The following is a 47,451-nucleotide window of genomic DNA, read 5'->3' as shown; positions in this document are numbered from 1 at the left end:
GATCATTGATCGGGGTTTTTTATTGTCTATTCATGGGGGATAGCTCAGACTCAGATGGAAGGCTGCCTTGAATTTCCTGTTGTATCCAGTCAACAAATTTTTCAATCAGCGGTGAGCTTTCCTGACTGGAATGAACCAGATAATAGCCTCGTTTCCTTTCTAAGGTCTTGCTGGACACCAGTACCAATTCCTGTCGCTTTAATTCTTTTTCAATCAGCATTTGTGGGATCAAGGCCATTCCTATGCCATGACTAGCCACTACAGCGAGCATGGAAAAAAGTTCATGTCGTTGCCCCTGAAAAGGATTCGGATGCTGGATCTGATGCAGCTTGAACCAGTCTTCCCAGATGTTCGGCCGGGTAGTTTGCTGTAATAAAGGGAGTTGAACCAGTTGTTCAGCACTTAAGTCATAGCTGTAGTCATTAATCTTCTGTGCATCGGGAAAATACTGTTGAATCAGATCAGGCGCACAGACAGCAACTACATCTTCATGCATTAGAAAATGGCTATGCGTACCAGGCCATTGTTCAACCTGTTGAGGAGTTCCTGCATAAATGGCAGCATCGAAAATCTGTTCCTGAAACAGAAAAGGGCGGGTGCTGGTTTCTAGATGTACCGTAATTTCAGGATACAGTCGATTAAAGCTCTGGAGTTTAGGTAATAGCCAGCGAGTCGCAAACGTAGGCACTACGCCCAGTTTTAAAGTACCGCCGCGGCCTTGATGCGTAATGACGTCTAGTGTTGACTGTTCCAGTCCTTTGAGATGCGGAGTGATACTCTTTAAATATTGTTGTCCAGCATGATTGAGTTCTACACCATGCCGCGTACGAGTAAATAAAGCTGTACCTAAATACTCTTCCAGTTGCTGGATCTGACGTGAAACTGCACTTTGGGTTAAAAACAGTTCCTGCGCAGCATAGGTATAACTGGCATGACGTGCAGCAGATTCGAAACAGATCAGCGCTTGCAGGGAGGGTATTTTTCTACGCACCTGTTCATCCTTGAACTTAAAATGGTCAGATATCAATAAATGGTATATCACTCTTATACTACTATACGATTTTGGTATAAAAAACAGGCAAATTGGCTAAACAAATAATTTCTAGAAATAGCAACTTATATAAGGTATGCGTAAATTGCATAGCTGCATGCAAATTTATTGTTTGAACAAGTCATGATTCATGCCTAGAGTCAATCTGAAGGATAAAACAACATCATCTAATAGATAGATGAAGGATTGGCAGGGAATACTATGAATCAAATGGTCGATACGAAAAAAACCAGCAAAGTCTATTTTAACTGGCAGGATCCATTCTTACTGGAGCAGCAACTGACCGAAGAAGAACGCATGATCCGTGACAGCGCACATGCATACTGTCAGGGCAAGCTAATGCCACGTGTATTAGAACAGTTCCGTCATGAAAAAACCGATCCCACCATTTTCCGTGAAATGGGTGAGCTAGGTCTGCTGGGTCCAACCATCCCAGAACAATACGGTGGTGCAGGTTTAAACTATGTCAGCTATGGTCTGATTGCACGTGAAGTAGAACGTGTGGATTCCGGTTACCGTTCAATGGCCAGTGTGCAAAGTTCTCTTGTGATGGTGCCAATCAATGAATTTGGTTCTGAAGAACAGAAACAGAAATATTTGCCAAAACTGGCGACCGGTGAATATATCGGCTGTTTCGGTCTGACTGAACCAGATCATGGTTCAGATCCGGGCAGCATGATTACCCGTGCGAAAAAGGTGGATGGTGGTTACCGTCTGACGGGCGCCAAAATGTGGATTACCAACAGTCCGATTGCTGATGTCTTTGTGGTTTGGGCAAAAGAAGTGTCTCCTGAAGGCAATGTCGGTGATATTCGCGGCTTTATTTTAGAAAAAGGCTGGGAAGGGCTTTCTGCACCAGCGATTCACGGTAAAGTTGGCTTATGTGCTTCGATCACCGGTGAAATCGTGATGGACAATGTTTTCGTTCCAGAAGAAAACGCATTCCCCGAAATTCGTGGTCTAAAAGGTCCATTTACCTGTCTGAACAGTGCGCGTTATGGTATTGCCTGGGGTGCGATGGGTGCAGCTGAATTTTGCTGGCACACGGCTCATCAGTACACCATGGACCGTAAACAGTTTGGTCGTCCATTGGCTGCCAATCAGTTAATTCAGAAAAAACTGGCAGACATGCAAACTGAAATTGCGCTGGGTCTGCAAGTGGCATTACGTTTTGGTCGCATGAAAGATGAAGGTATTGCTTCAGTCGAGGGTACTTCACTGATCAAACGTAATAACTGTGGTAAAGCTTTAGACATTGCCCGTTTAGCGCGTGACATGATGGGCGGTAACGGGATCTCTGATGAATTCGGTGTAGCTCGTCATCTGGTAAACCTGGAAGTGGTCAATACTTATGAAGGTACCCATGATGTACACGCCTTGATTCTAGGTCGTGCGCAAACGGGTATTGCTGCATTCTCCCATTAAAAGAGGAAACTTTTTAGTGCAGGGTATGGCTTTCAATAGCCTAACCCTGCGTCATTTTCTTACTCCAATTACACTCCTTTGCCGAAGTGATGTTTGACTTTGGCATTTTTTATATCTCTATGTTTGCAAGAATTCATCTAAAGCTTGAGTGAAAATAGTCACATCCTGGTTGACGCGGTATGATAGACAGATTCAGTCATTGGAACAGATTATGAAAATTGTCGCAGATGAAAATCTGGCATTTACCGATTATTTCTTTGCAGAATTTGGCGATATTCAGCATCGTGCAGGAAGAACTCTCACTGCGGAAGATGTAAAAGATGCCGAGGCTTTATTGGTTCGTTCCGTGACCAAAGTCAATGCAGCACTCGTACAGGACAGTCAGATTAAATTTGTTGGCAGTGCCACTATTGGTACAGATCATCTGGACATTGCTGCACTAGAACAACAGAACATTCGCTGGAGCAATGCACCCGGTTGTAATGCACAGGCGGTGGCTGAATATGTGATTACGGCTTTATTGCATTTACAACTCCAATTGATCAATGCAAATAAAGAATTCACCTTGGGTATTGTGGGTCTAGGAAATGTCGGTTCACGTTTGGCAACAATGGCCAAATTGCTGGGTTGGAATGTGATTGCCTACGATCCCTTTGTGCAGCGTGATCAGGTTCATCAGGTTGAATTTGAAGAATTGCTAAAAGCAGCAGATGCCATTTCCATTCATGTGCCTTTAACCAAAACAGGTCAGCATCCGACTTATCATTTAATTAATGCTAATGCTCTTGGACAAATGAAGCCAGAAGCCATTTTAATTAATTCAGCGCGTGGGCCAGTTGTTGAAGAAGCGGCATTAATTGCTGATATTCAGACAACTCAACGTCAGGTTGTACTTGATGTCTTTGAGCATGAACCGGAAATTTCTGAACAGCTGCTGAATCTGATTACCTTGGTGACGCCGCATATTGCAGGTTATAGTCTGGAAGGTAAGGCACGCGGTACTCAAATGATTTACGAGGCATTTTGCCAGACTTTTGGTTTTGAGATTAATAAGCAGTTTGAAAGCCAATTGCCTGTCTGTGAACAGTTTTTCCAGAATCAGGATTTAAAACTGGCGCTACAACAGCATTTAACCCAGATCTATGATATCGCCCGTGATGATGCCAATCTGCGTGCATGTTTAAAAGATGGTAAAGTCGATCAGAAAGCATTTGATTATTTACGTAAAACGTATCCACTACGACGTGAATGGGCCGCTCATGGAGGGCCAAAGGCATGAGGCAAACAGTATCTTATCAACCGACCTGCGACTTAAAAGCCATTAAAGCACGTGCCAACATGTATGCCCAGCTTCGTCAGTTTTTTGCTGAACGTGACGTGCTGGAAGTGGAAACCCCGATTTTATCTCAAGCTGGTGTGACCGATGTGCATCTGGCTTCGATTCAGGCCCAGCGTCATGTCATGGGTAAGCTCAGCACACATTATCTACAGACGTCGCCTGAATTTGCCATGAAACGTTTATTGGCCAGTGGTAGTGGACCAATTTACCAGATCTGTAAAGTGTTTCGGGATGATGAACACGGCCGCAAGCATAACAGTGAATTCAGTATGCTGGAATGGTATCGACCGGGCTTTAGTCTGAAAGATCTGATGTTTGAAGTGACAGATCTGTTAAATGTGACGCTTAAGGCCCGTTTTGGGGAAATCCGTCCCACTGTCCTTAGCTATAAACATGCCTTTATGGATCGCTTGGATCTCAATCCTTTACAGGCCACTTTGCAGCAACTCAAAGATTGTTGTCGCCGGGTAGGTCTCAATCTGGACTTGGGTGATGACCGTTTAGGATATATCGACCTTTTATTCTCACATATGGTCGAGCCAAGCCTGGGGTTCGATACGGCTGTATTTCTGACAGATTTTCCACCGGAACTGGCATCATTGGCTAAAACCAGAATCGATGAAGATGGGGAGCTGGTTGCAGCCCGTTTTGAGCTGTATATCGAAGGGCTGGAACTGGCCAATGCTTATGATGAGCTGATTGATGCTGAAGTTTTACGTTCCCGCTTTGAAGCAGATAATGCAGAACGGGCAGCGCTTGGCTTGCATGTCATGCCGATTGATGAGTATTTGCTGGCGGCATTGCCACAAATGCCGGAATGTTCAGGTATTGCCCTAGGTCTTGATCGCTTGCTGATGATTGCAACCAATCAGATGAAATTGGAAAAAGTGATTACTTTCCCTGCTGAAATTTCATAAATTAAATCCACGATTGATCAGCTGGTCATGACTGGCTGATCCAGATGCTTACGAAATCCAATACTATAACTGTCAAAGCCCAGTCCTTGATAAAAGGCATGCGCAGGATGGCGTTCTTCGCGTTTTCCGCTGTTGAGCTGAATCATCTTGAAGCCTTGCTCTTTTGCAATCTGTTCAATAGCAGCCATCAGTTGCTTGCCAATACCTTTTCCACGATGGGCCTGATCAATTACAAAAGCCTGAATCCTTAAATATCCACCGTCAAATTCCCAAGTGTATTCCTGAATAAAATCGGCATAGCCGATCACATGTGAATTCTGTTCTATAACCAGTGTCTGATAATGACTGTCTTGATGGAGATGCTCCCAACGCTGTTTGATATTTTCCAGCGTAGAGGGATAGCCAAGCTGAATCGTGAGTTGATGAACATCATGCAGGTCTCTTTCAAGATCCAGTTGACGGATGAGATAAGTCATTGGACATGGTCTTAGCTAAAAATAATATCAATCATAATCAATATTTACTTTGCTTAAGTGTTGAAATTACACGATAGCTTCAAAGAATTATTGCTATTTATATAGAAAATCGAGATGAGTAAGATTTAAGATATTAAAAGGCTCCCGAAGGAGCCTGATGTTTAAAGTATGGCACTATGCTGTTCTTTCAGTTCTGCCAGAGCGGCAATCCGTCGTTCAATTAGCATCTCACCAATATCCGGACCTTGAATTTCTGGTGGCAAATCTTGAGCTTTAATACTGCGAACCACCTGCATGGCATCCAGCACATATTGAGCCTGAGGATAAGCACGATTTTCCAACCCTAAGCGGCCGCGAGAGTCACATTCACAGGCCTGTACAAAAGCTTCAACACGTTCAGGACGACGCAATACATCTAGACGCTGTAATAAACGCCATAAAGTGCCAGGTTTTAAGTTAAAAGCCTGATGGCATTTTAAGTGTTCCTTACAAACTGCCAATGCCAGTTGTTTGGTATGAGTCGGAACTCTTAAACGTTCACACAGCTCATTTACCGGTTTAATCCCACGTTCTTCATGCATGATATGGCGTGGCAATTCTTCCACAGGGGTTAATGCCTTACCCAGGTCATGAACCAGAACCGCAAAACGCACATCCAGACTATAATTTTGGCGACAGGCTTGCTGTAAAGACATCATGGTATGAATACCACAGTCAATTTCCGGATGATATTCAGGACGTTGCGGAATGCCATATAAGGCATCCAGTTCCGGGAACAGTACTTTTAAAGCACCACAACTACGTAATACTTCAAAATACACATCTGCATCTTGTTCCATTAGTGCGCGTGTGGTTTCTTTCCAGACCCGCTCAGGTGTCAATGCATTAAGCTCGCCCGATTCCGCCAGCTGCTTCATCAGCACCAACGTTTCTTCTGCAATGCTAAAACCCTGATGTTGATAACGCGCAGCAAAGCGGGCAATCCTTAAAACACGTAAAGGATCTTCGACAAAAGCTTCTGATACATGACGCAGTACACGATCAGCCAGATCTTTTTGACCGCCATAAGGATCATAAATCTTGCCTGAATCATCCATGGCCATGGCATTGATGGTCAAGTCACGGCGGATCAGATCCTCTTCCAAGGTAACATTAATATCGGTATAAAATTCGAAACCATGATAACCATAGCCAGACTTGCGTTCGGTACGTGCCAGAGCATATTCGTCTTTGGTTTCAGGGTGAAGAAAAACAGGAAAGTCCTTGCCAACAGGTTGAAAACCTTCAGCAAGCAATTGTTCCGGCGTCGCGCCGACAACCACATAATCTTTTTCGTGATAGGGGTGTCCAAGTAAATGATCCCGAACTGCACCGCCTACTAAATAAACTTGCATGAAAAAACCTCTATTCTTACAAGCATCATGCTACAGAATAGAGGTTTTCTCAAGTCAAGAAGTTACGCTAATGCGTACATTCCTTAGAGCGCGTTTTTTTCTGCTTCCTGAATTTCAGCGACAGTTAACGCAGTCATATTCACTACGCGACGAGTCGTTGCAGTTGGTGTCAAGATATGAACAGGTTTCGCAGCACCAAGCAGGATAGGACCAATGGTCACGTTGTTACCTGAAGTTGCTTTTAACAGGTTAAACGAAATATTGGCTGCATCCAGATTTGGCATGATCAGTAAGTTTGCAGAACCTTTGAAGCGAGAGTTCGGGAATGCAAACTGACGGATATTTTCGTCTAATGCTGCATCACCATGCATTTCACCTTCAACTTCAAGCTCAGGTGCAGTTTCAGAAAGGATTTCATATACACGGCGCATTTTTTGTGCGCTGGCATCGTGCTGGTCTGAACCGAAGCTAGAGTGAGAAAGTAGGGCAACACGTGGTGTAATACCGAAACGACGTACTTCTTCAGCAGCCAGAATCGTCATCTCAGCAAGCTGTTCAGCCGTTGGATTACGGTTGATGTAGGTATCTGCGATGAACAGGTTACGCTCTTCAAGCATTAATGCGTTTAAGGTGAAGAAGGTATTATGGCCATCCTGTTTGCCGATGACATTGCTGACAAAGTCCAGATGGATGTCGTAGCTTGAGTACGTACCACATAACATACCGTCCGCCATGCCATGACGTACCAGCATCGCAGCGATCAGGGTAGAACGGCGACGCGCTTCACGGTGTGCATATTCAGGCGTTACACCTTTACGTTGCATCAGGTTATAATAGTCGTCTGCAAATTTTTCGTAATCCGGGTTCTTTTCCTGATCCACGATGGTGATGTTGACACCATCTTCAAGACGTAAGCCCAATTTCTTGATATTCGCTTCGATGACTGCTGGACGGCCCACCAGAATCGGTTTTGCCAAGCCTTCATCCACTGCAATTTGTGCAGCACGAAGTACGCGCAGGTCTTCACCTTCTGCATAAGCGATACGTTTAGGATCTGTTTTAGCTTGTGCAAAGATTGGTTTCATCATGAAGGCTGAGTTGTAAACAAACTCAGACAGACGTTGACGATATGCCGAAAAATCTTGAATCGGACGAGTCGCTACGCCAGAATCCATTGCAGCTTGTGCAACTGCAGGCGCAATTTCCAGAATCAGACGTTGATCCAGTGGACCAGGAATCAAGTAATCACGGCCGAAAGAAGCTGATTTTTCACCATAAGATGCAGCATCTGCTTCTACGTGTGCCATACGTGCAATCGCGTGTACGCAGGCAATTTTCATCTCTTCATTAATGGTGGTTGCACCAACGTCTAATGCACCACGGAAGATATAAGGGAAGCACAGTGCATTGTTTACCTGGTTTGGATAGTCAGAACGGCCAGTTGCCATGATCACGTCATCACGAACTTCGTGTGCATGTTCAGGCAGAATTTCTGGATCTGGGTTCGCCAAGGCAAAGATAATTGGATCTTTGGCCATCAATTTCACCATTTCTTTGGTGAGAATACCGGCTGCTGAAAGACCCAGGAACATGTCTGCACCTGCAATCACGTCACCGATCTGAGAGGCGTCAATATCTTGTACATATGCTCTTTTAGATTCGTCCAGACCTTCACGTTTAGTTGTTAATAAACCACGTGAGTCAGCAACGATGATATTTTCTTTTTTCGCGCCAAGGGCACAAAGCAAGTTCAAGCAAGACAGGGCAGCAGCGCCGGCACCTGAAGCAATGATCTTGATTTCATCAATTTTTTTGCCGTTTAATTGCAAAGCATTAAGAAGAGCAGAACCTACAATGATTGAAGTACCATGCTGGTCATCGTGGAACACAGGAATTTTCATGCGTTCACGAAGTTTCTGTTCAATATAGAAACATTCTGGAGCCTTGATATCTTCCAGGTTGATCCCGCCAAAAGTGGGTTCTAGAGAAGCGACAATATCAACAATCTTGTCGGGATCATTTTCAGCAATTTCGATATCGAATACATCAACACCCGCAAATTTTTTGAACAGTACGCCTTTACCTTCCATGACTGGTTTAGACGCCAGTGGGCCAATATTACCCAAACCAAGAACTGCTGTACCGTTACTGACCACTGCAACCAGGTTACCGCGTGCGGTATACAGTGCAGCTGTTGAAGGATCACGTTCAATCTCAAGACATGGTGCGGCAACGCCAGGCGAGTAAGCAAGGGCTAAGTCACGTTGGTTGACCAATTGTTTGCTTGGTGTAACGCTGATTTTTCCTGGAGTAGGGAATTCGTGATAGTAAAGAGCCTGCTGCTTTAAAGATTGTTCGTCCATCTGTATCTCTATCGTTGTAAAGATTACCCAGAAAGCGGGTAAAAAATTGCATTTATGGCTCTGAATATAACATTTGTTAAGCACTTAGCCCAGTCAAAGTCGACTATTTTTGCGACAATCTTATTCGAGGTAGATATAGACTTAGACTTGATATATATAAGTTTCAGCGATGCGATTCTGTTCTAAATATGCAGTTGCTTCCAGTTCAGGCAATGGCTTGGAGAAGAAGTAGCCTTGGGCAATATCACAATCTAAATCACGTAGATATTGCAGCTGTTCTTCAGTTTCAATACCTTCAGCGACGACAGTCATACCCATGGCTTTACCCATCGCGACCATGGCACTGACAATCGCTTCCTGTTTATGTTCACCAATTTTAGAGACAAAACTGCGGTCAATTTTGAGAATGTCAATAGGAAAATCGGCAAGATAGGATAAAGAAGAATAACCGGTTCCGAAGTCATCCAGCGAGATATTAATCTGGCGCTGTTTGATCTGGTTCAGCAGATTTTTGACAGATTCAGAGTTTTCAATCAGTGAAGATTCAGTAATTTCCAGTTCCAGACTGGTGCCAGAAATCTGGTTTTCGGTAATGGCCTGATCCAGATCATCGAGTAACTGACCACGACGCAGTTGCTGTGCCACGATATTCACAGAGACACAGATATTATGAAAGCCAAGGTCATTCCATTCACGAATCTGTCTAGCAGTTTGCTGAATCACCAGACGGCCGATCTCGGAAATCAGGCTGGTCTGTTCGGCTAAAGGAATAAACAGGTCAGGTGGGATAATACCTTTCTCTGGATGTTTCCAGCGCACTAAAGCTTCAAAGCCATAAATGTGCTGGTCATTGAAATTAATTTTTGGTTGATAGTAGACTACTAGTTCACCATTCTGGATGGCTTTACGCAGATCGCGTTCAATGAAAATTCCCTGTTCCAGTAAGGCCGTATTTTCATTGGAGTAGAAATGGATTGTATTACCACCGAGATTTTTGGCTTCACTCAGCGCCTGTTCAGCACAGTTATTCAAATAATCTAACTGACGGCCATGATCCGGATAGAAAGCCACGCCCATCGATAGGGTAATCACATAATCTTGTCCAAAAATATGGAAAGGAGCCTGGAAGGCTTCAGCAACTCGTTGACAGTGTTCTTGTACAGACGGGCGAATATGCGAGATTTCATACAAAATTGCAAAGTCATCGCCATTTAGGTGGGCCACAAACAGGGCTTCAGCATTGGTCAGACGTAAGCGTTGTGCCACCTGACGCAACAGCTCATCACCGCCATTATTAGACAGGTATTCATTCAATGGACGGAAACGGTCGATATTGAGTCGAATCACAGCCATTTTCTTGATGGAATCTTTTTGCGTCATCAGATACTGATGCAGCTGGTAGTTATAGTAAAAACGGTTTGGCAAATCAGTCAGCGTGTCATAATTTTCCAGATAAGACAGGCGCTGTTCCTGTAATTTACGCTCAGTCAGATCAGAAACAATGCCGATATAGTGGGTGATACGACCTTCATCATCAGTAATCGCATTGATATGCAACCAGAGTGGCATTTCTTTGCTGGACAGGAATTTTTCACTCAGTTCGCCATCAAAGGATCCGATTTTCACGACTTGCTTGATGATGTTGGAATGAATAGTGCGCTGCTGTGACTTATGACTTGCAGTGATATCAAACAGATATTTACCCAAGATGTCATTACGTTCAAAACCGGACAAATTCTCGAAATAAGGATTCACTTCGATATAACGTAATTCATCATTTAAAATGAAGATTCCTTCAGCCGCCTGCTCGATCACACTGGCTGCCAGTTTCAAGCGTTCTTGAGAGCTACGTTCCTGCTGAATATCACGCAAAATTCCGACCATGCGTAAAGGGCGGTGAGTTTCAGGATCGCGACTGATCACCCGGCCTACATCATGTACCCAGCTCCAGACTCCCGGTGCTTGCTGAATCCGGTAAGTTACTTCATAGCGCTCAGTTTTCCCACGCAAATGCTGTTTCATATTGCTTTTGAACGCAGCCAGATCATCAGGATGAATCATATGCTGTAACTGTAAATGATGTTCGCTGGATTTCCGTTGTACTTTCTCATCTTTATGATTGGTCAGCAAAATACTGCGGTCTTTGATATTCCAGTCCCATGGACGGATACCGGCGATTTCATGAGTCAGTTCAAGGTTTTGCTGCTGGTTTTTCAGATCAATATTAATCTGTTCAATATCATAGGTACGTTCACGAACTTTCTGTTCCAGTAGCTGGTTGCTGAGTTGTAGCTCCAGTTTAATATCTTTGGATTTATTGACTTCAGTTTGTAGCTGTTTGCATAGCTCATCAGTCCAGGCGACCTGCTGTTCGGCATTACTCACCAGCAATTCATTTTCTGCATAAAGGCGGGAAGTACGGGTATGAATACGATAGGTACTATTGGCACAGAGCAGGATCACAATGACTGCAAAATTTAGTGCCAGGCCAAAGACCGGATTGGCACCCGAGATATGAAAAAACTGAAAGAGTAAAAAGGGTACCAATGAAGGTAAAAATACCAGTGAAAAGTAACTGAGCTTCTGGGTTAAATAAGTCAGACCAAAAGCTTGAGTCACGATTAATAGCAAAGCCGAAAGGGTGAGTGCTTCTATTTCATCAAAATTGATATTGGCCTGTGGTAGGTAATAATAAATCAGAGAAATACCGGAAGCGATACAGCAACCTACCGCAAGGCTTTGAATCTGTAACCAGTAATGTGCATTTTTCAGTTGATATTGTTCAGGCTTAAAATACAGAGTATTGATGAGCCAGCACATACTAACGGTAATTTCAGTCAGGATAAACCAGAGATTAAAGTAACTATTCGATGAGCTATATTGAATGTGATAAACACAGAAAATATAGAGGCAAATAATCATGATACTTAACAGAAAATATCGGCTATGTCGAAGCGTGTTCGCAATCTGAGCACGATGCAAGTGCTCTTTGATATAAGCCTCTTGATTATCAATCATATAATTAAGTGCCTTGTATTCGTCCTGAACGGTTTTTATCCTAGATTTTAATTTTTATTCAAGCCTGAATGATTCTTAAATCAATCAATATGTGTTTCATTATTATTGACTCAAGAGTAGAGTGCTTATAAATAAAAATCAATAAAATTAATAACCAAATTTTACAATTTTGATCGCTTAAATAGTGTAATTCAAAATTGAGAGAGCAACGACAGGAGCAGTTTCGGTACGCAGGACACGCTCACCAATACACCAATTGACAAAGCCTTGAGCATTCGCCGCTAGGATTTCTACTTCACTCAAGCCGCCTTCAGGGCCAATTAGCAAAGCAATATCTGGTGTGGCATTCGCCAGAACATCAATTTCTTCTTTGTTTGGTGCTAGGACTAGTTTGGTAGTAGGAAGATCGGTTTCCAGCCATTTTTCAAGTGACATTGGCGCTAAAATTTTAGGAACAATATTCAGACCACACTGTTCACAGGCGGCAATGGCTACACCTTGCCAGTGATCCAGTTTCTTTTGATCACGATCGTATTTCAGTCGCATCTCACAGCGTTCAGAGGTTAAAAGCTGAATTTCAGATACACCCAGTTCGACCGCTTTCTGGATCGCATAATCCATGCGGTCACCTTTACTCATGACCTGACCAAGCAAGGCTTGAAATTTTGGTGTGCGATCAGTAGGGTTATAGCTATTGACCTGTACAGCAGCCGACTTTTTGGAAACTTCAACCAGTTCAACTTCATATTCACCACCTTGTCCATTAAACAGGGTGGCTTTTTCGCTGACTTGAGCACGTAAAACTTTAACCCAATGATGAAACACTGTTTCAGTCAGTTCTACAGTGGTATCTACTGCTAAATCAGCTTCAATAAAAAAACGCGGCATTAAAGTTTTACTCTCAAATCAGGTATTTTACTTATGCAAGACCGAGGTCTTTAACAAGTTGACGGGTTGGATCAGTGGTATTCATGGTATAGAAGTGCAAGCTTGGTGCACCGCCAGCAATTAGGCGTTCGCAGAATTTCACCACGACTTCATGACCAAAGGCTTTAATGCTTGCAGTGTCATCCCCATAAGTTGCCAGTTGCTTGCGAATCCAGCGTGGAATTTCTGCGCCTGTACCATCTGCGAAGCGAATCAGGTTACTGGCATTGGTAATCGGCATAATACCCGGCGCAACAGGAATATCGATTCCAGCTTTCTGGATACGGTCTACAAAGTAGAAGTATGCATCTGGATTAAAGAAGAACTGGGTCAATGCAGCATTAGCGCCAGCATTTACTTTATCCACAAAGTGCTGAATGTCTTTATCAAAGCTGTCTGCTTGTGGATGCATTTCAGGATAAGCCGCAACTTCAATATGAAAATGGTCACCAGAATGTTCACGGATAAAGCGAACCAGATCCTGTGCATAAGGCAATTCACCTAGGCCCACCTGACCAGATGGCAAGTCACCACGCAGCGCGACAATACGATCAATCCCTTGAGATTTATACAAATCAAGCAATTCAGCAATACGCGCTTTATCATCGCCGATACAAGACAGGTGAGGGGCAACAGGTGTGCCTTTACCGTTAAAATCATTGATCGTAGATAAAGTGCGTTCGCGTGTTGAACCACCCGCGCCATACGTCACAGAAAAGAATTCTGGATTCAGCAGTTGTAGTTCTTGATGTACGGTTTTAAGTTTTTCTGCACCCGCATCAGTTTTGGTCGGGAAAAACTCAAAAGAAATTGGAATCTGTTTAGACATGTTCAAATCCTTTTTATAAATACCTTTTACTTATCACCCTCTCCCTGACCTCTCCCAAAGGGAGAGGAGAATTCATTACTGAATTATGCAGGGTTTAAGCCCATATTTTTTTCACTTGAAGTCATTAAAACTTCATTGAAAATAATTTGGATGGTTACCCTCTCCCTAAGGGAGAGGGATGGGGTGAGGGGTATTAATATTTATAAGCATCAGACTTGAATGGACCTTCAACAGGTACGCCTAGGTAGTCTGCTTGTTCTGGAGTCAATTGAGTCAGAACACCACCAAAACCGGCAACCATTGCAGCAGCAACTTCTTCGTCTAATTTCTTAGGAAGTAGTTCTACACGAATCGCTGCTTGTTTTTGGTCTTCTGGAAGATCCGCAAATTTTTCAGCGAACAGGTGCATTTGACCTAGAACCTGGTTTGCAAAAGAACCGTCCATCACACGTGATGGGTGACCAGTTGCGTTACCCAGGTTCACCAGACGACCTTCAGAAAGCAGGATCAGGTAATCATTTTCATTATCTGAACGATACACTTGGTGTACTTGAGGTTTCACTTCAACCCATTTGTAACCACGTAGGTAGTTGGTATCGATTTCAGTATCGAAGTGACCAATGTTACAAACCACTGCGCCAGCTTTCAGTGTATCTAACATTGCAGCGTCACATACATGGTAGTTACCAGTTGTAGTCACGATCAGGTCGGTATTTTGAAGAAGATCAATATTTACATCTTCTTTTTTGCCTGTTTGAACGCCGTTTTTGTACGGAGAAACCACTTCGTAACCGTCCATGCATGCTTGCATCGCACAGATTGGATCGATTTCAGAAACACGTACGATCATGCCTTCTTGACGAAGAGACTGAGCAGAACCTTTACCTACGTCACCATAGCCGATCACTAATGCACGACGGCCAGAAAGCAGCATGTCAGTTGCACGTTTGATCGCATCATTTAGAGAGTGACGGCAACCGTATTTATTGTCGTTTTTAGACTTGGTTACTGAATCGTTGACGTTGATCGCAGGAACTTTCAGAGAGCCGTCTTTCCACATTTCCAGAAGACGTGCTACACCTGTAGTGGTTTCTTCAGTAATCCCGTGAATTTTTGCAAGAACTTCTGGGTATTTTTCATGAACAAGTGCAGTTAAGTCACCGCCATCATCCAGAATCATGTTGGCATCCCAAGGTGTGCCGTTTACATTGATTTGTTGTTCAAGACACCACATGTATTCTTCTTCAGTTTCGCCTTTCCAAGCAAATACTGGAACACCAGACGCAGCAATCGCAGCAGCAGCGTGGTCTTGAGTTGAGAAGATGTTACAAGATGTCCAACGAACTTCAGCGCCCAGTTCTACCAAAGTTTCGATAAGAACAGCTGTTTGGATTGTCATGTGGATACAACCCAAAATTTTCGCGCCAGCAAGTGGTTTAGCAGCAGAGTAACGCTTACGCAGACCCATTAGGGCTGGCATTTCAGCTTCTGCAAGTTTGATTTCTTTACGGCCGTAGTCAGCCAGGGAAATATCGGCAACTTTATAATCTGTAAATGAAGCATTAACCGCGTTCATCACGATCTCCTTATAAAAAACAATAATTGATCATTCAGTTCGCGGATGCCGTTGTTGGTCTGTCTAGAAAAAGTTGGACCGATCGTCGAGCCTGGCGCTTTTACATTTCGTACCTGTAAAACGTCGCAGCATCCCTCGACTAGCGGGGTATTGTACTTGGAAATTAATTTGGTTCCAATCCGAAATTGTTTAATATCTGACTAATAAGAAAATTTTGAAAATATTTTGAAAAATAATCTAGTATTTAAAAACTGAAATAAAGTTTTATTCTCGTAAAAAAAGCCCATCATCCGATGGGCTTTTTCTTTATTCTATTTCCTGCTCAGCTTTGTCTGCTTTTTGTGTCCAGTAATCTGCCTGTATGTCATCAACGACCACACCAAGACCATTGGCATAAATAAAGGCAAGATCACGCATGGCTTGAACTTCGCCCCATTCAGCTGCTTGCTTTACAAGAGCAATGGATTTTTCGACATCTTTTTCGACCACATCACCACGTCGGTAAAAGCCAGCCAGTTCTAAAGTTGCCGCTGGGTGTTTCTCGAAATTGGCTTTGCTCAACCAGTAATAGGCTAACTCAAAGTGAGCTTTGGAATCGTCAGGGTCTTCCTCAGCGATCTCTTTGGCATAAACCGTATAACCCTCACCGAGCCAGTACATGGCTTCAACCCAGCCACCATTGGCTGCTTTCAATGCCCACTCTTCGGCCAGCATGATGTCATCATCATGCTCGCTTTGCATATAGAGTTCGGCAAGCTCAAATTGGGCTTCGGCATTGCCTGCCAGTGCGCGGTTTGCCAGCGTGGCAGGGGGAGAAACACGCTCAGTCATGTCAGTATCTCAAATATCTTTGTATCTAGATTAAAAGGTTCAAAATAAAAAAGCCAATCCGAAAATTGACTTTTTTATAAAATACGACTGATAGCGATTAAAATACACAAACTAAGCTATTTGTTTAGAGGAATAACAATAAAACAAATAGAAAGAGAACAAGAATAAATTTAAATAGTTTTCAATGTTTCAGAAAGCAAAACAGCGGCCCGAAAGCCGCTGTTGATATACGATTTATGAGATAAAAACTTAGTCTTGCTGGATTCCTGCAACCATCCAATCTTGCTGAGAACCGGCAGGTTTGACAAAGTGCCAGATTTCAGCAAACGGTTGAGGTTGGCTATTCAGGTCTTCACTTACAGTGCCAGTGAAGCGTACGCTTACTACATATTGACCATTCTCATTCGATGAATCTACCACCATTGCATTCAGGTTAGAGAACTCAGCTACGTCCTGATCCTGATTTGCCATAATGTCGTTATACATCGACTGGTAAAGATCAGGGGTCAAGTAACGTTTAATTTCTGAAATGTTGCTCGCCGTATTCATTGACTGAATGTGGTTGAAACGTTGACGTGCCACACGTAAGAAAGTCGCAGGTTCTGTACCATCTGGAAGCTGGTTGCCGCTATTGGTATAGGCTGCACCAAATGGCGCGTTATTTACCGGAGCTGAACCAAACGGAGCATTTGTGCTTGGCGTGCTACCACCCACGTTCTGGCCAAAAATATTGGTATTGTCACCACCGCGAGGAGGTGTCTGACCAAATGGTGCTGAATGACCAGCACCACTATTTGGAGCGTATGGATTAGAAGCTACTTTTTTTTTTGCGCCCATCTTACGGAAAATGAAGAAGGCAACAGCGGCAGCAAGTAAAATCCAGATCCAGCCAGGAATACCACCTTTTTCCTCTTGTTGCTGTTGAGCTGCTTGAGCTTCAGAAGCCGCTTGTACTTCTTTGTCATCAGCCAGCGCATTGGCAGCAACTGCACCCACGGCAGCACCGGCTACACCGGCAGCAACCATACTACCTACGCCTGGGCCAGATCTTTGCTGAGTTGCAGCACCAGCGGCTGGAGCCTGTTGTGCTGGCGCAGCTTGACGAGGTTGTTGATAAGATTGAGTAGGCGCAGCAGAACGTTGCATACCATGGCTTTTACCGCCACCGGCACGCTTTGCTTCAGCAGTTAAAGGAGCAACCAGTAATGCTGCTGTTAAAAGACCTGCAATCAAACCACGCTGTCGAACTTCCATTCAATTTTCCTATGTGAAAAAAACTTATTTGAATACTCTATTTATATAGGCTTTATAGGGGATTTCAATCAAAAATGTGTATTTTTTTAGGCTTTTCGCAAGATTTATCGATTAAAACTAATTGAGTTCGTCACTTAGGCTCATAGCTTCACTCAGGGCTTCATGCAATCGGGCTACAGCAATGACCTGCACGCCGGGAATCGGTTTTTGCGGTGCATTGGCACGCGGCAAAATAATATATTTAAAACCGTGTTTGACGGCTTCTTTCAGACGTTCCTGACCATTCGGTACCGGACGAATTTCGCCAGATAGGCCAACTTCACCAAAAACAGCCAGTTGCTGAGGCAAGGCTTTGGTCCGGATACTGGATGCACAGGCTAAAAGTACAGCCAAGTCAGAACCGGTTTCAGTAATCTTTAAACCACCGACGATATTGACATAGACATCCTGACCAGAAGTTTGTACGCCACCATGACGGTGCATTACGGCAAGCAGCATATTCAGACGGTTTTGTTCTAGACCCAAGGCTACACGGCGTGGCTGGCCATGGGCATCATCGACCAACGCCTGAACTTCAACCAGGAGTGGGCGAGTCCCTTCGCGGCTAATCATGACGATGGAACCTGGAATCGCTTCATCATAACGACTGAGGAATATGGCAGATGGATTGGCCACTTCACGCAGACCTTTATCGGTCATGCCAAAGACGCCAAGTTCATTGACTGCACCGAAACGGTTTTTGACTGCGCGGATCATGCGATAACGAGAATCCGACTGGCCTTCAAAATACAGCACACAGTCCACCATATGTTCCAGTACACGTGGACCTGCTAAGGCACCTTCTTTAGTTACATGACCGACAATAAACAGGGCAGTGCCGCTATTTTTGGCGAAACGGGTCAATAGGGCGGCAGACTCACGGATCTGTGAGACTCCACCTGGCGCAGACTGCAAGGTTTCGGTATATAAAGTCTGAATCGAGTCCAGAATCGCAACAGCAGGACGTTCCTGTGCAAGCACCTCGCAAATGCGTTCCACACAGGTTTCTGCCATGACTTTCAGCTGGTCGGTTGGCAAGTCCAGACGCTGGGCGCGTAATGCCACCTGAGACAGGGATTCTTCACCTGTGACATACAGGGCTGAGCTATTACCCGCTGCCATGTGAGTTGCGGTTTGCAATAAGATAGTTGACTTACCAATCCCCGGGTCACCACCAATCAGCACCACAGAACCTGTGACCAGACCACCGCCTAAGACTCGGTCAAACTCACCAATCCCTGTTTGCAACCGGGTTTCATGTGAAACGGAGACTTTATTTAAAGTGGTAATCGCAGCTGCCTGACCGGCATATCCGCCAATTTTTGGCTGAGCACGATGTGTCGTTGCTGGCACAATACTGACTTCTACCAGACTGTTCCATTCCCCACATTCAGAACACTGACCCGCCCATTTGGGATGGTCTGCTCCACATTGTTCACAACGATACACACTTTTTGCTTTAGCCATAATTTCCGAAAATAAATATTGGGAATAGGGGCTACAGCATAGCGGTGAATGAGACTGAAAACCAAGACCTTTGGCTGAAAAAGTCAGTGATTTACGTCAGCATATGACGCTTATGAATTCACCATCCTACATGAAAGTGAAATACCTCCTATAATGAGAAAATTCATCACGGGTACAGGAAGCCTGACATGCCACAACTTTTAAAACATATCGATGCAATCGCACGTGAAAAAGACCGTGATGTATTATTTGTACATTTTGAAAATTACGAACATGAAAATGCAGATGCTGAGTCCTATCATTTGCGGCAGAACCTAGTGGAATGGCTGAAGCAACGCCAAATTAACTTTGCACCCTGTATGGGTATAGAACAGCCTGGTGTGATTGAAAGTTATTCAGGTGATCTTTATATCGATGTGCCATTTGATGAAGCTAATCCAATTTACCAAATGGTCAGTGAGCATCTGGAAGATGCCGAAGGGGAAATGAGGATTCCGGGAGTGCTGTTCTTTGTATTATCTCTAGAAACTGCGCTGGAAATTGAAGCCGATCGTGAAGAGTTCTTAAATCTAAATCAAGCTCATGATGATGACGATGGATTTTTTGGCCGTTTGAACTGATATTTTTAGCAAACTTAACTAATAAAAAAGCCACGATGAACGTGGCTTTTTTATTAAGGGTTTTAAATTTTATTAATACAGTTCACCTGATTTACGGCGAGCAATAAAATCTTTGGATTCTTTCACGATCACCCCAGACAGCAGTAACAGGCCGATCAAGTTTGGAATTGCCATCAAACCGTTGAAGGTATCTGCAAACAGCCACACCAGATCCAGTGTCGCGACACAGCCAATAAATACTGACAGGATATAGATGATGCGATAAGGGAATACAAATTTCTCACCGAGCAGATAAGTTGCACATTTTTCCCCGTAGTAGCTCCAGCCTAAAATGGTAGAATAGGCGAAGAAGATAATACCGAAGGTCACGATCCAGCCACCAACACCTGGCAGCAGTTTGTTAAATGTAGAAACGGTCAGAACAGCACCGGTTTGTCCACCAAAATCACTGCCGGCCATGATGAAGCCCATCACCAGGACAATACCCGTAATCGAACAGACAATAATCGTGTCAATAAAAGTTCCGGTCATAGACACTAGACCTTGGCGCGCAGGATGATCGGTTTTTGCAGCAGCAGCGGCAATCGGTGCCGAACCCATACCAGCTTCATTCGAGAAGACACCACGCGCGACACCATAACGAATTGCCGCACCAATTGCACCACCTACAGCAGCTTCACCAGTAAAGGCATAGGTGAAAATCATTTTCAGTGCAGGGCCCACTAAATCGAGATGGGTGAAAATAATGATCAGACCGCCCACTACATAGCCAATCGCCATAATTGGAACGATGAAAGAGGCAGCCCTAGAAATCCACTTAATCCCGCCCAGAATCACCAGTGCAGAAAACGCAGTAATCACGATACCTGTAACCCAGGTTTCCAGACCGAAACCATTTTCTACCGCAAGTGCAACGGTATTAGATTGAACAGAACTACCAATTCCAAAAGACGCTACAGCACCAAAGAATGCAAAGATTAGTGCCAGCCATTTCCATTTCAGGCCGCGCTCAATGTAATACATTGGACCGCCAGACATTTCACCGCGTTCATTTTTAACCCTGTATTTGACGGCCAGTACGCCTTCGCCATATTTGGTTGCCATTCCGAACAGGGCAGTCATCCACATCCAGAATACGGCCCCTGGGCCGCCCAGTACACAGGCAGTTGCCACACCGGCAATATTACCGGTACCGATGGTAGCTGACAGTGCGGTCATGAGTGAGCCAAACTGGGAAATATCACCTTCATGCGAAGGGTGTTTGCCAAAAACCTGTTTAAAGGCCAGTGGCAACATGCGGAACTGCCAGAACAGCAGGCGGAAGGTCAGGAATATACCGGTCCCGACAATGAGGACCAGCATATAAGGGCCCCAGACCCAGCCACTGACGGTTTCCATGATGCTTTGTAAATTTTGCATAAATTTCTTCTTATTTATCCGTGTCAGCTTTATTTGAGATGTTGATTGAAAAGCAATTGCTATGCCATGCGCGCTCATCCTAAACGCGAATATTGGCGGATTTGTATTCTATTTTTTACATAGTTTCAGCGCTTTGACAAGAAAAATCCTGTATTCATCGCGCCTTAAAACTAAGACTAAAGATAAATGAATATTGATATAAGAAAAATAAATTAACTTGCAAGATTAGTTGGAAAATACAAATGATGCGAATTTTCTTTTTGTATTCCGGGTTTTTTACGTTAATTTGTCGCGATTAAAACTCAAAGTTGAAATGAAATAATGTCAGAAAAATATAGTCACTCATCATCGGAAGATGGTGAGCTACAGCGTAGTTTATCCAACCGGCACCTGCAGTTAATTGCCATTGGGGGTGCGATTGGCACCGGCCTGTTTATGGGTTCAGGGAAAACCATTAGCTTGGCAGGACCATCTATTCTGGTGATTTATATGATCATCGGTTTTATGGTGTTTCTGGTCATGCGCGCTTTGGGTGAATTATTATTATCCAATCTGCAATATAAATCTTTTATCGATTTTGCCACCGATCTGATCGGGCCATGGGCAGGTTATTTTGTCGGCTGGACGTACTGGTTATGCTGGATCACGATTGGTATCGCGGATTTGTCAGCCATTATCTATTACTTGCAATTCTTTAATAACGGTCTGCCATTTACTCCGGGCGAAGGTGTGCTGATCAGTATTGCCTCTATTGTCTTCATCATGGGATTGAACCTGGCAACCGTGAAACTGTTTGGTGAAATGGAGTTCTGGTTTGCCCTGATCAAGATTATCGCCATTATTGTACTGATCGCTGTAGGTTTATGGATGATCTTTACTGGCTTCACAAATGATGCAGGTACGGTCGCTTCATTTGCCCATATCTGGGATCATGGCGGTTTATTTCCGACTGGGACTATGGGTTTCCTGGCTGGTTTCCAAATTGCGATTTTCGCCTTTGTAGGTGTAGAGCTGGTTGGTACTACGGCTGCTGAAACCAAAGATCCAGAGCGTAACCTGCCGAAAGCGGTGAACTCGATTCCGATCCGTATCATTATTTTCTATGTGCTTGCTCTGATCATTGTGATGTCAGTGACACCATGGGATCAGATCAATCCAAATGTTTCTCCGTTCGTGAATCTGTTCAGTCAGGCCGGTATTGCGGCGGCAGCAATCATCATGAACCTGGTGGTGCTGTCATCAGTAATGTCATCAATGAACAGTGGGGTGTTCTCGACCAGCCGTATGCTGTTTGGTTTGTCTCGGGAAGAACAGGCACCTAAAGCCTTTGGTCGTTTGAATTCGCGCGCCGTTCCAGCGAATGCATTGTATTTCTCTGCGATCTGTTTATTGCTCGGTGCAGCATTACAGTACTTCGTGCCGAATACGGTTGAAGCATTTACCTTAGCAACGACTCTATCGACCATTTTTTTTATCTGTGTATGGCTGATCATTATCTGGAGCTACATGATCTATTACCGTACTCGTCCAGAATTGCATGCTCAATCCATATTCAAGCTGCCTGGTGGATTGGTGACTTGCTGGATCGTGATTATTTTCTTTGTCGGCATGATTGGTGTGTTATCGCTGGAAGATGATACCCGTCGTGCCTTGATGGTCAGCCCGGTCTGGTTCATTTTACTGATTATTGGATATTTAGGCTTCTATAAACAGAAACATAAATAATCCATATCAATAAAAACGTCAGCGATCTGCTGGCGTTTTTTTATGTCTGAATATACTCTCTAGCGTTTAGCGCTTTGGTCATGCGGATGATCGCGTTATACTTCATCGAAAATACTCATATAGGTGGTCAGATGCGTCAGATCATTTGCTACATCAGTTTAATTACAGTCGGTTTTGCCTTGGTCGGTTGTGGGCAGTCGGGAGCTTTACATCTTCCCAATGATCCAAACTACGATAAACGTGCCAAGTATTTACTCTATAAAAATACTGAATCTGCACCGCAAGTATCAGATGAACAACAGGATGCGCCAGTCAAGCAGCAGTTTGAAGCGCTCGCTGAATCCGATTCAACACCATCTCCTTAAGACTTTCAGAGAAAGGATACATTCATGAGTTTCACCCGCATTAATGGGGTATTGCATGCTGAGCAATGTTCACTGCAACAGCTCGCAGAGCAATTTGGCACACCACTTTATGTTTATTCAAAAGCAACTTTTGAAAAGCATTATCTGGATATGGACCGTGCTTTTAGCTTTATCGATCATCAAATCTGTTTTGCGGTAAAGTCAAACTCTAATCTTGCGGTATTGAATGTATTAGCCAAGCAGGGTGCTGGTTTTGATATCGTGACTGGTGGTGAACTGGCTCGTGTATTGAAAGCCGGTGGTGAACCTTCAAAAATCGTATTCTCAGGTCTGGGTAAATCAGAAGCAGATATTAAAAAGGCATTGGAAGTAGGCATCGCCTGTTTTAATGTCGAGTCATATGCCGAACTGGACCGTATTCAGAAAGTAGCGGCTGAACTTAATGTTAAAGCGCCAATTTCACTACGTGTGAATCCGGATGTCGATGCCAAAACCCATCCATATATTTCAACAGGCTTAAAAGAAAACAAATTTGGTATTCCATCAGATAGCGTATTTGATACCTATGCTTATGCAGCATCATTGCCAAATCTTGAAGTGGTCGGGATTGACTGTCATATCGGTTCGCAGTTGACTGAAACTCAACCTTTTGTTGATGCGCTGGATCGTGTCATTGTTATGATCGACAAGCTGAAAGACATGGGCATCAACTTGAAACACATCGATATCGGTGGTGGTCTAGGTGTGACATATAAAGATGAAACACCGCCATCGGTTGAAGAATATGCCAATGCCATGCGTCCGGCTTTAGAAAAACTGGGCCTGAAAGTTTATATGGAGCCGGGTCGTAGTATCTCTGCCAATGCAGGTGTTTTACTGACCAAAGTGGATCTACTGAAACCAACCAATCACCGTAACTTTGCCATCATTGATGCCGCGATGAATGACCTGATTCGTCCAGCTTTATATGAAGCATGGATGGATATTCAATCCGTGACACCGCATACGGATATGGAAACAAAAGAATGGGATGTGGTGGGCGCAATCTGTGAAACTGGCGATTTTCTGGGTAAGGAACGTGAGCTTGCCATTAAAGAAAATGATGTGCTGGCAGTACTGGGTGCTGGTGCATATGGTTTCGTAATGAGTTCGAACTATAACAGCCGTGGCCGTGCTGCTGAAGTGATGGTGGATGGTGATCAGGCTCATCTGATTCGTGAGCGTGAAACGGTTGAATCACTTTGGGAACGTGAGCGTTTATTGCCTTAAGGAGACTGAGTAATGTTGCTTGAATTTACCAAGATGCATGGTCTGGGCAATGACTTTATGGTGGTAGACCTGATTAGCCAGCGTGCTTATCTGGATACTCTCACTATTCAGCGCTTGGCAAATCGTAACTTTGGTGTGGGTTTTGACCAGCTCTTGATTGTTGAACCGCCTGATATTCCAAGTGCAGATTTTAAATACCGTATTTTTAATGCGGATGGTTCTGAGGTTGAGCAGTGCGGCAATGGTGTACGCTGTTTTGCCCGTTTCGTGCATGAACGTCAATTGACCACTAAAACCAAAATCAAGGTACAGACCAAAGCTGGAATCGTGGAACCTGAACTCGGTGCCAATGGCTGGGTGCGAGTGAATATGGGTTATCCAAAATTCCTGCCTCAGGAAATTCCATTTGTGGCAGAAGAACCGGAAAATCTGTATGACATCGATCTGGCGGGTGGAGAGAAGCTGACGATTGATGTGGTCAATATGGGGAATCCACATGCAGTGACGATTGTTCCGGATGTATTGACTGCCGATGTGGCTAAGATTGGTCCACAGGTGGAATCCCATGTGCGTTTCCCGGCACGCGTTAATGCTGGATTTATGCAGATCATTGATGAAAAGCATGCTCGTTTACGTGTTTATGAGCGTGGTGTAGGCGAAACACTGGCTTGTGGTACAGGTGCCTGTGCTGCAGCAGTGTCTGGTATGCGCCGTGGTTTGTTATCTAGCAAGGTCGAAATTGAACTTGCGGGTGGTAAATTGCAGATTGAATGGAAAGAAGGTGATGTGGTCTGGATGACAGGTCCAACCGCCAATGTTTATGAAGGTCGACTGGACTTGCGCTACTTCCAGGGTTAATCTCAACATTTATTTCTCTAAAAAGCACCGCACATAGTACGGTGCTTTTTTATGATAGGATGAATTCCATATTTAATTGATATCACAACACTGCTATGAATCAGCTTGTGTTTTTACCGGGTGCATCAGGCAGCCGAGACTTTTGGCAACCCTTGTTGGCTCATTTAAAAACAGATCAATCTACAAAAATATTGGCATATCCGGGCTTCGATGGGGTAGAACCAGATTCGACTATTCAAAATCTTCATGATCTGCAGGAATTCATCACAGAGCAGATTGAAGATGATTCAATTCTGGTTGCTCAATCTATGGGTGGAGTATTGGCAGTTGCAATTGCACTGCATCATCCACAGAAAGTCAAAGGACTGGTTTTATTGGCAACTTCAGGTGGTCTGGATCTATCCCAGTTCGGTTATGGTGACTGGCGGATAGATTATCGCGAGCAGTTTAAAGATGTTCCTGACTGGTTTTTACAAGATCAAACAATATTTAGCCTGAAACAGTTAAGCAATCTTGAGATTCCAGTTCTACTGATCTGGGGTGACCAAGACGCTTTAAGTACCGTTCAGGTGGGGCAATGCTTAAAGCAAAATTTTAAACATGCAAATTTGCATGTAATTCAAGGCGGGGAACATTTCTTTGCGGCGACTCATCCAGTACAGACCGCAGAACTGATTGAAGCCTGGCTGGAGTCAATTGAATGGAGCAAGTAAAGCTTTCTGCAAAAGACTTGCTCGAAATCTGGCTCAAAGAACGTGAGATCCAGAATCAGTCTAAACATACCTTGCAGGCCTATGAACGTGATGTGGCTGATTTTCTGGAATTCTGCGCAGTACAACAACTTGCACTCAATGATGTGGAAGCCACAGATTTACGTCAATTTCTGGCTGAAAAAGTCGAGCAGCACGGATTAAGTTCGAGTAGCTTGCAGCGGATGCTCTCTTCGATTCGCCAGTTCATGAAATGGGCAGAGCAGGCGCAGTATCTGGCGTTTAATCCGGCTGATGATTTTCAGTTGAAACGTCAGTCACGTCCTTTACCGGGTATGGTCGATATTGAAACTGTGAACCAGATTCTGGACCAGCCTGCTCCAGAAACCGAAGCGCAGCAACAAATGTGGTTGAGAGATAAGGCAATTCTGGAATTACTCTATTCCAGTGGTTTACGTTTGGCAGAAATTCAGAGCTTAAGAATCAAGGATGTTGATTTTAATCGTCAGCTCCTCCGTATTACCGGTAAAGGCAATAAAACCCGGGTGGTGCCTTTTGGTTCAAGAGCCAAAGATAGTCTGATGGAATGGCTAAAAATTTATCCGCTCTGGAATGGCGATTTTGTACCTGACGCGAATGTATTTATCACCCAAAAAGGCAATCCGCTCGGTGCACGGCAAATTGAAAACCGGGTCAAGTTTCAGGCACAGCGTGCAGGGGTTAATGTTGACCTGCATCCGCATTTGTTACGGCATTGTTTTGCCAGCCATATGCTGTCGAATAGTGGTGATCTTCGTGCCGTTCAGGAAATGTTGGGGCATAGCAATTTGAGTACTACACAAATTTATACTCATATTGATTTTGATCGACTTGCGCAGATTTATGATCAGGCGCATCCGCGGGCACAGCATAAAGAATAGGAAAAATTTAAAGTTTTCTTCCGCTTGTCGGATGATTAGGATTCATGGCATAAAACTGTCATGTATCATGCTCAAAATATGACTTGAACAGACTGTTTGAAAGATATTTCACTATTGTCTTATTTTTCAAATGGCTGTTTTCGGATATAAGTATAAATAGTAATCAATTTTTAAAAGAAAATCAGCGATCTCGATACTGGAATTTTTATGGACACAGCAATTATCCCGGATATACAACAAAAGTATGCGCAGTTAAGCCCAGCCCAAAAAGATATGTTTGCGGGTTATGGTTTACGCCAGATTAAACATTTTGTTGAGATTAGCTTGCCCACCATTGAAGCCGTTTTGCCTGAAGGCGCAATCGTGCAGGGGATTAATGCAGAAGGGAAAATGCAGGCTTATAATCCTGAGGCAGACCAGTATTATCTATGGATTTCTGATCTGCAATGGCAGACCACGCAGCGAGCCAGTCAAGCTGTTGACCTGAAAGAAGATGCGCTCGAAATCTGGAATATTTTCGATCTGAAGTCTTATGAACTGATTGAACTGAGTCATGTACATCGTGACTTTTTGCAAGTTTAATAAATATGAAGGATGACCAAGGTCATCCTTTTTTATTGCTAAAATATTTTATAAGTCATCCAGCGGTAACTGAAAACTTTGCTTGATGATCTGGCTGGGTAAATCTGTTTTGACACTGGTAATGCCATTTTTCTTGGTCAAATGTGTGGACTGAAATTGGCGGTAACTTTCCAGATCAGGCACTACAACTTTTAACATCGCATCACATTCGCCTAGAATGATATAACACTCCATCACTTGCGGTAGTTCCTTCATTGCTTCAATAAAGGTATCAATCGTCTCTGCATCCTGACCCACCAGCCAAATCCGTGAAAACAGAATCAACTGAAAACCGATTTTCTGTGAATCGACAATGGTGGTGTAATTCTGGATCACGCCCGCATCTTCAAGCAACTTTACCCGGCGCAGACAGGAAGAAGGGGATAGTCCAATTTCACGTGCCAGATCGTTGTTCTGAATACGACCATTGGCTTGCAAGTGATGAATGATATTTTTATCAATTCGATCAAGTTTTACTCGCACAGACTTGGAAGATATTTTCATAAATTAGAATATAATTCGAAAAATAATACTTATTATAAAATAAATTGAAAGCCTATTTTGTAAAAATTCGCAGATACTAATTCCACTTTCCGAAGATTTAAAGGAAAAGGAAATGTCTGTATTTGCACTTTTTGCACTAACCGTGCTTCCCCTGATTTTTACACCTGGACCAGATATGCTGTTTATCCTGTCTCAAGTGATGGGTAAAGATGCAAAAGCAGGCATGATGGCAACCATCGGGATCTGTTCAGGCTATCTGGTACATTCCATTTTCGTAGCAATAGGAATCGCAGCGATTATCGTGTCTTTTCCGGTATTGTTTGAAGCGATTCGCTGGTTGGGTATTGCTTATTTGCTCTATCTGGCTTGTAGTCTGTTGAAATCAGTATTTAGTAAAAACTCAATGAAAATTGAGAAAAAATCTGCTGCTAATCCAGTGAAAAAAGGCTTCTTTACGGCCTTACTCAATCCTAAAGGCATGCTGATCTATTTTGCGATCTTGCCGCAGTTTATTGATAAAAGCGGAAATACAGTGAGCCAAGGCTTAATTCTCTCTTTTATTTTTATCGGCATGATTTTCATTGTTTATTGTGCTCTCAGCATTCTGTTCAGCAGAATTACCCGCAATACACAAATTGATGAACGTAAACAGAAATGGGTTGATGGCACCTCAGGTGGTTTACTTGCCCTTGCTGCAAGCTGGTTAATTATTAATTAAGCAATGGTGTATTTTAAAAAAGCATACTGCTCCCAGTATGCTTTTTTTATATTTATAGATTGATGACAACCCAATTTTTAGACTTGCCCAGCAAAATAAAGCGGAGTAAATTGAGCAGATATGCAGAATAAATCCTGACTAATTTCGCTTTATGTCCAAACTGACCAAAGCGGTCATTTTTAAATATAAGTCATTTTCCACAAATCTAAGGACAGATTTGTACATTTAATAAGCAGAAATCAAAAGTTCTGATGTGTTTCATCAAATAAAAACATAATAAAAATCAAAGGTTAAATTTTATTAAATATTAATAAAATTCATTGTAATAAATCGATACGGATTAATTGTGAACGCATCGTTCAAGGAAAATTACGCATTTTTACAGCTCTTTGTTGAATTGTGACTTGACCGAAATGCCGTGCACATTGCAAGATAGGGCACCTAAAAAATTTAAGTGAAGAGTTATTATAACTTTTCTCAACATTTACATTTGCTAAAACAGCCGAGGATTACATGAAGGCTCTTGTTGCTGTAAAACGTGTGGTTGATGCCAACGTTAAGGTTCGCGTTAAGCCGGACAACAGTGGTGTTGACTTAACAAACGTTAAAATGTCAATTAACCCATTCTGTGAAATCGCGGTGGAAGAAGCGGTTCGTTTAAAAGAAAAAGGAACTGTTTCAGAAATCGTTGTTGTTTCTATTGGTCCTAAAGAAGCTCAAGAACAAATCCGTTCTGCAATGGCGCTTGGTGCTGACCGCGGTATTCTGGTTGAAGCTGATGACAGCCAATTAGGTGCGCTAGAAGTTGCTAAAATTCTAAAAGGTGTTGTTGAAGCTGAACAACCACAATTGATCCTTCTTGGTAAACAAGCAATTGATGACGACTCTAACCAGGTTGGCCAGATGCTTGGTGCACTTCTAGGTGCAGGTCAAGGTACATTCGCTTCAGAAGTTAAAGTTGAAGGCGACAAAGTACAAGTGACTCGTGAAGTCGACGGTGGTCTACAAACTGTTGAATTATCACTTCCAGCGATCGTAACTACTGACTTACGTTTGAACGAGCCACGTTATGCAGCTCTTCCAAACATCATGAAAGCGCGTAAAAAACCGCTTGATACTAAGTCACCTGCAGATTTCGGTGTAACTACTACAACTAAACTGAAAACAGTAAAAGTTGAATCTCCTGCAGAGCGTAAAGCTGGCGTACAAGTGAAGTCTGTAGACGAACTTGTAGAAAAATTGAAAAACGAAGCGAAAGTGATCTAATACAGAAGGATAAAAATCATGAGTATTTTAGTAATCGCTGAGCACGACAACAAAGCACTTAACGCTGCTACTTTAAACGTTGTTGCTGCGGCGCAAAAAATCGGTGGTGATATCACTGTATTGGTTGCTGGTTCTGGCGCTCAAGCAGTTGCTGATCAGGCAGCTAAAGTTGCGGGTGTAAGCAAAGTTTTACTTGCTGACGACGCTGCTTATGCAAACCAACTGGCTGAAAACGTAGCAAAACTGGTTGCAGAATTAGGTAAAGGCTACAACCATATCCTTGCTGCTTCTACTACAACTGGCAAAAACATTCTGCCACGCGCTGCTGCACTTCTTGATGTCAGCATGATCACAGACATCATCGCTGTTGATTCTGCAAATACATTCAAGCGTCCGATCTATGCAGGTAACGCGATTGCAACTGTTGAGTCTTCTGAATCAGTAATCGTTGCAACTGTTCGTGGTACTGCATTTGATGCGGTTGCTGCTGAAGGTGGTTCTGCTGCGGTTGAAGCTGCTGCTTCTACTGGTGATGCTGGTATTTCTAAGTTCATTAATGAAGAAATCGTTAAATCTGAACGTCCTGAATTGACAGCTGCTCGTATCGTGGTTTCTGGTGGTCGTGGTGTAGGTTCTGGTGAGAACTACCACAAAATCCTTGATCCACTAGCTGACAAACTTGGCGCTGCTCAAGGTGCTTCACGTGCTGCAGTTGATGCTGGTTTCGTTCCTAACGATATGCAGGTTGGTCAAACTGGTAAGATCGTTGCACCTGACCTGTACATCGCTGTAGGTATCTCTGGTGCGATCCAGCACTTGGCAGGTATGAAAGAATCTAAAGTGATCGTTGCGATCAACAAAGATGAAGAAGCTCCAATTAATGCAGTAGCAGACTACTGGTTAGTAGGTGACCTGAACACTGTAATTCCTGAATTGGTTTCTAAAATCTAATTTCTGAATCAGTTTCAAAAAAACGCTCCTTTAGGAGCGTTTTTCTTTTTTTTAATCTAAATAATTAATCTAACTAACAAGTCGTCCATTTCTGACTCGAAATTTTGGCTATTGTATATTTTGTGTTAATATTAAGCTTTTATTAAGCTTGCCATTTGGCGGAGTGTTCGTGAAATTTGATTTTCAGTTACCAGTCAGTATTTTGGTAATGATGATCTGCTGTTTGATTTTCCCTTTTCTCCCGAGTCTGCACCTTCCTTTGTTAGGAGGTATGACGGTTACAGCAGTTGAGTCAATTCAAGCATTAATGTTGTTTGGTTTTGCCGTATTTAGTTTTTTCTATATCCGTCCATTTGAATTAAGTAAAGGTCAAAAACAATTTTGGCTCTGGTCAGTTGCATGGTGGATTATGCTGTTTGGTAGAAGTACCAGCTGGGGACGTGACTATTTCCCGGAAGTGCCAAAAATCTATTTCCGTGGTATTTCGGTTCTTGTGATTGCACCCGTGGTGTTTATGCTGTTTTTAGCACCTTTGCGTCAAGAAATTGCTTATAAGTTTAAGCATGTATCACTTCCAATTTGGGCACTCATATTAGCTTTCATTGGCTTGCTGATGTCTGATGGCATTGAACATAATCGGTTTTTTATTCATTTTATTTTTACAGATTTTATCTATAAAGATTTGATGGAAGAACTATACGAATTTCCGCTTATTATCGGCTTATTCCTGGTCGCTTATCCATTAATGAAGCAAGATTGTACTGTGACAAAATCAACTAGTCAGGTCATAGCTGAAGATGATTTGTCCGATATAGATTCTAAACTTCATATTTAAGTGACTTGCTTTTTTAAAGAAAAAAATGAACCTCTGCAAGCAGAGGTTTTTTAATATCAAAATATTGTGAAGTGATTAAAATTTCTACTAAAAATCCTGTGGATAGTTGGGGCTGAAACAGGTAAATTTAGCCTAGATTATGCTATACTGTACGACTAAATTTTAATATTGGTTCAGCTTTTTTTGAGCCGATTTATAGCTGGATTTACGACATATAAATGCAAGCCAAATTTGGCTTGTAGAATAAGGAGTATGCATGAGCGTATCGGAAATTAGACCGATTGCCATTGAGGATGAACTCAAGCACTCGTATTTAGACTATGCAATGAGCGTGATTGTTTCACGTGCCTTGCCGGATGTACGAGATGGTCTAAAACCTGTTCATCGTCGTGTGCTTTTCGCAATGCACGAATTGGGCAATGACTACAACAAAGCTTACAAGAAGTCTGCCCGTGTTGTAGGTGATGTCATCGGTAAATATCACCCACATGGTGATTCTGCTGTTTATGAAACCATTGTCCGTATGGCTCAGGACTTTAGTCTGCGCTACCAATTGGTTGATGGTCAAGGGAACTTTGGTTCGATCGATGGCGATAGCGCTGCGGCAATGCGTTATACCGAAGTTCGTATGCGTAAGCTGACCCATGAATTATTGGCTGATCTGGAAAAAGATACAGTTGACTGGGAAGATAACTACGACGGTTCTGAGCGTATTCCGCAAGTCATGCCAACCCGTATTCCAAACCTGTTGGTGAATGGTGCGGCTGGTATTGCAGTCGGTATGGCGACCAATATGGCGCCACACAACATGACTGAAGTAGTGAATGCATGTCTGGCTTATGCAGATAATCCGAATATCAGCATCGAAGGATTGATGGAATATATTTCCGGTCCAGATTTCCCGACAGGTGGCATTATTTACGGTAAGTCAGGCATCGTGGATGCCTATCGCACCGGTAAAGGCCGTTTACATATTCGTGGTAAATATCACTTTGAAGAAGATGCTAAATCTGGCCGTACTACGATTGTCTTCACGGAAATTCCTTATCAGGTTAACAAAGCGAAAACGATTGAACGTATTGCCGAGCTGGTCAAAGAGAAAAAACTTGAAGGTATTTCTGAACTCCGTGATGAATCGGACAAGGAAGGGATGCGTATTGCGATTGACCTGAAGCGTGGTGAAAATGCTGAAGTCATCGTCAATAACCTGTTCCAGAATACACAGTTAGAAAATTCTTTCAGCATCAATATGGTGTGTCTGGACAACGGCCAGCCGAAGTTGATGAACCTGAAAGACATCATTGCGGCATTCATCCGTCATCGTCAAGAAGTCGTGACACGTCGTACCATGTACGAACTGCGCAAAGCACGTGAACGTGGTCATATTTTAGAAGGTTTAACCGTTGCTCTGGCAAATATTGATGCCATCATCGAAACCATCAAAACTTCTGCCAACCCGGCTGAAGCGCGTGAGCGTTTACAGGCAGGTGAGTGGGCAGCAGGCGGTGTGGCAGCCTTGCTCGAAAAAGCAGGTGCTGTTTCTGTACGTCCGGACGAAATTGAAGGTGAAGATCCAGAGCGTCCATTTGGTATTGATGGCGATGTGTATCGTTTATCTCCGACTCAAGTTAACGCGATCATGGAACTGCGTTTGCACCGCTTGACCGGTCTTGAGCAGGATAAACTGCAAGCTGAATACTCTGAAATCTTGGGTCAAATTGCTGAATACACAGCCATTTTAAATGACTTCAACTTATTGATGAACGTCATTAAAGAAGAGCTAGCATTGATTCTTCAGCAATATGGCGATGCACGTAAAACAGATATCGTTGAGTCTCGTATCGACTTCTCTCGTGAAGATCTGATTCCTGAAGAGCAAATGGTTCTTACGGTTTCAAAAACAGGCTATGCGAAAACTCAACCATTATCTGACTATGCTGCTCAGCGTCGTGGTGGTCGTGGTAAGTCTGCAACCAGCATGAAAGAAGATGATTACATTCAGCATATGGTGGTGACGTCGAATCATGCCACTGTGCTTTGCTTCACCAATGTCGGTAAGGTTTATCGTCTGAAAGTTTATGAAGTGCCACAAGCTTCGCGTGGTGCTAAAGGTCGCCCAATGGTGAACTTGTTGCCATTGGATGACAATGAAACCATTACTGCTATCTTGCCAGTAATTGATGCACCGAAGAAATTCAAAGAACGTCTGGCTGACTTCAAAGCATTCGTGAAGACCAATGCTGCTCAGCTTCAAACCAATGAAGTGATTAACAGTCACTTTGCTGCATTAGAATCTGCACTTGCTGAATCTGAAGATGGTGCAGATGATATTTCTGATGCACTGCGTGTTCAGTTGAAAGAATTGGGCTTAGCGCTTTCAACCACTGATCTTGATGATGACATCATCAATGACTTTGCTCAGCAGGCTGAAGCTGTTCGTAAGAACTTCTATGTGTTTATGGCGACTGAGTACGGCACGATTAAACGTGTAGAACTGGAACAATTCTCGAATGTTCGTTCAAACGGTTTACGTGCGATTGAACTGAATGGCGATGACACCTTAATTGGTGTTGCGATTACTGATGGTGAACAACAAATCATGTTGTTCTCGAACGAAGGTAAAGCAATTCGTTTCGCAGAGACTGACGTACGTTCAATGGGTCGTTCAGCCAAAGGTGTACGCGGTATGCGCGTGACCATCGGTGCTTCTCAAGTTGAAGATGTCGAAGATGTAGATGTTGAATCTGATGATGAAGATGCAACTGAAGCTAACTTCATTAGTCGTATCGTATCTCTAGTGGTTGTACCTGAAACCGGTGAAGTGCTGTGTGCTTCTGCAAATGGTTATGGTAAACGTACCCCAGTGGATGACTTCCCAACCAAGAAACGTGGCGGTAAGGGTGTGATTGCTATCAAGACCTCAGAGCGTAATGGCGAACTGGTCGGTGCAGTTGCGATTGACGCATCTAAAGAACTGATGCTAATTTCTGATGGTGGCACACTGGTTCGTACCCGTGCTTCTGAAGTGGCACAGACTGGTCGTAATGCACAAGGTGTTCGTCTGATCCGTCTGGCTGAAGATGAAAAACTGGTCGGTGTAGAAGCGATTGAAGCAGTTGAAGATGAGTTGGAAATATTGGAAAATACTGAATCTGCAGCTGATGATGTAACTGATGCACAAGAAGCTGAAAAAGATGATGACAATACAGTAGAGGAATAAGTTCTGCTACTGATGAAAAAGGGCGCTTCGGCGTCCTTTTTTACACATCGACTAAATGAGAGATAAATAATGAAGACCAGATTGATGCTTTTGACCGCAGCTATTGCACTTAGCGGCTGTAATAATGCAATGGACAGTATGCCCGATCCGAGCCCTGGGCAGGAAAAGGCTGCGCAAGTAGCTTATGAAGATTTGCGTGATGGAAAATATGACGAGTTTTTAGCTCAGCTTGAGCCGAAGTTGCAGGCAGAGTTTCAAAACAATGAAAAAATCATGAAGCGTTTTTCACGATCAATTCCGCAAGGTGAATATAAGTCCAAGACTATCATGAGAAAGAGCTTCGAGGAAAATAACGGCAAACCGAGTGAATACAAGGTCAGCTATGAAATTGCCTATCCAAAAAACCTGGTTCAGTATGATGTGAGTTTTGACCAGCCGAATGGCAGTACTAAAATCCGCAACTTTAATATTCAGGTATTTGGTGAATAATTTTCAATGCGAATAGCCTGAGTAAATCCGGATTTAAGAACGTGGGCGTAGCCGATAATAGCCTAAGCTCATACAGATGATGCTGATCACCAATAGATAAGCAAGCTTTCCTAGAACCATATAAGTAGGCACCCCCATCTGATTGAGTTGAATAAACATCTGCACGATTTGGGTCGAAGGTAAGGCTTGCCCAATGAGTTGGACCCAGACTGGCATGGCAGCATGCGGCCAGGCGACTCCTGAAAGCATAAAGAGCGGAATCGAAGTAAAAACAATGATATGACCGGCGCGTTCTGGCATGTCCAGAAAGCTGGCAAACAAGGTAGTAATCCCAATCATGCAGAATACAAAGATGGGTACAGCGAGCAGCATGCCCCAAAAATTTCCGCCACGGGGATAATCAAAATACCAGAAAGTAAAACCAAACAGGTAATAACAGCCCAAACATCCAATGGTCAGAATCGCCAAACTGATTCCGAATAAGGTGGTTAAATTAATCCTCTGTCTACTTTCCCGATACAGCGCAATCAGCATACTGAGGCCAAGAAAGATCGTCTGATGAATGATCAACGGTGCAACAGCGGGAAACACATAGCTACCATAGCCAGAGAGTGTATTAAATAATGGAATCTGGTGAATGGAGAGTGCAGGAGAGAAGTGTGAAATCTCGCTAAAGCGTTCCGCATATTCGCTTAAGGTATTTTCTACTGAAGAGACCAAGCCCAAACCAATCTGTTTGGTAATTAAAAAGTTAGCAGCACTTAAATACAGCCCAATCCCGCCATTTTCACCGTGCCGGATAGATTGTGAAAGATTATCTGGTAATAATAAAATCCCATCGGCTTTTTGAGTTTCCATCCAGTGTTTAGCTTCAGCAAAATTTCCAGTCACCGCCTTGATTTGTACATTAGGGCTTTGGCTGACATGACTGATAATGGTATTGGTTAAAGCACTTTGCTCTTCGTCAACAATAATAATCGGCAAGGCTTCTGCCTGTTCTGCCTTATATGCGGTCGGATAGAAAAAGCTGTAAAACAGAACTGATAAAATCAGCGTGGTAAAAATACTGGTATTGCTAATAATGTCTTTGAAAGTTTGGCAATAAGCTTTCCAAAGTGATTTCATGCTGACACTCCTTTGGCTGTTTTTTTGAGAAAGACATAGGCCAGTACAGCATAAAGCAAGACATAAATGATGAGTACGAATATCGGTTGCAGTGAAAGATAGAGCGGACTGCCAATCACCCACTGCTCCGCCTGTAATTTGGCATAGGGTGTATAAGGAATAATATTGGACCAGAACTGGGTGAATAGTGGAGCATTATTAAGAGGTAAAGTTACCCCAGCAAAACTGAGCGATGAACCACCATAAACTGCTAGTAGACCAAAAGATTTGGTTAGGTCCTGAGTAGCCAGAACCACAGCACTACTGATAAAGGCATAGGCACTATAGAACAGTATTTGAGCCAGAAGAATTAGCCATAATGACCCGGCAATAAACCAGCCGCGAATTTCGACCAGCCAAAACATCCAAGCCCAGGTCCATAAACAAAAGATTGCTACATAAACCAGATTTTTAGACAGCAGTGCCGACCACAAGTTTTGTTGGGCAATCCAATGACTAACAGTATGCCGTTTAATTTCCTGACCCACAGCAAAAGCCACACAGCAACATAACAGCAAGTGCAAAATTGCCGGCACCATATAAGGCTCCAGATAAAATTCATAATTCAGCTGTGGGTTATACAATGGGGAAATTTTAATATTCGGTGTAGGTGCATCCAGATAGGGGAGCGTGTTGCCTAGATACTGCTTACCGGTAAACTCAGCCAGAGCCTGCAAGGTGCTAAGTAGCATAGCCGAAGAAATGGTATTACCGATACTAAAATAACTCTGATTAAAAGCAATACTAATTTCAGCATCCTGAGCTTTGACCAGTCGTTGCTCGGCTCCGGTAGGAATATGAATATAGCCCCAGATTTTATTTTCGTTTAATAATTTTTCGATTTCGACCGTTTGATCAGAAACGGTATGCACGTGTAGGGTATGATTCAAAGATAAATGATCATAAATCTTGCTGCTCAGGCTACTTTGATCCTGATCAATAATGGCGATTGGTAGATGATCCGGTTTGCCTTTGGCAAACATGCTACCAAGTAAAATCAGAATACAGGCAGGGGCGAGCAGGACTAGAGCCAGATCCCATTTCTCTCTGCATAAATAGCGTATTTCACGCTGAATACCCGCCCAGAATCCAGAAGCCATTTATTTTGGCTCTTTCAATTTAAACAGCACGCTCATGCCGACTTTTAACTCAGGCATTTCAGTGACTGGCACAAGATGAAATTTAAAACTGCGGACATCATAACCGCCGGTTTGGCGCGTGGTTTTAATGGTGGCAAATTCACCTTCAGCACTAATATTTTTTACTTTAAAAGTGGCTGATTGATTCAGTGCCGGAATAAAACCTTCAAGCTGTTGCTGTTTACCTAAAGCGGCATATTGGTCTTCACGAATATTCAGGCTAATCCAGCGTTCTGCCGAGATCAGGCTGACCACTGGCACTGCGGTTGCCACCAGTTCAGTGGCATTGCCATAGGTTTTGGAGACGGTACCATCAATCGGTGCCAATAATTCAGTTTCTGCTTCTAGTGCATTGGCTTCAGCGACTGCTGCACGGGCTATATCGACCTGAGCATCTGCAGAACTTTTCTGTTCTGGTGTACTGCCGCGTTTAGCCCGGGCATATTGTTGATACGCAGCTTCTGTCATTTGCGACGCAGATTGTGAAGCTGCAAACAGTTCATCTCGGCGCTGGCGGGAAATAACGCCTTCCTTAAATAGATTGGCTCCACGTTGATAGGAAGTCTTAGCGAGTTGCTCCTGTGCTTTTAGTGACTGCCAGTTGGCATACAGAGAAGCGATATTTTCTTCCTGAGAACCACGTTCTGCGGTGGACTGAAGTGCTAATGCAGACTGTAAAGTAGCTAAAGCCTGCTGCTTTTTCGCCTCAATTTCAGGACTATGCAATTTCACCAGCGCCTGGCCTTTCTTGACGTCATCGCCTTCCTGCACATAAATCTTTTCAATCCGGCTTGGAACTTTAGTGGCCACTTGAACCGTCTCTGCCTCAACCCGGCCTTGTAGCTCGATTTCTTTGGGTTGATAGGTTTTCCATAGGCCAAACCCAATCAAAGCAAGAATCACTGGAATTAAAGCTAAAAGCAGATATTTTTTGCGCGATTTTTTTTCTGTGCTTGCAGGATTATCTGGCTCTGATTCACTGTAATTGATTTCTGAAGCCGGTTCATCAACAGGATGTTCTGGCTTTTGCTCATCTGTCATGTCTGGCTCCATTAACGAATATAGTGGGTGTTGGCGTGTTGCATATAGTTTGGAAATTCAACAATTGAGCCATGGCTCTGTAATAAGGTCGCGAGAGATACTACATATTTATAAGCGTTTAATGCCATTTCTGCCTTTAAACTGCTGAGCATGTTTTGGGCATCGATGACCTGAGTGGCTGTCCCGACATCTTCCTTAAAGGATAATTCCTGAATACGCAGATTTTCCTGAGCTGCTTTCAGATTCTGCTGAAGTAGAGCATCACTTTGCTGGGCGCTGACTGCTTCACTAAATGATTTATAAATCAGGTTTTCAATCTCCTGCTGGGTACGCGCCGTCATGAGTTCAGCGGCATAGCGTTTTAGTTCAGCAGCCTGAATATTCTTGTTTTTATCAATACCTGAGAACAGATTATAACGTGCTGCAACCCCTACAATCCAGTTTTGATGTTGATCCAGACTATATTCACCAAACGCAAAAACATTTGGCTTTTTAGCGGCCTGCTGAGCTTTGACATTGGCTTTGGCCAGCTCGGTATCCATCTGCATTTTTTTGATCAGAGGAGAGTTCTGGCTAAAACTGCTGAGCAGAATATTCACATTTTGTGGTTCAGCACGATTCACAAACAAAGGTGTGCTTAGCTCGGTGATATTGCTATCCAGCAACAGGTTATTCAGCTGAAATAGGGCAGCATTCAGATTGGCTTGGGCATTTTGTTGTGCGCGTTCAGCATTATTGCGTGCTACTTCAAACTGCATGCGCTGGCCTTTGCTAATAAAACCCTGCTGTTCCAGTTTTAGGGCATTACGATAATGTTGTTGCATGGCATTTGAATTAAAAAGTGCCGAATCCAGTAACTGTTTTTGTAGTTGAACATTAAAGTAAGACTGAATCAGCTCAAAACGCTGCGTATCCTGTTGCTGCTGATTGCTAAGTTTGCTACGTCCTGACTGAATATTGGCAATTTCTTTGGCACTACGGGTGAGGCCTCCGGTATATAGTGGCATCATCACGGAAACAGTGGGACGAATCACCTGATCTTCAAGGACTACATTAGACGTATCCGGAATCAGACCTACTCCGCTATGAATAGTATTGTTGAGTCCTTCCCGCAGTGGATCGGTAATACCTGCGGGTAGATCCACACCATTACTGGCTTCCCACTCATTAAGCCGGCCATTTACACCTTGAGAGAGTGAATTTTCCAGATTATTTTTAAACTGCTTTAATGGAATATCGACTTTACTATGAAAGGCATAGGCACGAACATTCAGGTCAACACGAGGTAGGCCAATACCTTTAACCGCTTCTGCTTCAAGTTTTGACGCTTGCTCCAGACTTTGAAAAGCCTGGCTACTATAGGAACGTTGCAACAATTGTTGTTCTGCATCCTGAAAGCTGATGCTTTGTGCATAAGCAAAACTGCCATACATCATGGATGCAAGCACAGTCAGACCCCAGCAGACACATTGTTTATTTTTCTTCATATTCATAAAGTGGTAATGTAAAAGTCACATTAATTCAGTCTAAGCTGCATTATAAATCAAGTGCTTGCAGTGCAGGGATGGGTTAAGTTGTAGTATTGTTGTAATTCGAAGCGATTTACTTCTCCAGTTTCAAGTTGATAGTTCTAAGCATTGAATGAGATTGAATATTTTTACCTAGGCAATTTCTCATAAATGAAATCACAAGGTTAGGGTAAAAAATCAAAGGTATTCAAATTATCCTCCGAATCTAGATTGGTTTTTTGACTCTATCTTCATTCTTGGATAGAAATAATTTTGTGCAAGCGGCGTCCAGATATGGTTAAATGCCATCATTTTATTGTGTTTCACTCTGAAAGGAAAAATCATGCGCGCGTACAACTTCTGTGCTGGTCCTGCTGCATTACCTACTGCCGTACTTGAAAAGGCTCAAGCTGAAATGCTTGACTGGCAGGGCAAAGGTCTTTCGATCATGGAAATGAGCCACCGTAGTGCAGACTATGTTGCAGTTGCGGAAAAGGCAGAAGCAGACCTTCGCAAGCTCATGAATATTCCTGAGAACTATAAAGTACTGTTCTTGCAGGGTGGCGCATCTTTGCAATTCTCGGCAATTCCATTGAACCTGCTGGGTAAAAACAACAAAGCTGACTATATCCGTACCGGTATCTGGTCTGAAAAAGCATTGAAAGAAGCTAAACGCTATGGCGACATCAATGTGGTTGAAGCAGGCATTAAAACTGAAGATGGTAAATTGGCGATTGCTGATCAAAGCACTTGGAATCTTTCTGATGATGCCGCTTATGTGCATTATGCAGATAATGAAACCATTGGCGGTCTGCAATTTGCCCATGTGCCAGAAACTGATAAGCCACTTGTATGTGATTTCTCTTCAAGCATTTTGTCTGCACCGATTGATGTTTCTAAATTCGGTCTGATCTATGCCGGTGCACAAAAGAATATTGGCCCTGCAGGTTTGACACTGGTCATTATTCGTGAAGATTTGCTTGATCAGTCAAAACCTGAAATTCCAAGCATCCTGAAATATGCAGATCAAGCGAAAAACGGTTCGATGGTCAACACACCATCAACTTATGCGTGGTATTTATCTGGTTTGGTATTCGAATGGTTACTGGAACAGGGCGGTGTAGAAGCGATTCACAAAGTGAACCTGCAAAAAGCTGAATTGCTCTATGGCTATATCGATTCTAGCGACTTCTATGCAAATCCGATTGCCAAAGAAAACCGTTCAATCATGAATGTTCCATTTACTCTGGCAAATCCTGAACTTGAAAAACAGTTCCTGCAAGACGCAAAAGAAAACCATTTACTTAACCTTGCCGGCCACCGTTCAGTAGGTGGTATGCGTGCCAGCATTTACAATGCCGTACCGTTAGAAGGTGTACAGGCATTGGTAAACTTCATGGATGACTTTGCTAAACGCAATGCTTAATCCTTGAGAATTAAAAAACCCGGCAATTGGCCGGGTTTTTTTATCATTTAATTCGGGTTAAAAAACAAAGTTATGTAAGATATAGCCGCAAATGAGCATACCCAATACGAAAAATAGGCATGACATCATATCAAGCTGATAACGCGAGCCAAGATGATGCTCAACCTGCTGTAAATTTTCTTCTTGAACGATTTTCATAGATATTTATTATCCGATCTATTTATCGTAAATGATTATTTGTTGATCGTATTTTTACCATAAAAAATTGATTAAATAAAGTACATTCTTAACTAAACTTCATAAAGTATTAATTTTATTTAAATAACTGGCCTCAATATATTCAGAAAAATAGGACTATTATATTAAGTCATTATTTTTATGATGTTTTTAATATGATTATTCAGTTGAAGATAACATTGAAAATGAATTTGTTTGAATTTAAATCTGTGGATAAATCTATTTTCAATGAATTCAAAATCCATTAATTCTGATTTTAATTTTGGATAAAAAATAATCAGAATTGAAAGAATATCGCAGTAAAATAAATAAAAAACAGGAGGCTCATATAAAAATATGAGCCTCCGATCTGGATATTCAGCTTAAGCTGCTTTTCGATAGATATTGGCCTGAATCCACAGATTGCCCCGAATATATTGACCAATCTGGAAATCTTTATGCTTGTCATTGCGGGTGGCTACACGGATCAAGGTAGCCGGCTGGCCTTCATCATGAATCAGGGTGACATCATACAGCGTGTAGTCTTGATCCATAAACTGCATTGAAGTTTTACCGACAATATTGCCCTGAAACCAGGCTTCATCTTCCTGACCCATGGTCTCACCATACAGATAAGCGACCATTTTGGAGAAATCGACCGTTACCGGTTCTTTGTCTTCTTCAGATTTCGGCTCCCAGGCATCGATCTGTTCCTGTAAGTTATCTGGTGCAACACCATTATTTTCCGCAAGAATTGCATTCAGGGCACGGTGATGTTTGATAGAGGCAGGATCATCCACGACTAAATGTTCATGATCAGTCACCACTTCCAGTTCATAAGCCCAGGCATTTAAGTTGACGATATAAGACTGGTCTTTTTCATAATGCGACCGGTTGACGCTGTACAGCGTATCAAAGGCATAGATGATATTGTTGGCACCCAGATTGAGACGCAACACAGCTTGGGTATCGGATTTACAAGAAATAATCCGGTCAATCGTGGCTTTTACCTGGTAGGGGCTGTCAAAGCCTGGGAATGCAGTTTTCACAGCCTGCGGCTTGTTATTTTCTACGGCAATCACTTGGCTTAATTGTACCGCAGCTTTGCTCGGTCCCTGAATCAGCCAGGTGGTTTCATCCATATCGCATTCTTGTGTACACAGGCCCATCGGCATTACAGGTGCATCAAGGGCTTTGCCTAACCATTGGGGAACATCTGTGCCTGGGTTTTCAGTAAGCAAGGTCCAATGTTCGACATGACTACCGAAATTCTGATCATCAATAGTGATGATCTCTGGGCTATTCTGTTTTTTCATATGCACAATTGATCTTGGATGACTTATTTATAGTTAATCGAGGGTCATTTCGATTTTTCAAGTCACTCGAATGAATTTAAAAATTAAAATGCAAATCATGTGAAGTCAAATTTTTTTAGATTGTGGATAGCTGACTCATTTAATACGGCTGAGTTGAGTATTTAAATACCAGGATATTCAGAGAAAGAGCAGTTTTAAGCATCAACCTGCATCCTCTGATTTGCTACACTAGTCCAAATTTCTCCCTTATGGAAAGATGTGTGTTGCCATTCAAACTTTGGGTCGATGCAGATGCATTACCTCGTATTCTGAAAGATGTGATTATTCGTGCCTCCGATCGTTATCAGCTTGAAGTCACTTTTGTGGCCAATCAACCGGTAGGAATTACCCCGTCGATTCGCATCAATTCTATTCAGGTCATGAGCGGGGCAGATGCGGCAGATCAGGAAATTATCGATCGTATGAAAGAGCATGACATTGTGGTGACGCAGGATATTCCTTTGGCTGCTCAAGTCATCGAGAAAGGCGGTATAGCGATTCACCCGCGTGGTGAAATCTATACAGTGGCCAATGTCAAAGCACGTCTGCATTTACGTGATTTTATGGATACCTTGCGTGGTGCTGGTGTACAAACCGGGGGTCCACCGCCGATTTCTGAACGTGATAAGCGTGAGTTTTCCAGCTCTCTAGATCAAACCATTCAAAAACAGAAACGTAAAACTGCGATTAAATAAAGAACGAGATCAAGTATGCCCCCAAAAAGTAACCTGATGTTGACCTATGCCTTGCTGGTTTTCATCTGGTCCACCACACCACTGGCGATTGTCTGGAGTGTGGAAGATTTGCATCCGATGTGGGCATTGGCGATCCGGTTTTTTCTAGCACTTCCTTTAGCCTTAGTATTGCTGTGGTTATTTAAAACCAGATTACCGCTTGATCGTGTTTCCCTACATAGTTACTTGGCGGGTGCATGCAGTTTTATCGGCTCGCAAATTTTTACTTACTGGTCTACGGATTATTTAAGTTCTGGCATCATTGCCTTAATGTTCGGCTTGGCACCCCTCATTTCAGGCCTGATTGGGCGTTTTGTTTTTCAGATGCAGCTTTCGCTGAATCAATGGCTGGGGATGGGAATCGCTTTAACTGGACTTTCGGTGATCTGTCTAGGCGATGCAGATCAGCATATACAGCCAATTGGAATCGTGATCGCTCTGGTTGGGGTGTTAGTTTATTGCGTATCCATGTTCTGGGTGAAGAAAATCAATGCACCTATTGATCCTATGGCACAGGCGGCCGGTTCGATTGGTTTGTCAGTCGTTTTCTCTATCGGTATGTTGCCATTTATCTGGCAATACGCACCCACTGCTATGCCACATGCCAAGTCCTTATTTGGTCTGGTGTATGCGGTAATTATGGCTTCGCTGATTGCGATGTTCTGTTATTTCAAACTGGTACAGAAAATTAAGCCAACCACCTTATCTTTAACTACAGTTCTGACACCGATGCTGGCCTTGCTGGTAGGCGTATTATTGAATAATGAAAAATTGCCGCTTATTGCTTTGGTGGGTGTAGTAATTTTATTGTTCGGCTTAGTGGTATATTTCGCTAAAGAAATTAAGGCGAGCTATAAAGCCCGCCTTTAATAAAAAGATAGATGCCAGTCTTAAGCAAAGCTGGCTTTCACACATTCGCCCAGTTTGACGCGATCCTGAGGGTGCAGGGTAATAAAATAAGCGCCCGTACGATATTTTCCGTTTTCTTCTGCACGACTGTAGGCCACCTGAGCGGTTGCAGCGATGTGGAAGAAGTTTTCTGGGTGACTTAAAGTCACATGCAGATAGGTTCCTTCACTAATCGGCTGATCACTCAAGAAGCTAAAACCAGTCTCTGAAAAATTCACATGTTCCGGTACAGGTAACATGCTTTGTACAATTGCGTCATACAAAGAACCGGTAATAAGGTTTAATTTTTGGTTGAATAAGGATAAGATTCGAGCAATTTGTTGATCTTTTTCAGATAATTGTTCTAATTCGTAGTTAACAGCATGATCAAATTGATCTAGCTCTGCAAGTAGTAGAAAATAGCGGGGCAATACGAAATTAGCATCGTAAGGATCATTCAAGGCAACATCATCGGAAATAATCTGATAATTGATTCGTAAAGCAGCATCGATTCGAGACATGACTCGTCTTTCAGTGAATCCGTTTGGATGCTGTACATTTTCCATAATTTATTACCTCGGACTAGATGGTTATGTTCAAACCAATCTCGCTGTATATAGGGTTGAAATATACTCGCGCACGGCGTAGTAACCACTTCATTTCTTTTATCGCATTGGTCTCAATGATCGGTCTCACGCTCGGTGTAGCAGTCCTCATTACAGTTTTGTCTGTCATGAATGGTTTTGACCGAGAGTTGAAAAATCGCGTCTTGGGGATGGTTCCTCAAGCCACTGTTTCTTCAACGCAAATTCTAACAAATTGGCCTGAACTTGCAAAGCAGATTGAGCGGCATGAACACGTTCAAGGTGTGGCTCCGTTTACCCAGTTACAAGGGATGCTCACGGCTCAAGGGCAAGTTGCCGGAATTATGGTCAGCGGGATTGAACCAAAGTATGAGAAGAAAGTTTCGATCATTCAGAACCATATGGTCGAGGGTAGTATTGATAACCTGAAAAAAGGTGAATTTGGGATTGTTTTAGGCAAACAGATGGCGGATGCCATGGGCGTAGGCTTGAACGATAACATTACCTTGGTTCTGCCTGAAGCGACGCCTTCACCAGCGGGTGTCGTACCCCGTTTTAAACGCTTTAAAGTGGTCGGGATCTTCAGTATTGGTGCAGAAGTTGATTCGATGATGGGCTATATTGCTCTGAATGATGCTTCAACCTTGTTACGTCTGCCAGATGGTGCACAAGGCGTACGTATGAAGCTGGATGACATTTTTGCTGCTCCTCAGGTTTCTCAGGAAATTGTGCGTGATTTACCGGGTAACTTCTATGCCTCTGACTGGACTTATACCCACGGTAATCTGTTCAGTGCAATCCAGATGGAAAAAGCGATGGTCAGCTTATTACTATTCCTGATTGTTCTGGTTGCAGCATTTAATATCGTATCTTCGCTGGTGATGGTGGTCACAGATAAAAAATCCGACATCGCAATTTTACGTACTTTGGGTGCTTCACCTACCACGATTACCCGAATCTTTATGGTTCAAGGTACTGTGATTGGCGTAATCGGTACCTGTGCGGGCGCCATCCTCGGGATTATTGCCGCCACTAGCATCAGTAGTTTTATTGGCTGGTTAAACAATTCACTTGGCCTGAATATGTTCGATGCTTACTTCATCAACTACCTACCTTCTTATCTGCGCTGGCAGGATGTGGTTGTGATTGTAGGCCTGTCACTTGCCTTAAGTTTCCTGGCAACTATTTATCCAGCATTCCGAGCTGCTAAAATTCAACCGGCGGAGGCATTGCGTTATGAGTAATCTGGTTTTAGATGCCCAAAATATCGAGAAATCTTTTACAGATGGAAAATCTACGGTTGATGTGATCAAAGGGATTTCATTACAGGTAACGGCCGGGGAATTTGTTTCTATTGTCGGTTCAAGTGGTTCCGGTAAAAGTACCTTATTGCATATTCTCGGAGGGTTGGATCGTCCTTCTGCTGGACAGGTGATGGTCAATGGTCGCCGTTTTGACAATTTATCTGAAGCAGACCGTGGCTATGTCCGTAATGAAAATTTGGGCTTTGTATATCAATTCCACCATTTATTGCCAGAGTTTACTGCGCTGGAAAATGTCGCGATGCCATTGATGCTGCGTAAAAGCGTCAAGTTTAAAGAAGCCAAACAGCAGGCAGAATACTTGCTGGAACGTGTTGGATTAACGCATCGTTTAACCCATCAACCTGGTGAACTCTCTGGTGGTGAGCGTCAGCGTGTAGCGCTTGCACGTGCTGTAGTCACCAAGCCGAAGTTAATGATGGCAGATGAGCCAACAGGTAACCTGGATCGTAAAACAGCCGATAAAATCTTTGAGTTGCTGACTGAATTACGTAGTGAATTCAATATGGCTATGCTGATCGTGACCCATGATGAACAATTGGCACATTCGGCAGACCGGATTCTACATATGCGTGATGGTCTATGGATGAATGACTAATTGCAGGAATAATCTTCTTTAATTGAAGCTCACTCCGGTGGGCTTTATTATTGCCTGCACATAATAGATCTCTTGCGAAA

General features: G+C 43.1%; 42 protein-coding genes. 22 read left to right on the top strand and 20 right to left on the bottom strand.

Going from position 1 to position 47,451, the window contains the following annotated elements; genetic code table 11:
* Positions 1–19: 19 nt before the first annotated feature.
* Positions 20–991: a LysR substrate-binding domain-containing protein gene (locus B3143_RS08070; RefSeq protein ID WP_004784727.1), complete on the bottom strand. Its 972-nt coding sequence runs from the start codon at positions 989–991 to the stop codon at positions 20–22.
* 261 nt (positions 992–1,252) lie between these two features.
* Here B3143_RS08070 and B3143_RS08065 point away from each other — a divergent pair, with 261 nt between their 5' ends.
* The 3 genes from B3143_RS08065 (at position 1,253) to epmA (ending at position 4,732) form a co-directional block, all read left to right on the top strand.
* Complete coding sequence (locus B3143_RS08065; RefSeq protein ID WP_004784725.1) at positions 1,253–2,476, top strand: acyl-CoA dehydrogenase; 1,224 nt, start codon at positions 1,253–1,255, stop codon at positions 2,474–2,476.
* A 211-nt stretch (positions 2,477–2,687) separates the two neighbouring features.
* The gene (locus tag B3143_RS08060; protein WP_004784723.1) at positions 2,688–3,755 is read left to right on the top strand and encodes a 4-phosphoerythronate dehydrogenase; all 1,068 of its coding nucleotides are present in this window, start codon (positions 2,688–2,690) and stop codon (positions 3,753–3,755) included.
* Entirely contained in the window at positions 3,752–4,732 is a 981-nt protein-coding gene (gene epmA, locus B3143_RS08055) for an EF-P lysine aminoacylase EpmA (RefSeq protein ID WP_004784720.1), read from the top strand. The genes B3143_RS08060 and epmA overlap by 4 nt, the downstream gene beginning before the upstream one ends.
* A gap of 17 nt (positions 4,733–4,749) precedes the next feature.
* Here the strand turns inward: epmA and B3143_RS08050 are convergent, their stop codons facing one another.
* The 10 genes from B3143_RS08050 to radA all read right to left on the bottom strand — a co-directional run bounded on the left by B3143_RS08050 (position 4,750) and on the right by radA (position 18,906).
* A complete protein-coding gene (locus B3143_RS08050; protein ID WP_004784718.1) occupies positions 4,750–5,208 on the bottom strand; it encodes a GNAT family N-acetyltransferase in 459 nt (152 codons plus the stop codon).
* A gap of 161 nt (positions 5,209–5,369) precedes the next feature.
* Positions 5,370–6,602 carry a multifunctional CCA addition/repair protein gene (locus B3143_RS08045; RefSeq protein ID WP_004784716.1) on the bottom strand — a complete coding sequence of 411 codons (1,233 nt, stop codon included), beginning with the start codon at positions 6,600–6,602 and terminating at the stop codon, positions 5,370–5,372.
* 83 nt (positions 6,603–6,685) lie between these two features.
* Positions 6,686–8,965 (bottom strand): NADP-dependent malic enzyme, encoded by a 2,280-nt coding sequence (locus tag B3143_RS08040; RefSeq protein WP_004784714.1) that lies wholly within the window; start codon positions 8,963–8,965, stop codon positions 6,686–6,688.
* Positions 8,966–9,106: 141 nt separating this feature from the next.
* Positions 9,107–11,983: a putative bifunctional diguanylate cyclase/phosphodiesterase gene (locus tag B3143_RS08035; protein WP_104425879.1), complete on the bottom strand. Its 2,877-nt coding sequence runs from the start codon at positions 11,981–11,983 to the stop codon at positions 9,107–9,109.
* 177 nt (positions 11,984–12,160) lie between these two features.
* Complete coding sequence (locus B3143_RS08030) at positions 12,161–12,871, bottom strand: 16S rRNA (uracil(1498)-N(3))-methyltransferase (protein WP_004784710.1); 711 nt, start codon at positions 12,869–12,871, stop codon at positions 12,161–12,163.
* A gap of 31 nt (positions 12,872–12,902) precedes the next feature.
* Positions 12,903–13,739 carry a methylenetetrahydrofolate reductase [NAD(P)H] gene (gene metF, locus B3143_RS08025; RefSeq protein WP_004784708.1) on the bottom strand — a complete coding sequence of 279 codons (837 nt, stop codon included), beginning with the start codon at positions 13,737–13,739 and terminating at the stop codon, positions 12,903–12,905.
* Between the two features lie 193 nt (positions 13,740–13,932).
* Entirely contained in the window at positions 13,933–15,315 is a 1,383-nt protein-coding gene (gene ahcY / locus B3143_RS08020; RefSeq protein ID WP_004784706.1) for an adenosylhomocysteinase, read from the bottom strand.
* A 306-nt stretch (positions 15,316–15,621) separates the two neighbouring features.
* On the bottom strand, positions 15,622–16,146 hold the full coding sequence (locus B3143_RS08015) for a tetratricopeptide repeat protein (protein WP_004784704.1): 525 nt from the start codon (positions 16,144–16,146) through the stop codon (positions 15,622–15,624).
* A gap of 249 nt (positions 16,147–16,395) precedes the next feature.
* The gene (locus B3143_RS08010) at positions 16,396–17,400 is read right to left on the bottom strand and encodes a Tim44 domain-containing protein (protein WP_104425880.1); all 1,005 of its coding nucleotides are present in this window, start codon (positions 17,398–17,400) and stop codon (positions 16,396–16,398) included.
* A gap of 117 nt (positions 17,401–17,517) precedes the next feature.
* Positions 17,518–18,906, bottom strand: coding sequence for a DNA repair protein RadA (radA, locus tag B3143_RS08005; RefSeq protein WP_004784697.1), 1,389 nt, complete (start codon positions 18,904–18,906; stop codon positions 17,518–17,520).
* A gap of 188 nt (positions 18,907–19,094) precedes the next feature.
* Between radA and B3143_RS08000 the strand changes: the two genes are divergently transcribed.
* A complete protein-coding gene (locus B3143_RS08000; protein ID WP_286740065.1) occupies positions 19,095–19,526 on the top strand; it encodes a hypothetical protein in 432 nt (143 codons plus the stop codon).
* Positions 19,527–19,598: 72 nt separating this feature from the next.
* On the opposite strand, the gene B3143_RS07995 is transcribed toward B3143_RS08000, so the two are convergent.
* Positions 19,599–20,945, bottom strand: coding sequence for an alanine/glycine:cation symporter family protein (locus tag B3143_RS07995; protein ID WP_004784691.1), 1,347 nt, complete (start codon positions 20,943–20,945; stop codon positions 19,599–19,601).
* Positions 20,946–21,266: 321 nt separating this feature from the next.
* Here B3143_RS07995 and B3143_RS07990 point away from each other — a divergent pair, with 321 nt between their 5' ends.
* From B3143_RS07990 to B3143_RS07960, 7 genes are all read left to right on the top strand, one after another.
* The gene (locus tag B3143_RS07990) at positions 21,267–22,670 is read left to right on the top strand and encodes an amino acid permease (protein WP_004784690.1); all 1,404 of its coding nucleotides are present in this window, start codon (positions 21,267–21,269) and stop codon (positions 22,668–22,670) included.
* 131 nt (positions 22,671–22,801) lie between these two features.
* A complete protein-coding gene (lptM, locus tag B3143_RS07985) occupies positions 22,802–23,035 on the top strand; it encodes an LPS translocon maturation chaperone LptM (RefSeq protein ID WP_004784687.1) in 234 nt (77 codons plus the stop codon).
* A 24-nt stretch (positions 23,036–23,059) separates the two neighbouring features.
* Positions 23,060–24,304: a diaminopimelate decarboxylase gene (gene lysA, locus B3143_RS07980; RefSeq protein ID WP_004784686.1), complete on the top strand. Its 1,245-nt coding sequence runs from the start codon at positions 23,060–23,062 to the stop codon at positions 24,302–24,304.
* Between the two features lie 12 nt (positions 24,305–24,316).
* The gene (gene dapF / locus B3143_RS07975) at positions 24,317–25,162 is read left to right on the top strand and encodes a diaminopimelate epimerase (RefSeq protein WP_004784684.1); all 846 of its coding nucleotides are present in this window, start codon (positions 24,317–24,319) and stop codon (positions 25,160–25,162) included.
* Between the two features lie 95 nt (positions 25,163–25,257).
* Entirely contained in the window at positions 25,258–25,875 is a 618-nt protein-coding gene (locus tag B3143_RS07970; protein WP_004784683.1) for an alpha/beta fold hydrolase, read from the top strand.
* A 26-nt stretch (positions 25,876–25,901) separates the two neighbouring features.
* Positions 25,902–26,792: a site-specific tyrosine recombinase/integron integrase gene (xerA, locus tag B3143_RS07965; protein ID WP_376745110.1), complete on the top strand. Its 891-nt coding sequence runs from the start codon at positions 25,902–25,904 to the stop codon at positions 26,790–26,792.
* 207 nt (positions 26,793–26,999) lie between these two features.
* Positions 27,000–27,374, top strand: coding sequence for a hypothetical protein (locus B3143_RS07960; RefSeq protein ID WP_004784679.1), 375 nt, complete (start codon positions 27,000–27,002; stop codon positions 27,372–27,374).
* A 48-nt stretch (positions 27,375–27,422) separates the two neighbouring features.
* Here the strand turns inward: B3143_RS07960 and B3143_RS07955 are convergent, their stop codons facing one another.
* On the bottom strand, positions 27,423–27,917 hold the full coding sequence (locus B3143_RS07955) for an Lrp/AsnC family transcriptional regulator (protein ID WP_004784677.1): 495 nt from the start codon (positions 27,915–27,917) through the stop codon (positions 27,423–27,425).
* Between the two features lie 112 nt (positions 27,918–28,029).
* On the opposite strand from B3143_RS07955, the gene B3143_RS07950 reads away from it, so the two are divergent.
* From B3143_RS07950 to B3143_RS07925, 6 genes are all read left to right on the top strand, one after another.
* On the top strand, positions 28,030–28,635 hold the full coding sequence (locus B3143_RS07950) for a LysE family translocator (RefSeq protein ID WP_004784676.1): 606 nt from the start codon (positions 28,030–28,032) through the stop codon (positions 28,633–28,635).
* A 513-nt stretch (positions 28,636–29,148) separates the two neighbouring features.
* Positions 29,149–29,901: an electron transfer flavoprotein subunit beta/FixA family protein gene (locus B3143_RS07945; protein ID WP_004784673.1), complete on the top strand. Its 753-nt coding sequence runs from the start codon at positions 29,149–29,151 to the stop codon at positions 29,899–29,901.
* Positions 29,902–29,919: 18 nt separating this feature from the next.
* Positions 29,920–30,852 (top strand): electron transfer flavoprotein subunit alpha/FixB family protein, encoded by a 933-nt coding sequence (locus B3143_RS07940; RefSeq protein WP_004784671.1) that lies wholly within the window; start codon positions 29,920–29,922, stop codon positions 30,850–30,852.
* A 169-nt stretch (positions 30,853–31,021) separates the two neighbouring features.
* Positions 31,022–31,687, top strand: a complete 666-nt coding sequence (locus tag B3143_RS07935; RefSeq protein WP_004784669.1) for a hypothetical protein — start codon at positions 31,022–31,024, stop codon at positions 31,685–31,687.
* 256 nt (positions 31,688–31,943) lie between these two features.
* Positions 31,944–34,907: a DNA gyrase subunit A gene (gene gyrA / locus B3143_RS07930; protein ID WP_004784667.1), complete on the top strand. Its 2,964-nt coding sequence runs from the start codon at positions 31,944–31,946 to the stop codon at positions 34,905–34,907.
* A gap of 69 nt (positions 34,908–34,976) precedes the next feature.
* Positions 34,977–35,396: a hypothetical protein gene (locus B3143_RS07925; protein ID WP_004784665.1), complete on the top strand. Its 420-nt coding sequence runs from the start codon at positions 34,977–34,979 to the stop codon at positions 35,394–35,396.
* Between the two features lie 33 nt (positions 35,397–35,429).
* On the opposite strand, the gene B3143_RS07920 is transcribed toward B3143_RS07925, so the two are convergent.
* The 4 genes from B3143_RS07920 to B3143_RS07905 are packed head-to-tail and all read right to left on the bottom strand — an operon-like array spanning position 35,430 to position 40,233.
* Entirely contained in the window at positions 35,430–36,521 is a 1,092-nt protein-coding gene (locus B3143_RS07920) for an ABC transporter permease (protein ID WP_286716581.1), read from the bottom strand.
* Positions 36,518–37,660, bottom strand: a complete 1,143-nt coding sequence (locus B3143_RS07915; RefSeq protein WP_004784659.1) for an ABC transporter permease — start codon at positions 37,658–37,660, stop codon at positions 36,518–36,520. The genes B3143_RS07920 and B3143_RS07915 overlap by 4 nt, the downstream gene beginning before the upstream one ends.
* The gene (locus tag B3143_RS07910) at positions 37,661–38,740 is read right to left on the bottom strand and encodes an HlyD family secretion protein (RefSeq protein ID WP_004784656.1); all 1,080 of its coding nucleotides are present in this window, start codon (positions 38,738–38,740) and stop codon (positions 37,661–37,663) included.
* Positions 38,741–38,751: 11 nt separating this feature from the next.
* Positions 38,752–40,233 carry a TolC family protein gene (locus tag B3143_RS07905; RefSeq protein WP_004784655.1) on the bottom strand — a complete coding sequence of 494 codons (1,482 nt, stop codon included), beginning with the start codon at positions 40,231–40,233 and terminating at the stop codon, positions 38,752–38,754.
* Positions 40,234–40,591: 358 nt separating this feature from the next.
* Here B3143_RS07905 and serC point away from each other — a divergent pair, with 358 nt between their 5' ends.
* Positions 40,592–41,674 carry a 3-phosphoserine/phosphohydroxythreonine transaminase gene (gene serC / locus B3143_RS07900; protein ID WP_004784653.1) on the top strand — a complete coding sequence of 361 codons (1,083 nt, stop codon included), beginning with the start codon at positions 40,592–40,594 and terminating at the stop codon, positions 41,672–41,674.
* Between the two features lie 57 nt (positions 41,675–41,731).
* On the opposite strand, the gene B3143_RS07895 is transcribed toward serC, so the two are convergent.
* Both B3143_RS07895 and B3143_RS07890 read right to left on the bottom strand, forming a co-directional pair.
* Positions 41,732–41,872: a hypothetical protein gene (locus B3143_RS07895; protein WP_004784652.1), complete on the bottom strand. Its 141-nt coding sequence runs from the start codon at positions 41,870–41,872 to the stop codon at positions 41,732–41,734.
* Positions 41,873–42,273: 401 nt separating this feature from the next.
* Positions 42,274–43,206, bottom strand: coding sequence for a hypothetical protein (locus tag B3143_RS07890; RefSeq protein WP_004784650.1), 933 nt, complete (start codon positions 43,204–43,206; stop codon positions 42,274–42,276).
* Between the two features lie 248 nt (positions 43,207–43,454).
* On the opposite strand from B3143_RS07890, the gene B3143_RS07885 reads away from it, so the two are divergent.
* Complete coding sequence (locus B3143_RS07885) at positions 43,455–43,940, top strand: YaiI/YqxD family protein (protein WP_004784649.1); 486 nt, start codon at positions 43,455–43,457, stop codon at positions 43,938–43,940.
* A 15-nt stretch (positions 43,941–43,955) separates the two neighbouring features.
* Positions 43,956–44,849 carry a DMT family transporter gene (locus B3143_RS07880; RefSeq protein WP_004784646.1) on the top strand — a complete coding sequence of 298 codons (894 nt, stop codon included), beginning with the start codon at positions 43,956–43,958 and terminating at the stop codon, positions 44,847–44,849.
* Positions 44,850–44,869: 20 nt separating this feature from the next.
* Here B3143_RS07880 and B3143_RS07875 read toward each other — a convergent pair whose 3' ends face one another.
* Positions 44,870–45,433 (bottom strand): PilZ domain-containing protein, encoded by a 564-nt coding sequence (locus tag B3143_RS07875; RefSeq protein WP_004784643.1) that lies wholly within the window; start codon positions 45,431–45,433, stop codon positions 44,870–44,872.
* Positions 45,434–45,459: 26 nt separating this feature from the next.
* On the opposite strand from B3143_RS07875, the gene B3143_RS07870 reads away from it, so the two are divergent.
* Positions 45,460–46,695 (top strand): lipoprotein-releasing ABC transporter permease subunit, encoded by a 1,236-nt coding sequence (locus tag B3143_RS07870; protein WP_004784642.1) that lies wholly within the window; start codon positions 45,460–45,462, stop codon positions 46,693–46,695.
* On the top strand, positions 46,688–47,371 hold the full coding sequence (gene lolD, locus B3143_RS07865) for a lipoprotein-releasing ABC transporter ATP-binding protein LolD (protein WP_004784640.1): 684 nt from the start codon (positions 46,688–46,690) through the stop codon (positions 47,369–47,371). The genes B3143_RS07870 and lolD overlap by 8 nt, the downstream gene beginning before the upstream one ends.
* Positions 47,372–47,451 lie beyond the last annotated feature (80 nt).

The organism is Acinetobacter sp. UBA1496, from assembly GCF_002324975.1.
GTDB classification, from domain to species: Bacteria; Pseudomonadota; Gammaproteobacteria; order Pseudomonadales; family Moraxellaceae; genus Acinetobacter; species Acinetobacter variabilis.
This window is presented reverse-complemented; position numbering and strand designations above follow the sequence as displayed.

Excerpts from the sequence above, each read along its gene's own strand:
- B3143_RS07890 (WP_004784650.1), bottom strand. The coding sequence starts at position 43,206 with ATGAAAAAACAGAATAGCCCAGAGATCATCACTATTGATGATCAGAAT.
- B3143_RS07905 (WP_004784655.1), bottom strand. The coding sequence starts at position 40,233 with ATGAATATGAAGAAAAATAAACAATGTGTCTGCTGGGGTCTGACTGTG.
- B3143_RS08045 (WP_004784716.1), bottom strand. The coding sequence starts at position 6,602 with ATGCAAGTTTATTTAGTAGGCGGTGCAGTTCGGGATCATTTACTTGGA.
- lysA (WP_004784686.1), top strand. The coding sequence starts at position 23,060 with ATGAGTTTCACCCGCATTAATGGGGTATTGCATGCTGAGCAATGTTCA.
- B3143_RS08050 (WP_004784718.1), bottom strand. The coding sequence starts at position 5,208 with ATGACTTATCTCATCCGTCAACTGGATCTTGAAAGAGACCTGCATGAT.
- B3143_RS07945 (WP_004784673.1), top strand. The coding sequence starts at position 29,149 with ATGAAGGCTCTTGTTGCTGTAAAACGTGTGGTTGATGCCAACGTTAAG.
- B3143_RS07875 (WP_004784643.1), bottom strand. The coding sequence starts at position 45,433 with ATGGAAAATGTACAGCATCCAAACGGATTCACTGAAAGACGAGTCATG.
- lolD (WP_004784640.1), top strand. The coding sequence starts at position 46,688 with ATGAGTAATCTGGTTTTAGATGCCCAAAATATCGAGAAATCTTTTACA.
- B3143_RS07970 (WP_004784683.1), top strand. The coding sequence starts at position 25,258 with ATGAATCAGCTTGTGTTTTTACCGGGTGCATCAGGCAGCCGAGACTTT.
- B3143_RS08060 (WP_004784723.1), top strand. The coding sequence starts at position 2,688 with ATGAAAATTGTCGCAGATGAAAATCTGGCATTTACCGATTATTTCTTT.
- B3143_RS08030 (WP_004784710.1), bottom strand. The coding sequence starts at position 12,871 with ATGCCGCGTTTTTTTATTGAAGCTGATTTAGCAGTAGATACCACTGTA.
- B3143_RS08015 (WP_004784704.1), bottom strand. The coding sequence starts at position 16,146 with ATGACTGAGCGTGTTTCTCCCCCTGCCACGCTGGCAAACCGCGCACTG.
- metF (WP_004784708.1), bottom strand. The coding sequence starts at position 13,739 with ATGTCTAAACAGATTCCAATTTCTTTTGAGTTTTTCCCGACCAAAACT.
- epmA (WP_004784720.1), top strand. The coding sequence starts at position 3,752 with ATGAGGCAAACAGTATCTTATCAACCGACCTGCGACTTAAAAGCCATT.
- B3143_RS07885 (WP_004784649.1), top strand. The coding sequence starts at position 43,455 with ATGGAAAGATGTGTGTTGCCATTCAAACTTTGGGTCGATGCAGATGCA.
- B3143_RS07880 (WP_004784646.1), top strand. The coding sequence starts at position 43,956 with ATGCCCCCAAAAAGTAACCTGATGTTGACCTATGCCTTGCTGGTTTTC.
- B3143_RS07870 (WP_004784642.1), top strand. The coding sequence starts at position 45,460 with ATGTTCAAACCAATCTCGCTGTATATAGGGTTGAAATATACTCGCGCA.
- B3143_RS07990 (WP_004784690.1), top strand. The coding sequence starts at position 21,267 with ATGTCAGAAAAATATAGTCACTCATCATCGGAAGATGGTGAGCTACAG.
- B3143_RS07995 (WP_004784691.1), bottom strand. The coding sequence starts at position 20,945 with ATGCAAAATTTACAAAGCATCATGGAAACCGTCAGTGGCTGGGTCTGG.
- B3143_RS07940 (WP_004784671.1), top strand. The coding sequence starts at position 29,920 with ATGAGTATTTTAGTAATCGCTGAGCACGACAACAAAGCACTTAACGCT.
- B3143_RS08000 (WP_286740065.1), top strand. The coding sequence starts at position 19,095 with ATGCCACAACTTTTAAAACATATCGATGCAATCGCACGTGAAAAAGAC.
- B3143_RS07960 (WP_004784679.1), top strand. The coding sequence starts at position 27,000 with ATGGACACAGCAATTATCCCGGATATACAACAAAAGTATGCGCAGTTA.
- B3143_RS08035 (WP_104425879.1), bottom strand. The coding sequence starts at position 11,983 with ATGATTGATAATCAAGAGGCTTATATCAAAGAGCACTTGCATCGTGCT.
- B3143_RS08040 (WP_004784714.1), bottom strand. The coding sequence starts at position 8,965 with ATGGACGAACAATCTTTAAAGCAGCAGGCTCTTTACTATCACGAATTC.
- ahcY (WP_004784706.1), bottom strand. The coding sequence starts at position 15,315 with ATGAACGCGGTTAATGCTTCATTTACAGATTATAAAGTTGCCGATATT.
- B3143_RS07950 (WP_004784676.1), top strand. The coding sequence starts at position 28,030 with ATGTCTGTATTTGCACTTTTTGCACTAACCGTGCTTCCCCTGATTTTT.
- B3143_RS08065 (WP_004784725.1), top strand. The coding sequence starts at position 1,253 with ATGAATCAAATGGTCGATACGAAAAAAACCAGCAAAGTCTATTTTAAC.
- dapF (WP_004784684.1), top strand. The coding sequence starts at position 24,317 with ATGTTGCTTGAATTTACCAAGATGCATGGTCTGGGCAATGACTTTATG.
- B3143_RS07915 (WP_004784659.1), bottom strand. The coding sequence starts at position 37,660 with ATGGCTTCTGGATTCTGGGCGGGTATTCAGCGTGAAATACGCTATTTA.
- radA (WP_004784697.1), bottom strand. The coding sequence starts at position 18,906 with ATGGCTAAAGCAAAAAGTGTGTATCGTTGTGAACAATGTGGAGCAGAC.
- serC (WP_004784653.1), top strand. The coding sequence starts at position 40,592 with ATGCGCGCGTACAACTTCTGTGCTGGTCCTGCTGCATTACCTACTGCC.
- B3143_RS07925 (WP_004784665.1), top strand. The coding sequence starts at position 34,977 with ATGAAGACCAGATTGATGCTTTTGACCGCAGCTATTGCACTTAGCGGC.
- B3143_RS07955 (WP_004784677.1), bottom strand. The coding sequence starts at position 27,917 with ATGAAAATATCTTCCAAGTCTGTGCGAGTAAAACTTGATCGAATTGAT.
- B3143_RS07910 (WP_004784656.1), bottom strand. The coding sequence starts at position 38,740 with ATGACAGATGAGCAAAAGCCAGAACATCCTGTTGATGAACCGGCTTCA.
- B3143_RS07920 (WP_286716581.1), bottom strand. The coding sequence starts at position 36,521 with ATGAAATCACTTTGGAAAGCTTATTGCCAAACTTTCAAAGACATTATT.
- B3143_RS07895 (WP_004784652.1), bottom strand. The coding sequence starts at position 41,872 with ATGAAAATCGTTCAAGAAGAAAATTTACAGCAGGTTGAGCATCATCTT.
- lptM (WP_004784687.1), top strand. The coding sequence starts at position 22,802 with ATGCGTCAGATCATTTGCTACATCAGTTTAATTACAGTCGGTTTTGCC.
- gyrA (WP_004784667.1), top strand. The coding sequence starts at position 31,944 with ATGAGCGTATCGGAAATTAGACCGATTGCCATTGAGGATGAACTCAAG.
- B3143_RS08010 (WP_104425880.1), bottom strand. The coding sequence starts at position 17,400 with ATGGAAGTTCGACAGCGTGGTTTGATTGCAGGTCTTTTAACAGCAGCA.